The sequence below is a fragment of the Streptomyces rubellus genome (assembly GCF_036323805.1).
Taxonomy (GTDB): domain Bacteria; phylum Actinomycetota; class Actinomycetes; order Streptomycetales; family Streptomycetaceae; genus Streptomyces.
Map to the genome: position 1 here is coordinate 165,981 of NZ_JAZDCX010000010.1, position 56,715 is coordinate 222,695.

Annotated in this window: 48 protein-coding genes and 4 pseudogenes (1 of these 52 cut by a window edge); 35 read left to right on the top strand and 17 right to left on the bottom strand. The window is 74.4% G+C overall.

Annotated elements, in window-relative coordinates; all coding sequences use genetic code 11:
* Window positions 1-641, top strand: the 3' portion of a protein-coding gene (gene truA, locus V1L54_RS14260; RefSeq protein ID WP_330118342.1) for a tRNA pseudouridine(38-40) synthase TruA. Its footprint begins 211 nt before the window's first position; only the last 641 of its 852 coding nucleotides appear in the window; its start codon lies beyond the left edge, outside the window; the stop codon is at window positions 639-641.
* Between the two features lie 200 nt (window positions 642-841).
* Here the strand turns inward: truA and V1L54_RS14265 are convergent, their stop codons facing one another.
* Entirely contained in the window at window positions 842-1,546 is a 705-nt protein-coding gene (locus V1L54_RS14265; RefSeq protein WP_443076631.1) for a sulfotransferase domain-containing protein, read from the bottom strand.
* Window positions 1,432-1,809, bottom strand: a pseudogene (locus V1L54_RS29480) (sulfotransferase domain-containing protein); the annotation flags it as partial. The pseudogene V1L54_RS29480 and the gene V1L54_RS14265, both read right to left, overlap by 115 nt.
* A gap of 163 nt (window positions 1,810-1,972) precedes the next feature.
* Here V1L54_RS29480 and V1L54_RS14275 point away from each other — a divergent pair.
* Window positions 1,973-2,857: a D-alanyl-D-alanine carboxypeptidase family protein gene (locus tag V1L54_RS14275; protein ID WP_443076624.1), complete on the top strand. Its 885-nt coding sequence runs from the start codon at window positions 1,973-1,975 to the stop codon at window positions 2,855-2,857.
* Window positions 2,858-2,916: 59 nt separating this feature from the next.
* Here V1L54_RS14275 and V1L54_RS14280 read toward each other — a convergent pair whose 3' ends face one another.
* The gene (locus tag V1L54_RS14280; RefSeq protein ID WP_330118343.1) at window positions 2,917-3,765 is read right to left on the bottom strand and encodes a hypothetical protein; all 849 of its coding nucleotides are present in this window, start codon (window positions 3,763-3,765) and stop codon (window positions 2,917-2,919) included.
* Window positions 3,766-3,818: 53 nt separating this feature from the next.
* On the opposite strand from V1L54_RS14280, the gene V1L54_RS14285 reads away from it, so the two are divergent.
* The 5 genes from V1L54_RS14285 to V1L54_RS14305 all read left to right on the top strand — a co-directional run bounded on the left by V1L54_RS14285 (window position 3,819) and on the right by V1L54_RS14305 (window position 9,781).
* Window positions 3,819-5,438: an ABC-F family ATP-binding cassette domain-containing protein gene (locus V1L54_RS14285; protein ID WP_330118344.1), complete on the top strand. Its 1,620-nt coding sequence runs from the start codon at window positions 3,819-3,821 to the stop codon at window positions 5,436-5,438.
* Window positions 5,439-6,477: 1,039 nt separating this feature from the next.
* Window positions 6,478-6,921 (top strand): 50S ribosomal protein L13, encoded by a 444-nt coding sequence (gene rplM / locus V1L54_RS14290; RefSeq protein WP_330118345.1) that lies wholly within the window; start codon window positions 6,478-6,480, stop codon window positions 6,919-6,921.
* A gap of 39 nt (window positions 6,922-6,960) precedes the next feature.
* Window positions 6,961-7,473 carry a 30S ribosomal protein S9 gene (rpsI, locus tag V1L54_RS14295; RefSeq protein ID WP_330118346.1) on the top strand — a complete coding sequence of 171 codons (513 nt, stop codon included), beginning with the start codon at window positions 6,961-6,963 and terminating at the stop codon, window positions 7,471-7,473.
* A gap of 253 nt (window positions 7,474-7,726) precedes the next feature.
* The gene (gene glmM / locus V1L54_RS14300; protein ID WP_330118347.1) at window positions 7,727-9,085 is read left to right on the top strand and encodes a phosphoglucosamine mutase; all 1,359 of its coding nucleotides are present in this window, start codon (window positions 7,727-7,729) and stop codon (window positions 9,083-9,085) included.
* 177 nt (window positions 9,086-9,262) lie between these two features.
* Window positions 9,263-9,781, top strand: coding sequence for a GNAT family N-acetyltransferase (locus V1L54_RS14305; protein ID WP_330118348.1), 519 nt, complete (start codon window positions 9,263-9,265; stop codon window positions 9,779-9,781).
* Between the two features lie 7 nt (window positions 9,782-9,788).
* Here V1L54_RS14305 and coaA read toward each other — a convergent pair whose 3' ends face one another.
* Window positions 9,789-10,814: a type I pantothenate kinase gene (gene coaA, locus V1L54_RS14310; protein ID WP_443076625.1), complete on the bottom strand. Its 1,026-nt coding sequence runs from the start codon at window positions 10,812-10,814 to the stop codon at window positions 9,789-9,791.
* 265 nt (window positions 10,815-11,079) lie between these two features.
* On the opposite strand from coaA, the gene V1L54_RS14315 reads away from it, so the two are divergent.
* The 8 genes from V1L54_RS14315 to V1L54_RS14350 all read left to right on the top strand — a co-directional run bounded on the left by V1L54_RS14315 (window position 11,080) and on the right by V1L54_RS14350 (window position 19,507).
* On the top strand, window positions 11,080-11,334 hold the full coding sequence (locus V1L54_RS14315) for a hypothetical protein (RefSeq protein WP_330118349.1): 255 nt from the start codon (window positions 11,080-11,082) through the stop codon (window positions 11,332-11,334).
* Between the two features lie 36 nt (window positions 11,335-11,370).
* The gene (glmS, locus tag V1L54_RS14320; protein WP_330118350.1) at window positions 11,371-13,218 is read left to right on the top strand and encodes a glutamine--fructose-6-phosphate transaminase (isomerizing); all 1,848 of its coding nucleotides are present in this window, start codon (window positions 11,371-11,373) and stop codon (window positions 13,216-13,218) included.
* A 52-nt stretch (window positions 13,219-13,270) separates the two neighbouring features.
* Complete coding sequence (locus V1L54_RS14325) at window positions 13,271-13,639, top strand: holo-ACP synthase (protein WP_330118351.1); 369 nt, start codon at window positions 13,271-13,273, stop codon at window positions 13,637-13,639.
* 461 nt (window positions 13,640-14,100) lie between these two features.
* On the top strand, window positions 14,101-15,585 hold the full coding sequence (locus V1L54_RS14330) for an NAD(P)H-hydrate dehydratase (protein WP_330118352.1): 1,485 nt from the start codon (window positions 14,101-14,103) through the stop codon (window positions 15,583-15,585).
* 546 nt (window positions 15,586-16,131) lie between these two features.
* The gene (gene alr / locus V1L54_RS14335; protein ID WP_330118353.1) at window positions 16,132-17,316 is read left to right on the top strand and encodes an alanine racemase; all 1,185 of its coding nucleotides are present in this window, start codon (window positions 16,132-16,134) and stop codon (window positions 17,314-17,316) included.
* Between the two features lie 7 nt (window positions 17,317-17,323).
* Complete coding sequence (locus tag V1L54_RS14340; RefSeq protein WP_330118354.1) at window positions 17,324-18,514, top strand: alpha/beta fold hydrolase; 1,191 nt, start codon at window positions 17,324-17,326, stop codon at window positions 18,512-18,514.
* Window positions 18,453-19,043 (top strand): tRNA (adenosine(37)-N6)-threonylcarbamoyltransferase complex ATPase subunit type 1 TsaE, encoded by a 591-nt coding sequence (gene tsaE / locus V1L54_RS14345; RefSeq protein WP_443076626.1) that lies wholly within the window; start codon window positions 18,453-18,455, stop codon window positions 19,041-19,043. The genes V1L54_RS14340 and tsaE overlap by 62 nt, the downstream gene beginning before the upstream one ends.
* A 227-nt stretch (window positions 19,044-19,270) precedes the next feature.
* Entirely contained in the window at window positions 19,271-19,507 is a 237-nt protein-coding gene (locus V1L54_RS14350) for a hypothetical protein (RefSeq protein WP_330118356.1), read from the top strand.
* Window positions 19,508-19,533: 26 nt separating this feature from the next.
* On the opposite strand, the gene V1L54_RS14355 is transcribed toward V1L54_RS14350, so the two are convergent.
* Both V1L54_RS14355 and V1L54_RS14360 read right to left on the bottom strand, forming a co-directional pair.
* Window positions 19,534-20,100: a DUF6328 family protein gene (locus tag V1L54_RS14355; RefSeq protein WP_443076627.1), complete on the bottom strand. Its 567-nt coding sequence runs from the start codon at window positions 20,098-20,100 to the stop codon at window positions 19,534-19,536.
* Window positions 20,101-20,285: 185 nt separating this feature from the next.
* Window positions 20,286-20,876 carry a L,D-transpeptidase gene (locus tag V1L54_RS14360; RefSeq protein ID WP_330118357.1) on the bottom strand — a complete coding sequence of 197 codons (591 nt, stop codon included), beginning with the start codon at window positions 20,874-20,876 and terminating at the stop codon, window positions 20,286-20,288.
* A gap of 129 nt (window positions 20,877-21,005) precedes the next feature.
* On the opposite strand from V1L54_RS14360, the gene tsaB reads away from it, so the two are divergent.
* Genes tsaB through tsaD form a run of 3 tightly spaced genes read left to right on the top strand, consistent with a single transcriptional unit; the run spans window position 21,006 to window position 23,372 of the window.
* On the top strand, window positions 21,006-21,692 hold the full coding sequence (gene tsaB / locus V1L54_RS14365) for a tRNA (adenosine(37)-N6)-threonylcarbamoyltransferase complex dimerization subunit type 1 TsaB (protein WP_330118358.1): 687 nt from the start codon (window positions 21,006-21,008) through the stop codon (window positions 21,690-21,692).
* Window positions 21,693-21,748: 56 nt separating this feature from the next.
* Window positions 21,749-22,288 (top strand): ribosomal protein S18-alanine N-acetyltransferase, encoded by a 540-nt coding sequence (gene rimI / locus V1L54_RS14370; protein ID WP_330118435.1) that lies wholly within the window; start codon window positions 21,749-21,751, stop codon window positions 22,286-22,288.
* The gene (gene tsaD, locus V1L54_RS14375; RefSeq protein ID WP_330118359.1) at window positions 22,281-23,372 is read left to right on the top strand and encodes a tRNA (adenosine(37)-N6)-threonylcarbamoyltransferase complex transferase subunit TsaD; all 1,092 of its coding nucleotides are present in this window, start codon (window positions 22,281-22,283) and stop codon (window positions 23,370-23,372) included. The genes rimI and tsaD overlap by 8 nt, the downstream gene beginning before the upstream one ends.
* A 231-nt stretch (window positions 23,373-23,603) precedes the next feature.
* Here tsaD and V1L54_RS14380 read toward each other — a convergent pair.
* Window positions 23,604-23,702, bottom strand: a pseudogene (locus V1L54_RS14380) (NAD(P)H-dependent oxidoreductase); the annotation flags it as partial.
* A 29-nt stretch (window positions 23,703-23,731) separates the two neighbouring features.
* Between V1L54_RS14380 and V1L54_RS14385 the strand changes: the two are divergent.
* Together V1L54_RS14385 and V1L54_RS14390 are read left to right on the top strand one after the other, a co-directional pair.
* Window positions 23,732-23,860, top strand: a pseudogene (locus tag V1L54_RS14385) (transcriptional regulator); the annotation flags it as partial.
* A 77-nt stretch (window positions 23,861-23,937) separates the two neighbouring features.
* On the top strand, window positions 23,938-24,198 hold the full coding sequence (locus V1L54_RS14390; protein ID WP_330118360.1) for a hypothetical protein: 261 nt from the start codon (window positions 23,938-23,940) through the stop codon (window positions 24,196-24,198).
* Window positions 24,199-24,355: 157 nt separating this feature from the next.
* On the opposite strand, the gene V1L54_RS14395 is transcribed toward V1L54_RS14390, so the two are convergent.
* From V1L54_RS14395 to V1L54_RS14405, 3 genes are all read right to left on the bottom strand, one after another.
* Window positions 24,356-24,706 (bottom strand): hypothetical protein, encoded by a 351-nt coding sequence (locus V1L54_RS14395; RefSeq protein ID WP_330118361.1) that lies wholly within the window; start codon window positions 24,704-24,706, stop codon window positions 24,356-24,358.
* A gap of 102 nt (window positions 24,707-24,808) precedes the next feature.
* The gene (locus V1L54_RS14400) at window positions 24,809-26,110 is read right to left on the bottom strand and encodes a class I SAM-dependent methyltransferase (RefSeq protein ID WP_443076628.1); all 1,302 of its coding nucleotides are present in this window, start codon (window positions 26,108-26,110) and stop codon (window positions 24,809-24,811) included.
* Between the two features lie 12 nt (window positions 26,111-26,122).
* A complete protein-coding gene (locus V1L54_RS14405) occupies window positions 26,123-26,518 on the bottom strand; it encodes a Uma2 family endonuclease (protein WP_330118362.1) in 396 nt (131 codons plus the stop codon).
* A gap of 310 nt (window positions 26,519-26,828) precedes the next feature.
* Between V1L54_RS14405 and groES the strand changes: the two genes are divergently transcribed.
* Window positions 26,829-27,140 carry a co-chaperone GroES gene (gene groES, locus V1L54_RS14410; RefSeq protein WP_100204513.1) on the top strand — a complete coding sequence of 104 codons (312 nt, stop codon included), beginning with the start codon at window positions 26,829-26,831 and terminating at the stop codon, window positions 27,138-27,140.
* 119 nt (window positions 27,141-27,259) lie between these two features.
* Window positions 27,260-28,885 (top strand): chaperonin GroEL, encoded by a 1,626-nt coding sequence (gene groL / locus V1L54_RS14415; protein ID WP_330118363.1) that lies wholly within the window; start codon window positions 27,260-27,262, stop codon window positions 28,883-28,885.
* A gap of 120 nt (window positions 28,886-29,005) precedes the next feature.
* On the opposite strand, the gene V1L54_RS14420 is transcribed toward groL, so the two are convergent.
* Together V1L54_RS14420 and V1L54_RS14425 are read right to left on the bottom strand one after the other, a co-directional pair.
* Window positions 29,006-29,776, bottom strand: a complete 771-nt coding sequence (locus tag V1L54_RS14420) for an SDR family NAD(P)-dependent oxidoreductase (protein ID WP_330118364.1) — start codon at window positions 29,774-29,776, stop codon at window positions 29,006-29,008.
* A gap of 42 nt (window positions 29,777-29,818) precedes the next feature.
* Window positions 29,819-30,628, bottom strand: coding sequence for an MOSC domain-containing protein (locus V1L54_RS14425; protein ID WP_330118365.1), 810 nt, complete (start codon window positions 30,626-30,628; stop codon window positions 29,819-29,821).
* A 101-nt stretch (window positions 30,629-30,729) separates the two neighbouring features.
* On the opposite strand from V1L54_RS14425, the gene V1L54_RS14430 reads away from it, so the two are divergent.
* Window positions 30,730-31,677, top strand: a complete 948-nt coding sequence (locus V1L54_RS14430; RefSeq protein ID WP_330118366.1) for a LysR family transcriptional regulator — start codon at window positions 30,730-30,732, stop codon at window positions 31,675-31,677.
* 59 nt (window positions 31,678-31,736) lie between these two features.
* On the opposite strand, the gene V1L54_RS14435 is transcribed toward V1L54_RS14430, so the two are convergent.
* Entirely contained in the window at window positions 31,737-32,042 is a 306-nt protein-coding gene (locus V1L54_RS14435) for a WhiB family transcriptional regulator (protein ID WP_100204519.1), read from the bottom strand.
* Window positions 32,043-32,430: 388 nt separating this feature from the next.
* On the opposite strand from V1L54_RS14435, the gene V1L54_RS14440 reads away from it, so the two are divergent.
* The 4 genes from V1L54_RS14440 to V1L54_RS14455 all read left to right on the top strand — a co-directional run bounded on the left by V1L54_RS14440 (window position 32,431) and on the right by V1L54_RS14455 (window position 36,911).
* Window positions 32,431-33,042 (top strand): response regulator transcription factor, encoded by a 612-nt coding sequence (locus tag V1L54_RS14440; RefSeq protein ID WP_003948568.1) that lies wholly within the window; start codon window positions 32,431-32,433, stop codon window positions 33,040-33,042.
* Between the two features lie 347 nt (window positions 33,043-33,389).
* Entirely contained in the window at window positions 33,390-33,986 is a 597-nt protein-coding gene (locus tag V1L54_RS14445; RefSeq protein WP_330118367.1) for a sigma-70 family RNA polymerase sigma factor, read from the top strand.
* 151 nt (window positions 33,987-34,137) lie between these two features.
* The gene (gene guaB, locus V1L54_RS14450) at window positions 34,138-35,667 is read left to right on the top strand and encodes an IMP dehydrogenase (protein ID WP_330118368.1); all 1,530 of its coding nucleotides are present in this window, start codon (window positions 34,138-34,140) and stop codon (window positions 35,665-35,667) included.
* A gap of 134 nt (window positions 35,668-35,801) precedes the next feature.
* Complete coding sequence (locus V1L54_RS14455) at window positions 35,802-36,911, top strand: GuaB3 family IMP dehydrogenase-related protein (protein ID WP_330118369.1); 1,110 nt, start codon at window positions 35,802-35,804, stop codon at window positions 36,909-36,911.
* A gap of 76 nt (window positions 36,912-36,987) precedes the next feature.
* On the opposite strand, the gene V1L54_RS14460 is transcribed toward V1L54_RS14455, so the two are convergent.
* Complete coding sequence (locus V1L54_RS14460; protein ID WP_330118370.1) at window positions 36,988-38,250, bottom strand: nucleotide sugar dehydrogenase; 1,263 nt, start codon at window positions 38,248-38,250, stop codon at window positions 36,988-36,990.
* Window positions 38,251-38,619: 369 nt separating this feature from the next.
* Between V1L54_RS14460 and V1L54_RS14465 the strand changes: the two genes are divergently transcribed.
* The 6 genes from V1L54_RS14465 to V1L54_RS14490 all read left to right on the top strand — a co-directional run bounded on the left by V1L54_RS14465 (window position 38,620) and on the right by V1L54_RS14490 (window position 50,908).
* The gene (locus V1L54_RS14465) at window positions 38,620-40,326 is read left to right on the top strand and encodes a glycerol-3-phosphate dehydrogenase/oxidase (protein WP_330118371.1); all 1,707 of its coding nucleotides are present in this window, start codon (window positions 38,620-38,622) and stop codon (window positions 40,324-40,326) included.
* Window positions 40,327-40,544: 218 nt separating this feature from the next.
* Entirely contained in the window at window positions 40,545-42,737 is a 2,193-nt protein-coding gene (locus V1L54_RS14470; RefSeq protein WP_330118372.1) for a serine/threonine-protein kinase, read from the top strand.
* A 214-nt stretch (window positions 42,738-42,951) separates the two neighbouring features.
* On the top strand, window positions 42,952-45,348 hold the full coding sequence (locus V1L54_RS14475) for a serine/threonine kinase C-terminal domain-containing protein (RefSeq protein ID WP_330118373.1): 2,397 nt from the start codon (window positions 42,952-42,954) through the stop codon (window positions 45,346-45,348).
* A 101-nt stretch (window positions 45,349-45,449) separates the two neighbouring features.
* The gene (locus V1L54_RS14480) at window positions 45,450-47,144 is read left to right on the top strand and encodes a serine/threonine-protein kinase (protein WP_330118374.1); all 1,695 of its coding nucleotides are present in this window, start codon (window positions 45,450-45,452) and stop codon (window positions 47,142-47,144) included.
* A 106-nt stretch (window positions 47,145-47,250) separates the two neighbouring features.
* Window positions 47,251-48,906 carry a succinic semialdehyde dehydrogenase gene (locus V1L54_RS14485; protein ID WP_330118375.1) on the top strand — a complete coding sequence of 552 codons (1,656 nt, stop codon included), beginning with the start codon at window positions 47,251-47,253 and terminating at the stop codon, window positions 48,904-48,906.
* Window positions 48,907-49,009: 103 nt separating this feature from the next.
* Window positions 49,010-50,908, top strand: a complete 1,899-nt coding sequence (locus tag V1L54_RS14490; protein WP_330118376.1) for a GMC oxidoreductase — start codon at window positions 49,010-49,012, stop codon at window positions 50,906-50,908.
* Window positions 50,909-50,997: 89 nt separating this feature from the next.
* Here V1L54_RS14490 and V1L54_RS14495 read toward each other — a convergent pair whose 3' ends face one another.
* Window positions 50,998-52,164, bottom strand: a complete 1,167-nt coding sequence (locus tag V1L54_RS14495; protein ID WP_330118377.1) for an LAETG motif-containing sortase-dependent surface protein — start codon at window positions 52,162-52,164, stop codon at window positions 50,998-51,000.
* Window positions 52,165-53,061: 897 nt separating this feature from the next.
* Window positions 53,062-53,355 (bottom strand): chorismate mutase, encoded by a 294-nt coding sequence (locus V1L54_RS14500; RefSeq protein ID WP_330118378.1) that lies wholly within the window; start codon window positions 53,353-53,355, stop codon window positions 53,062-53,064.
* Window positions 53,356-53,681: 326 nt separating this feature from the next.
* Between V1L54_RS14500 and guaA the strand changes: the two genes are divergently transcribed.
* Both guaA and V1L54_RS14510 read left to right on the top strand, forming a co-directional pair.
* Entirely contained in the window at window positions 53,682-55,283 is a 1,602-nt protein-coding gene (gene guaA / locus V1L54_RS14505) for a glutamine-hydrolyzing GMP synthase (protein ID WP_330118379.1), read from the top strand.
* Window positions 55,284-55,412: 129 nt separating this feature from the next.
* Window positions 55,413-56,010: pseudogene (locus V1L54_RS14510) on the top strand (Uma2 family endonuclease).
* A gap of 19 nt (window positions 56,011-56,029) precedes the next feature.
* Here V1L54_RS14510 and V1L54_RS14515 read toward each other — a convergent pair.
* On the bottom strand, window positions 56,030-56,494 hold the full coding sequence (locus tag V1L54_RS14515; RefSeq protein WP_330118380.1) for a hypothetical protein: 465 nt from the start codon (window positions 56,492-56,494) through the stop codon (window positions 56,030-56,032).
* Window positions 56,495-56,715 lie beyond the last annotated feature (221 nt).

Here is a 56,715-nt window from a genome sequence, read left to right on the forward strand (position 1 = left end):
TGGCACACGTCGACCTGTCCGAAGAGCTGTGGGCGGCGCACCGCGAGAGGCTGCTGCGCAGACTGGCCGGACGGCTGCCGCACGACGTACGGGTGCACCGGGTCACCGAGGCGCCGCCCCACTTCAACGCGCGCTTCTCGGCGATCTGGCGCCGCTACGCCTACCGGGTCTGCGACCATCCGGGCGGGGTGGACCCGCTGCGCCGCGGCCACATCCTGTGGCACGACTGGCCGCTGGACGTGGCCGCCATGAACACCGCGGCCGAGGCGCTGCTGGGGGAGCACGACTTCGCGGCGTACTGCAAGCGGCGCGAGGGCGCGACCACCATACGGACGCTGCGGGAGCTGCGCTGGGAGCGGCTGCCGGACGGCACCGTGGAGGCGCGGGTCGTGGCCGACGCCTTCTGCCACAACATGGTGCGCTCCCTGGTGGGCGCGCTGCTCTTCGTCGGGGACGGGCACCGGCCGCCCGCCTGGCCGGGCGAGGTGCTGGCCGCGCGGGTGCGGGACTCGGCGGTGCACGTGGTGCGGCCGCACGGGCTCACCCTGGAGGAGGTCGGCTACCCGGCCGACGAGCTGCTGGCCGCGCGCAACGCCGAGGCCCGCAACCGGCGGACGCTGCCGGGGACGGGCTGTTGCTGAGCTTTTGACGGCCCGCCAGGGTGACGCGGGGCCGGCCCTCTGATGGGCCGGGGGAACGGCGGTCGCCTGCTCTCCCGGAACGCCGGCGGCGGGATTCGGACAGCCGAGGAGGTCCGTCGCGGAACACGCGAGATGCGGGAATCGCGGACTCCCGGTGCGGCGATCCGCCCGGCGGCAGGCACGCGCAGCGGACGGGCCCGCTACCCGGGGTCGCGGGGCAGCCAGGCGCGCAGACCGGCGGGGAGCCGCCGCATCGCCGCGCGGTACAGCGCCAGGTCCTCCTCGGTGACGACGCCGTGCCACTGCCCGCTGCGCCCCTTGTGGAAGAACCGGAAGGAGGAGACCACGGCACCGGTCGCGCCGTCGCCGAAGATCTGGTGCTGGTCGGCCCGCATGTCGGAGAAGGTGCACGCCTCCACCAGTTCCGGCCACAGGTCCTCGTCCACCGGGATGTCCAGGAAGGCGCTGACACGGCGCATCTGCCCGTCGAGGTCGTCCAGCATGTCCTGGTAGTGCAGGAGGAGGACGTTGGGTTCGTCCCGGTGCCGCCACCAGGACTCCAGGTGGTGGGTGGGCGAGTTGAACGGCCAGCCGTCGGACTCCCACGGGAAGGCGCTGCGGGTGAAGTAGGCGCGCCAGAACTCGCGGACGTCCTCGGGGATCGCCGGGTGCTCGGGGTGTGGACGTCGTCGCCGGTGGGGCCGGGCGGGAGCGGGACCCGGCTGGTGCCCAGCGCGTGGTTGTGGGTGGAGAGCGAGGCGTCCCGCAGATCGCGCCCGACGACCAGGTACGACACCTCGGGGTGGACGGGCAGGGCGTCCATCGGCAGATGGGTCTTGACGAACCGCCGGTGCTTCTGCCCCTCCAGGATCTTCAGCGTCTGCTCCAGGGGGACGAAGGCGCAGTCGAGCCAGGGGCTGATCTCCGCCAGCGGCCCCGGCAGCCGGGTGCTCTGGAAGACCAGGACCGAGGCGATCCGCTGGGTCCAGGTGGTGCCGACCTTGGCCGGGGTGGAGATCACGATGTCGCCGGGCCGCGGCCGGTAGCTGTCCCAGTAGGTGCTGTCCGTGAAGAAGCTCCGGTAGGTGCGCCGGGAGTCCGTCTGTGTGCCCATGGCGCGATCCTCCGCCGCGCGCGCCGCTCCGCTCAACAGCGCGATATCGGCCATGGGCGGCCGCCGGGAGGACGGAGAGTTGTCCGAATCCGGGGCAACTCCCGGGGCGCGCCGGTGGTCTGACGATCGGGATCCGCGATGCGCGGGGCCCGTCGACCACGATGACACGGAGTGTCCATTGATACCGGGAACAAGGGGGGCCCGCCGGGCGGGGACGGTGGCACTGACCGCCGGAGCCGTCCTGGTGGCAGGGCCGCTGGTCGTGCCGGCGCAGGCGGCCGCCGGGCCGTCCGGGGTGGCGGCCAAGGGCGCCTTCCTGCTGGACAGCGGACCCAACAAGGCCCTGTGGAGCAAGAGCGCCGACACCAAACGGGAGATGGCCAGCACCACCAAGATCATGACCGCGGCGGTCGTCCTCACCACCAAGGGTGTCGACCTCAACCGCAAGGTCACGGTCAAGAAGGCCTACCGCGACTACGTCGCCAAGAACGGCGCCAGCACCGCCGACCTGAAGACGGGCGACAAGCTCACCGTGCGGCAGCTGCTGTACGGGATGATGCTGCCCTCCGGCTGTGACGCGGCGTACGCGCTGGCGGACACCTTCGGCAGCGGCAGCACCACGGCGGCCCGGACGAAGTCGTTCATCTCGAAGATGAACAAGAAGGCCGCCGACCTGGGGATGAAGAACACCAAGTTCGACTCCTTCGACGGCATCTCCAAGGCGGGCAAGAACCAGTCGACCCCGCGCGACCTGGCGAAGCTGGCCCGGCACGCGATGGCCAACAGCACGTTCAAGACGGTGGTCAAGGCCCCCAAGACCGTGCAGAAGGCCACCAACGGGCGCACGTACACCTGGTACAACACCAACACGCTGCTCGGCTCCTACAAGGGCGTGACCGGCATCAAGACGGGCACCGGCACCAAGGCGGGGCCCTGCCTGGTCTTCGCGGCGACGCGCGACAAGCGCACGGTCGTCGGAGTCGTGCTCAACAGCTCCAAGCGCTACCCGGACGCGACGAAGATGCTCGACTGGGCCTTCAAGCAGAAGAAGGCCACCAAGCTGACCCTGCGCCAGCTGCCGCAGGGCGCGCAGCGGGACTGACGGGAGAATCCGGCCCCACGGGGCCCGGCCGCTCGGCGGCCGGGCCCCGGCACGGGCCGTCAGCCGCCGACCGCCGCCCGGGCCTGCTCCTGGCCGCGGTCGAGGATACGGGCGAAGGCGAAGTCGGCGCCGTCGCGCCCGGTCCGGCGGGCGGCCTCGTCGGAGGCGGTGACGCTTCGGCCGTCGGTGTGGCCGGCGATGGTGAAGTACGCGTAGCGGCCCAGCGCGTTGGCCGAGGTGTGGCAGGTGACGCCGCCCCGGCAGAAGGTGGGGACGCCCGCCCCGGGCAGCGAGGCGACGTTCGGCTCGGCCTGCTCCTTCGCCTTCCGCGCGGCCTCGTCGCTGTCGAAGACGGCGACGCCGACGGTGACCGCGAGCCCGTCGCGCTCGTACGTCACCCGGATCAGTTCGCGGCAGCCGTTGTTCGCCAGCACCGCCCCGAGCGCGCCCTGGGTGGCGGCGGCGCAGCTCTTCGTGGTGGCCGTGGCGCCCTTGGCGTACGTCCGGTCGTTGACCTTCATCGAGTCGCCGGGGAACAGCGTCCCGGCGCCGAGCGGCGCCTTGTCCTTCGCCGGATCGGAGAGGAACTCCCGCGGGTCCGGCGGCGGGGGAGGGGGCTCCGAGGAGAAGCTCGGCTCCGGCTGCTCCGGGCTGGGCGGCAGGCTCCCGGCGGACGGCAGCGCGCCCGAGGGCCGGTCGGACGTCCCGGTGCCGGAGCCGTCCTCGCTGATCACGGCCGTCGCGACGATCGCGGCGACGACCGCCGTGGCCACCGCGCCGCCGCCGATCAGCAGCCAGCGCCGTCGGCGTGCGCGGGCGCGCTCGGCCTGCTCGGCCAGCGCGTCCCAGTCCGGTGTGGACGGCCCCCCGCCCGGGTACCAGCCCTGTCCCCCCTGCCCGAAGCTCATGGGCGCATCATATTCGCTTGCCCGCCCGCCGGACGCGCGTCAGAGTCGAGCCCATGGGACATGTCGAGGCGGCGCACCTGGAGTACTACCTTCCGGACGGGAGGCCGTTGCTCGGCGATGTCTCGTTCCGGGTGGGCGAGGGCGCCTCGGTGGCCCTGGTGGGCGCCAACGGCGCCGGGAAGACCACCCTGCTCAGACTGATCGCGGGAGAGCTGACACCGCACGGCGGCACGGTGACGGTCGGCGGCGGGCTCGGGGTGATGCCGCAGTTCGTGGGCTCGGTGCGGGACGAGCGGACCGTGCGCGACCTGCTGGTCTCGGTGGCGCAGCCACGCGTCCGGCAGGCCGCGGCGGCGGTGGACGAGGCCGAGCACGCGATCATGACGACCGACGACGAGGCCGCGCAGATGGCGTACGCGCAGGCGCTGGCCGACTGGGCCGAGGCGGGCGGCTACGAGGCCGAGACCGTCTGGGACATGTGCACCACCGCCGCGCTGGGCGTGCCGTACGACAAGGCGCAGTGGCGCCAGGTGCGCACCCTGTCCGGCGGTGAGCAGAAACGGCTGGTCCTGGAGGCGCTGCTGCGCGGCCCGGACGAGGTGCTGCTGCTGGACGAGCCGGACAACTACCTCGACGTCCCCGGCAAGCGCTGGCTGGAGGAACGGCTGGACGAGACCCGCAAGACGGTCCTGTTCGTCTCGCACGACCGCGAGCTGCTGGCCCGTGCGGCGCGGAAGATCATCAGCGTGGAGCCGGGCCCGGCCGGCTCCGACGTCTGGGTGCACGGCGGCGGCTTCGCCACGTACCACCAGGCGCGCAGGGAGCGCTTCGAGCGCTTCGAGGAACTGCGGCGCCGCTGGGACGAGCAGCACGCCAAGCTGAAGCAGCTGGTGAACACCCTCAAGCAGAAGGCCGCCTACAACGACGGACTGGCCTCCCGCTACCAGGCGGCCCGCACCCGGCTGCGGAAGTTCGAGGAGGCGGGGCCGCCGCAGGAGCCGCCGCGGGAGCAGGACATCCGGATGCGGCTGCGCGGCGGGCGCACCGGGGTGCGGGCCGTCACCTGCGCCGGTCTGGAGCTGACCGGGCTGATGAAGCCGTTCGACCTGGAGGTCTTCTACGGGGAGCGGGTCGCGGTGCTGGGGTCGAACGGGTCGGGGAAGTCGCACTTCCTGCGGCTGCTGGCCGGTGGTGACGTCGCCCACACGGGTCGGTGGAAACTGGGTGCCCGGGTGGTGCCCGGCCACTTCGCGCAGACGCACGCGCACCCCGAGCTGGAGGGGCGCACGCTGCTGGACGTGCTGTGGACCGAGCACGCGAAGGACCGGGGCGCGGCGATGTCCGCGCTGCGCCGCTACGAGCTGGACCGGCAGGCCGAGCAGCCCTTCGGGAAGCTGTCCGGCGGGCAGCAGGCACGCTTCCAGATCCTGCTGCTGGAGCTGGCCGGATCGACGGCCCTGCTGCTGGACGAGCCGACCGACAACCTGGACCTGGAGAGCGCCGAGGCGCTCCAGCGGGGGCTGGAGGCGTACGAGGGGACGGTGCTGGCGGTGACGCACGACCGCTGGTTCGCCCGCTCCTTCGACCGGTTCCTGGTCTTCGGCGCGGACGGGCGGGTGCGGGAGGCGCCGGAGCCCGTCTGGGACGAGGGGCGGGTGGCGCGGACGCGCTGAGGGGTGCGTGTCCGGGCTGCGCCCGGGCACGGGGTGCGGGGTGCGGGGTGCGGTGGGTGCGGGTTCCGCGGGTGCTGGGGCCGGGGCCGGTCCGGGGCGACCGTTCCGGACGGTGCGATTTACGGCCGTTGCCGCCCCACGCTCTGTCGCCCGCTCATCGGCCGCAAATCGCACTTGAGTGTCCGGAACGGTCGCCCCTCCCCGTCCCCTCCCCGCCGTCGCCGAGTGCACCATCGCCGCGCCTGCGGTTCTCCACACCCACCGGCTCGTGCACGTCGGGTGACGCCCCTGGCCGCGGCCGGACTACCGACCACTCGCCCCTGCGTGCGAGGGTGACCAGGGCGTGCTGCTGCCGTGGAGCGGGGTGCCGGCCGTTCGGCCGGGTCCGCGCGGGCGGCCGGGGCGCTGCTCGCCCCCGGTGTGCGGGGGCGCCCCCTTGGCAGAGCCGGGACGGCCTGCGGGTATGTCCGATGGGCCGGTCCGTGCCGACCCCCGATCCGGCTCCGGCTCCGGGCAACCGTCCCGGGAGCGGGCCTGGTCTGGAGCGCAGGGGGTCGGACCGGTGGTCGGGCGACGGCGGGAGGGGACGGGGAGGGGCGGTCGTTCCGGACACTCAAGCGTGATTTGCGGCCAATGCATGGGCAAGGAAACGTGGCACGATCACGGCCGTAAATCATGCCGTCCGGAATGGTCGCCCCGGACCGGCCCCGACCCCAGCACCCACAGAACCCGCACCCGCACCCCGGACCCCGGGACACCACCGTGTGGTGGTCGGTGCGCACCGTGTGTGCGGGCCGTCCGGGGGGCGCCGTGCGGTGGACCGGGGGTGTTTTGACCCGTGTGGCGCAGGGCCGGTATCCTGCTGGTTCGTTGTGCGTATTGGCTTGCTCGTTCTCACGTGAGAGGCCGTTACGCCTGGTCCACCAGGACGATGACCAGCGACCCGCATCGGCTTGCGTCACCGACGCGTGGTCAGGGCTGTCGTGATCTCCGGTGACCTTGTCAGGAAACACTCACTGAAGAAGCGAAGGCTACGACCGTGCGTACGTACAGCCCCAAGCCCGGCGACATCCAGCGCCAGTGGCACGTCATCGACGCCACAGATGTCGTCCTGGGCCGTCTGGCCTCCCAGGCCGCCACCCTTCTGAGGGGCAAGCACAAGCCGGTGTACGCGCCGCACGTTGACGCTGGTGACTTCGTCATCATCATCAACGCCGACAAGGTGCACCTCTCCGGCAACAAGCGGACCCAGAAGCTGGCCTACCGACACTCCGGCTACCCGGGTGGTCTGCGGTCCGTCCGCTACGACGACCTGCTGAAGAACAACCCCGAGAAGGCCGTGGAGAAGGCCGTCCGGGGCATGCTCCCGAAGAACTCCCTGGGCCGTCAGATGCTCTCGAAGCTGAAGGTCTACGCGGGCGAGAACCACCCGCACGCGGCCCAGCAGCCGGTCCCGTTCGAGATCACCCAGGTCGCGCAGTAGTCCGGCCACCACCAAGACTGAAGAGAGCTGAGGAGAACCGTGGCCGAGACCACCGCCGAGACCCCGATCGAAGAGGTCGAGCAGTACACCACCGAGACCCCCGAGACCCCCGAGGGTGCCGAGGAGTACTCCACCGAGTCCCTCGCGTCCCGTTTCGGTGAGCCGCAGCCGGGCGCCGGCACCGGGCGTCGCAAGAACGCCATCGCCCGCGTCCGCATCGTGCCGGGCACCGGCCAGTGGAAGATCAACGGCCGGACCCTGGAGGCCTACTTCCCCAACAAGGTGCACCAGCAGGAAGTCAACGAGCCCTTCAAGGTTCTGGAGCTGGACAACCGCTACGACGTCGTCGCCCGCATCAGCGGCGGCGGCATCTCCGGCCAGGCCGGCGCGCTGCGCCTGGGTGTGGCCCGTGCCCTGAACGAGGCGGACGTGGACAACAACCGCGGCCCGCTGAAGAAGGCCGGCTTCCTGACCCGTGACGCCCGCGCCGTCGAGCGCAAGAAGGCCGGTCTGAAGAAGGCCCGCAAGGGCACCCAGTACAGCAAGCGCTGATCCGCCGGGCTGTACCGGCCGGACCGCAGTGGCCCGGCTTTTCCGGCGGCCGCCGATGAGCGCCCCGGCAGCACCGTCACGGTGCCGCCGGGGCGCTCGTCTACGATGCGGCGCCGGCGGCGAGTGCCCCGGCCGGGCGCCCCCTGCGGCGTGCCCGGTGCACGACCGTTCCTTTTTCGCGGACAAGGGGCGTATATCTGGATGATCCGGGTCGACGGCAGGCCCGGTCCCGCAAGAACTCGGAGGAACCACGGTGGCACGACTCTTCGGTACGGACGGTGTGCGCGGGGTCGCCAACGCCGACCTGACCGCCGAAATGGCGCTCGGTCTGTCGGTCGCGGCGGCGCACGTGCTCGCCGAGGCGGGTACGTTCGAGGGCCATCGGCCGGTGGCGGTGGTCGGACGGGATCCGCGCGCGTCCGGGGAGTTCCTGGAGGCCGCTGTGGTGGCCGGGCTGGCCAGCGCGGGTGTGGACGTGCTGCGGGTGGGCGTGCTGCCGACCCCGGCCGTGGCGTATCTGACCGGCGCGCTCGGCGCCGACCTGGGCGTGATGCTCTCCGCCAGCCACAACCCCATGCCCGACAACGGCATCAAGTTCTTCGCCCGCGGCGGCCACAAACTGGCCGACGAGCTGGAGGACCGCATCGAGCGGGTCTACCGCGAGCACGCCTCCGGCGAGCCCTGGGACCGGCCGACGGGCGCCGGGGTCGGCCGGGTGAAGGACTACGACGAGGGCTTCGACAAGTACGTCGCGCACCTGATCGCTGTACTGCCCAACCGGCTCGACGGGCTCAAGGTCGTCGTCGACGGCGCGCACGGCGCGGCGGCGCGGGTCTCCCCGGAGGCGTTCGCGCGGGCCGGTGCCGAGGTGATCCCCATCGCCACCGAGCCCGACGGCCTCAACATCAACGACGGCTGCGGCTCCACCCATCTGCAGGGTCTGCGCACGGCCGTCGTGGAGCACGGTGCCCAGCTGGGCGTGGCGCACGACGGCGACGCCGACCGCTGCCTGGCCGTGGACGCCGCCGGGAACGAGATCGACGGCGACCAGATCCTCAGCGTGCTGGCGCTGGGCATGCGGGAGGCCGGGACGCTGCGCGGGAACACCGTGGTGGCCACCGTGATGTCCAACCTCGGCTTCAAGCTCGCCATGGAGCGCGAGGGCGTCGAGCTGCTCCAGACGGCGGTCGGTGACCGCTATGTGCTGGAGGAGATGAAGCGCGGCGGCTACTCGCTGGGCGGTGAGCAGTCCGGGCACGTCATCGTCCTGGACCACGCCACCACCGGTGACGGCACTCTGACCGGTCTGCTGCTGGCCGCCCGGGTGGCGGCCACCGGCCGGCCCCTGGCGGAGCTGGCGGGCGTCATGGAGCGGCTGCCGCAGGTGCTGATCAACGTGCCGGACGTGGACAAGAGCCGGGTCGGCTCCTCGGCCCGGGTGGCCGCCGCCGTGGAGGAGGCCGAGCGGCAGCTCGGCGAGACCGGCCGGGTGCTGCTGCGGCCCTCCGGCACCGAGCCGCTGGTGCGGGTGATGGTCGAGGCCGCCGATCTGGACCAGGCCCGCACGGTGGCCGGACGGCTGGCCGACGAGGTGAAGTCGGCGCTGGGCTGAGGGGCTCCGCGCCGGACGCGGTCCGGGCACGGCGGTGGCTCCGCGCGAGTGCGGTGCTTCGCGCGTGCCCGCGCGGTCCGGACCGTGTTCCGGAGCCGGTGGCCCGCGGTTCGGGTGGTGCTCCGGCCCGGCCGTGTGCCCGGGGCCGGGGGGACGGGCTCGCGTACGCTGCCGCGCATGGTGAGACTGGAACGGCTCCGGGCCGGTCACGCACCCGCCCTGCTGGCCTTCGAGCGGGAGAACCGGGAGTACTTCGCGCGGTCCGTGCCGGACCGCGGGGACGCGTACTTCGCCGGTTTCGCCGCCCGGCACGCCGCACTGCTGGCCGAGCAGGAGGCGGGAGTGTGCCACTTCCACGTCGTCCTCGACGAGCACGGTGAGCTGGTCGGCCGCGTCAACCTCGTGGACGTGGCGGACGGCGCCGCGGAGCTCGGCTACCGCGTCGCCGGACGCGCCGCCGGCCGGGGCGTCGCGACGGCCGCGGTCCGCCAGGTGTGCCGGCCGGCCGCCGGGCCGTACCGGCTCGTGGAGCTGCGGGCGGTCACCACCCTCGACAACCCGGCCTCCCGGGCCGTGCTCGAACGCACCGGGTTCGTCCTCGCGGGGGAGGCCGAGCCGGCCGGCCGGCCGGGGGTGCGGTACCTGCGCCGCCTGACGGACGCGGACCGGCCGGACGGGGCCGGGGCGGCCGGCTGAGCCGGGGTCAGAGCTTGCGCAGCGACAGGCGCTGGACCTTGTGGTCCGGGCCCTTGCGCAGCACCAGTCCGGCCCGGCCCCGGGTCGGGAGGATGTTCTGCTCCAGGTTGGGCCGGTTGGTGGTGCGCCAGATCCCCCGCGCGTACTCCAGCGCCTCCTCCTCGGACACCTGGGTGTAGCGGCGGAAGTACGAGGACGGGTCCTGGAAGGCGGTCCGGCGCAGTTTCCGGAAGCGTCCCAGGTACCAGCGCTCGATGTCCTCGGTGCGCGCGTCCACGTAGACGGAGAAGTCGAAGCAGTCGGCGACCGCGAGCCGGGTGCGGCCGTCCTTGCCGGGCAGGGCGGGCTGGAGGACGTTCAGGCCCTCCACGATCAGGATGTCCGGACGCCGTACGGTCAGGCGCTCACCGGGCACGATGTCGTAGACCAGATGCGAGTAGACGGGTGCGGTGACCTCCTCGCGGCCCGCCTTGACGTCCGCGACGAAGCGGGTCAGCGCGCGGCGGTCGTAGGACTCGGGGAAGCCCTTGCGGGACATCAGCCCGCGGCGGCGCAGCTCCGCGTTCGGCAGCAGGAAGCCGTCCGTGGTCACCAGCTCCACGCGCGGGTGCTCGGGCCAGCGGGCGAGCAGCGCCCGCAGCAGCCGTGCCACCGTGGACTTGCCGACGGCCACGCTGCCCGCGACCCCGATGACGAACGGCGTCCCGCGCTGGGCTCCGTGGCCGTCGCCCGCCGCGCCGAGGAAGGTGTTGAGCGCGCCGCGCAGCCCGTGGGCGGCTCCCACGTACAGGTTGAGCAGCCGGGACAGCGGCAGGTAGACGTCGCGCACCTCGTCCAGGTCGATGACGTCGCCCAGCCCGCGCAGCTCCTCCACCTCGGCGGCGGTCAGCGGCAGCGGGGTCCGCTCGCGCAGCGCGCTCCACTCGGCGCGGGAGAGGTCCACGAAGGGGCTCGCCTCGGCGGAGCGGGCCCGGCGCTGCTGCGGTGCCCCGGCGGGGACGGCGGGGTAGGCGGAGGCGGCGGGCGTGGGCACGGGGCCATTGTGGCCGGTGGGGGTCGGTCGGCCCACCGGCCGCCCGGTGTGAGAGTCGGCACAGCGGGCGGTGGGACCGGTGTGTTCCCGGGGGGAGTGCGGCGGGCGCGGTGGCCCGGCGCCGCTCCGGCCGGATACGGTCATCCGTGCGTTCACCGTACGGGCGTGCCGGTCCCGGCCCTCTCCCGCGGCCCGCCGGGCGCCGGGATGCCCCCTTCCGCCCCCTGCGGGCCGGGCCCGCGCGCCCCGGCCCGAAGGAGACCCCGTGCCGTTCCCGTTCCGGCGCTTCCGCCCAGCTCACCACCGTCGTACGGCCGACGGTGCGCGGGCGGCCCACACCGCCCGGGTGTGGGCCGAACTCGTCGAGGAACTGCCCGAGGAGGACCTGCACGGCGACCCGTGCGGGGCGCCGGAACAGAGGGGGGACCTCCCGCACCACAGGGGCCGCGACGCGGCCGCGTACCGGGAGACGGCCGAGATCATCGCCCGGGCCGCGGCACGCATCGCGCGAGGCCGCTGACACCACTCGCGCTCTCCGCCCCTTAGGCTGCTCCGCATGTGCGGAATCGTTGGTTATGTGGGAGGGCAGTCCGCCCTCGACGTTGTCATCGCGGGACTGAAGCGGCTGGAGTACCGCGGTTACGACTCGGCGGGTGTCGCGGTCCTCGCCGACGGTGGCCTGGCCGCCGCGAAGAAGGCCGGGAAACTGGCCAATCTCGGCAAGGTGCTGGACGAGCGTCCGCTGCCGGCCGGCTCCACCGGCATCGGCCACACCCGGTGGGCCACGCACGGCGGGCCGACCGACGCCAACGCCCATCCGCACCTGGACAACTCCGGGCGGGTCGCGGTCGTCCACAACGGCATCATCGAGAACTTCGCCGCGCTCCGCGCCGAGCTGGCCGAGCGCGGCCACGAGCTGACCTCCGAGACCGACACCGAGGTCGTGGCCCACCTCCTCGCCGAGAACTTCTCCTCCTGCGGCGATCTGGCCGAGTCGATGCGCCAGGTGTGCCGCCGTCTGGAGGGCGCCTTCACCCTCGTCGCGGTGCACGCCGACGAGCCGGACACCGTCGTCGGCGCCCGGCGGAACTCGCCGCTGGTGGTCGGCGTCGGCGAGGGCGAGAACTTCCTCGCCTCCGACGTGGCCGCGTTCATCGCCCACACCCGCGAGGCCATCGAGCTGGGCCAGGACCAGGTGGTGGAGCTGCGGCGGGACCAGGTCACCGTCACCGACTTCGACGGCGCGCCCGCCGAGACCCGCGCCTACCACGTGGACTGGGACGCCTCGGCCGCCGAGAAGGGCGGCTACGACTACTTCATGCTCAAGGAGATCGCCGAGCAGCCCAAGGCGGTCGCCGACACCCTGCTGGGCCGCATCGACGAGGCCGGCCGGCTGGCCCTGGACGAGGTCCACATCCCCGACCACGTGCTGCGCGAGGTCAACAAGGTCGTCATCGTGGCCTGCGGCACCGCGTACCACGCCGGGATGATCGCCAAGTACGCCATCGAGCACTGGACGCGCGTCCCCTGCGAGACCGAGCTGGCCAGCGAGTTCCGCTACCGGGACCCGATCCTGGACCAGCGGACCCTGGTCATCGCCATCAGCCAGTCCGGCGAGACGATGGACACCCTGATGGCACTGCGCCACGCCCGCGAGCAGGGCGCCAAGGTGCTGGCCATCTGCAACACCAACGGCTCGACGATCCCGCGCGAGTCCGACGCGGTGCTCTACACCCACGCCGGGCCCGAGGTCGCGGTCGCCTCCACCAAGGCGTTCCTCACCCAGCTGGTGGCCTGCTACCTGGTGGCCCTCTACCTGGGGCAGGTGCGCGGCACCAAGTGGGGCGACGAGATCGGTTCGGTGATCCACGAGCTGTCGCAGATCGCCACCGAGGTCGACAAGGTCCTCGGCACGATGGAGCCGGTACGGGAGCTGGCGAGGTCCCTGGCGGACAAGAACACCGTCCTCTTCCTCGGCCGCCACGTGGGCTTCCCCGTCGCGCTGGAGGGGGCGCTCAAGCTCAAGGAGCTGGCGTACATGCACGCCGAGGGCTTCGCCGCCGGAGAGCTCAAGCACGGCCCGATCGCGCTGATCGAGGACGATCTGCCGGTGGTCGTGGTCGTCCCGTCGCCGCGCGGCCGGTCGGTGCTGCACGACAAGATCGTCTCCAACATCCAGGAGATCCGGGCCCGGGGCGCGCGGACCATCGTCATCGCCGAGGAGGGCGACGACACGGTCGTGCCGTACGCCGACCACCTGGTGCGCATCCCCGCCACCCCGACCCTGCTCCAGCCGCTGGTGGCCACCGTGCCGCTGCAGGTCTTCGCCTGCGAGCTGGCCACCGCCCGCGGCAACGAGGTGGACCAGCCGCGCAACCTGGCCAAGTCGGTGACGGTGGAGTGACGTCCCCGGCGGTGGTGCCGGCGGGGGCGGACGTGGGAGCGGGAGGCCGCCGGTGATCGTCGGGGTGGGGATCGACGTGGCCGGAATCGACCGGTTCGCCGCCGCGCTGGCGCGGACCCCGCGGCTGGCCGACCGCCTGTTCGTCCCCGCCGAGCTGCTGCTGCCCGGCGGGGAGCGGCGCGGGGCGGCCTCCCTGGCGGCGCGGTTCGCCGCCAAGGAGGCCCTGGCCAAGGCGCTGGGCGCGCCGCCCGGTCTGCTGTGGACGGACGCCGAGGTGGTGGTGGACGGCGGCGGCCGGCCGTTTCTGCGGGTGACCGGCACGGTCGCCGCCCGTGCGGCCGAGCTGGGGGTGCGCAACTGGCATCTCTCGCTCAGCCATGACGCGGGGGTGGCCTCGGCGGTGGTGATCGCCGAGGGGTGAGGGCTGGCTCCTCCCGGCGGGCCGCAGTGCCGGACGGTCGGCCCGGTCGGAGCCGGTGGCCCACCGGGCCGTCCGCGGGCACCTTCGCGGACCGGCCGCCGGCCGGTCGTTTCCGCTGGGAGCGGCGCGGTCGTCGTCCGTGCGGCCTGGCTGGGAGCGCGCGGCCGGCGCCTTCCGCTCCGCCGTGGCGCGGGGGCTCGGCGGTGGTGGTCGCCGAGGGGTGAGGGCTCCTCCCGGGCGTCCGGTGCCGGTCCGTCTTCCGGGTGCCCGCGGACCGGCCGGTCGGCGGCTGACCCTGCGGATGACCGGTGCGGTCGTCGCCTGTGCGGCCGGGCCGACCTGCGCCCGGCCGTCCCGGCCCCGCCGCGGGGGCGGCCCCGTCCCGCCGGGGGGTTCCGGCCAACCGGAGGACGTCCCGGTTCGCCGGGATGCCCGGGCGGAGGACGGTCAGACTGTGGGGTATGAGAGATGCCTACAGCGTGCGGACCGTACGAACCGCCGAGCGGGAGCTGATGGCCCGGCTGCCCCCGGGCACGCTGATGCGGCGTGCCGCCGCCGGGCTGGCCGCCGCCTGCGCCGGGCTGCTGGGCCGGACGTACGGCACCCGGATCGTCCTGCTGGTGGGCAGCGGCGACAACGGCGGGGACGCGCTCTTCGCCGGGGCGCGCCTGGCCCGGCGCGGCGCCGGGGTGCGGGCCGTGCTGCTCAGCCCCGAGAAGGCGCACGAGGCCGGGCTGGCCGCGCTGCGGGCGGCCGGCGGCCGGGCCGTGGCGGCGCCCACCGCGCACACCGTGCTGGAGGGCGTGCCCGCCGATCTGCCCGCCCTGCTGCGGCGGGCCGACCTCGTGGTGGACGGCATCGTCGGCATCGGCGGCCGGGGCGGGCTGCGGCCCGACGCGGTGGAGGTGCTCGGCGCCGTCCGGGAGGCCGGGGTGCCGGTCGTCGCCGTGGACCTGCCCAGCGGGGTGGACGCCGACACCGGCGAGGTGCGGGGGGTGGCGGTGCGGGCGGCGGCCACGGTGACCTTCGGCGCGTACAAGCCGGGGCTGCTGGTCGATCCGGCGCGCGAGTACGCCGGGGCGGTGCGGCTGGTGGACATCGGTCTGGGCCCGTACCTGGAGGGCGCCGAGCCGGTGGTGCGCGCCCCGCAGCACGCGGACGTGGCCGCGCTGCTGCCCCGCCCGGCGGCCGAGAGCGACAAGTACCGGCGCGGGGTCGTCGGCGTCGCCGCGGGCTCCGCCCGCTACCCGGGCGCGGCCGTGCTCGCCGTGGCGGGCGCGCTGCGCGGCGGGGCGGGCGCGGTGCGCTACGCCGGATCCGCGGCCGGCGCGGTGGTCGCCCGCTTCCCCGAGACGCTGGTGACCGAGGGCCCGCCGGGCGGGGCGGGCCGGGTGCAGGCATGGGTCGCCGGGCCGGGGCTGGGCGACGGGCCGGACGCCCGGCGGGCGGTGCGCGAGGTGCTGGCCTCGGACGTGCCGGTGCTGCTGGACGCCGACGCGCTGGGCCTGGCGGACGCCGGACAGGTCCGGGAGCGCACCGCGCCGACCCTGCTGACCCCGCACGCCGGGGAGGCGGCGCGGCTGCTGGACCGGACGCGCGAGGAGGTGGAGGCGGCGCGGCTGGCTTCGGTGCGGGAGCTGGCGCGGCGGTACGGCGCGACGGTGCTGCTCAAGGGCTCCACCACGCTGGTCGCCCCGGCCGGGGGCCCGGAGGGGGAGCCGGCGCTGGTCAACCCCACCGGCACCGGCTGGCTGGCGACGGCCGGCAGCGGCGACGTCCTGTCCGGCCTGACCGGCTCGCTGCTCGCCGCCGGACTGGCCGCGCCGGACGCGGCGACGGCGGGCGCCTACCTCCACGGTCTGGCGGGCCGCCGGGCGGCCCCGCTGGTCAGCGCCCTGGACGTGGCGGACGCGCTGCGCCCGGTCTGGCGGGACCTGGTGCCGTGACCGGGAGCCCCCGTGTCGCGTCGCCGGAGCGCCCGGGCGCACCCGGTACGGGGGCGGTCCGCCGTTCCACGGCACCTCCTCCGTCGTCCGGCGGACGCCGGTCCGCCGCCCGGGCCAGGGCCGGCGACGGCCGGGCCGTGCGCAGCCCCGGCACGCTCTCCCGGACGGAGGGCCCGGTGCCGGCCTTCGGGGACGGACACGGGCCCGCGCCCGCAGGCGCGGCGGCGGCCCTGGCCCGGGCCGGCGCGGATTTCCGGCCCGGTGGCCGGAGCCGGGCGGGACGGCCGCTCCTCGTGAGCCGCCGGGGGCGTGGGCCCCTGGGCACCTGAGCCCCGCCCGGCCCGCCCGGGCCGTCCGGCGGCTCACGGGGCTCGCGCCCCCGGGTGCCGCGAGCTTCCCGGCAGGCCGTCCCGGCCTCGGCACCGGCCCGGGGCGGCGGCCGGGACGTACCGCGGCGGGGGCGGTGTCCGGCCGCGGCCGAAAGGGCAGCGGCGGGGGAAGCCGCAGGGGTGCGGCAGGGCGGGGACCTGAGAGACTGGGGGAACGATGAACGTCGCAAATGAGCCACCCGCCCCGCACGTGCCGGCACCCGGCCGGACGTCCCACCGGGTCCGTGCGGAGATCGATCTCGCCGCGCTGCGCGGCAATGTGCGCGCGCTGCGGGAGCGCGCGGCCGGGGCCGAGCTGATGGCCGTGGTCAAGGCCGACGCCTACGGTCACGGCATGGTCCCCTGTGCCCGCGCCGCCCGGCAGGCCGGGGCGGCCTGGCTCGGGACGGCCACCCCCGAGGAGGCGCTGGCGCTGCGCGCCGCGGGCGACCGGGGCCGGCTGCTGTGCTGGCTGTGGACGCCCGGCGGGCCCTGGCGGGCGGCGATCGAGGCGGACGTCGACGTGGCGGCCGGCGCACCGTGGGCGCTGGCGGAGATCACGGCCGCCGCCCGCGCCTGCGGCCGCACCGCCCGTGTCCACCTGAAGGCCGACACCGGACTGGGCCGGGGCGGCTGCCAGCCCGCCGAGTGGCCCGCCCTGGTGGCGGCCGCCCGCGCCGCCGAGGCCGAGGGCACCGTGCGGGTCGTCGGGGTGTGGTCGCACCTGGCCTGCGCCGACGAGCCCGGCCACCCCTCCGTCGCCGCGCAGCTCACCGCCTTCCACGAGGCGCTGGCCGTCGCCGGACGCGCCGGGCTGGAACCGGAGGTGCGGCACCTGGCCAACTCGCCGGCCACGCTCAGCCTCCCCGAGGCCCGCTTCGACCTGGTGCGCCCCGGCCTGTCGGTCTACGGGCTCTCGCCCTCGCCGGAGATCGGCGCGCCCGAGGACTTCGGGCTGCGGCCGGTGATGACGCTGCGGGCCGCCCTGGCCTCGGTCAAGCGGGTCCCGGCCGGGCACGGGGTGGGCTACGGCCACCGCTACACCACCCCCGGCGAGACCACCCTGGCCCTGATCCCGGCCGGCTACGCCGACGGCGTCCCCCGGCACGCCTCCGGCACCGGTCCGGTGCTGGTGGCCGGGAAGTGGCGGACGGTCGCCGGGACGGTGGCGATGGACCAGTTCGTGGTGGACCTGGGTGGCGACGCGGCCGAGGCCGGGGACGAGGCGGTCCTCTTCGGGCCCGGTGCCGCGGGCGAGCCGACCGCCGAGGACTGGGCGCGCGCGGTGGGTACCATCCCGTACGAGATCGTCACCCGGATCGGTGCCCGGGTGCCGCGCATACACCTGAACGCGGACATGTGACCGGAGCATGACGGAGACGGGCGGAAGAGGATGGGCGCGCCGCGCCGGGCTGGCCGGCGCGGTGCTGGGCGTCGCCGCCGCCGCGGTGGCCGCGGGCGTGGCCGTCGAACGGCTGACCGTGCACCGCGAGGTGCGCCACCGGGCCCGGCTGGCCCTGGACGCCGCGGGCCCGTACGGCTCGCTGCGCGGCACCCCCGGCCGGGCGACGGCCGACGACGGCACCGAGCTGCACTACGAGACCGACGAGCCGGACGGCGGCGCCGCGCCGGGTACGCCGACGGTCGTCTTCAGCCACGGCTACTGTCTGGCCCAGGACGTCTGGCACTTCCAGCGCGCCGCCCTGCGCGGCCTGGAACCCACCGCCTCCCCCGACGCCCCGCGTCCCCCCGCCCTGCGCGCCGTCTACTGGGACCAGCGCGGCCACGGCCGCTCCGGGCGCGGCCGGGCCGGGGAGACGGTGACCATCGACCGGCTCGGCCACGATCTGAAGGCGGTGCTCGACGCGGCCGTCCCCGCCGGGCCGGTCGTCCTCGTCGGGCACTCCATGGGCGGCATGACGGTGATGGCGCTGGCCGCCCTGTACCCCGAGTACGTCGCCGGGCGCGTCGCCGCGGTGGTCCTGCTGGGCACCTCGGCGGGCGGGCTCACCGAGGTGACCTACGGGCTGCCCGCCGCCGGGGCCAGGGCGCTGAAACGGCTGGCGCCGGGCGTGCTGCGGACCCTGGCGACCCGGGCCGATCTGGTCGAGCGCGGCCGGAAGGCCACCGCCGACCTCTTCACGGGCCTGATCAAGCGGTACTCCTTCGGCACCCGCGACGTCGACCCCGGGGTGGCGCGCTTCGCCGAGCGGCTGATCGAGTCGGTGCCGGTCGACGTGGTCGCGGACTTCTACCCGGCCTTCGCCGAGCACGACAAGACCGCCGCGCTGGCCGTCTTCGGCGCCGGGCGCCCCGCCCTGATCCTCACCGGCGACCGGGACCTGCTCACCCCGCGCGAGCACAGCGAGGTGATGGCCGAGGCGCTGCCGCACGCCGAACTGGTCGTCGTGGAGGGCGCCGGGCACCTGGTGATGCTGGAGCGGCCCGAGCTGGTCAACGACCGGCTCGCCGGGCTGCTGACGCGTACCATCCACAGCCATGAGCACACCGCACCGCCCGAACGCGGGGACCGGAACCGGGGCCGCTCCGAAGGCTCCTGAGAGCCCCGCCGTACGCATCCCCGTCGGCACCCCCGACCGCATGCGCGAGACGGGCCGGAGGCTGGCCCGGCTGCTGCGCCCCGGCGACCTCGTGCTGCTCACCGGGGAGCTGGGCGCGGGCAAGACGACCCTCACCCGGGGCCTGGGGGAGGGCCTGGGGGTGCGCGGCGCGGTCACCTCGCCGACCTTCGTGATCGCCCGGGTGCATCCGCCGCTCGGCGACGGCCCTCCGCTGGTGCATGTGGACGCCTACCGGCTCGGCGGGGGGCTGGAGGAGATGGAGGACCTGGACCTGGACGTGTCGCTGCCGGAGTCGGTGGTGGTCGTGGAGTGGGGCGAGGGCCGGGTCGAGGAGCTCTCGGAGGACCGGCTGCACGTGGTCATCGAGCGTGCCGCGGGGACGGCGGGGACCGCGGGCGAGGACGGCGCGGATCCGCCGGAGGACCACGACACGCGCACCGTGACGGTGACCGGCGTCGGCGGGCGCTGGGCCGGAGCCGACCTGTCCGCCCTCACCGCCACGGCCTAGCGCCGTGGCCGGGGGCCGCGGGCTCGCGGCGCCCTCGGGCACGGCGCCGGCCGTACCGCCCACCCGGCACGGCGGACGGTCCCCGCGGACCCCGGTACTGCCCCGACACGATCCCGACGCGGTGTCGGCAAGATGTTGCGTGTCGCCCCGCGGACGTGGTGACATGGAGGTCAGGACGTGGTCAGGCATACCCAACCACGCTCGCCCGGGAGCCACAGGGAGGACCCATGGAGGCCCACGAGCGGAAAACCGAGCCCGTCACGCGGCCGGAGGCCGGACCCGCCCCGGTGCCGATGCGCAGGCTGCTGGCCGCGTGTGCCGCGGCCGACGCGGTCTCGACGCCTCCCGGCCCGGCTCCCGTGGAGCGCGGAGGCGGGCCCGAAGCGCCCGAGGTCTCCGAGGCTCCCCCCGGATCCGGGCGACGCCCGGCGGAGGACGGCGGCCAGGGGGCCGAGGCGGCCTGACGCCGTCCGGGCCCGTCCGCGGCCCGCTACTCGCCCATGGCCCGGCGCTCGGGGCCGACGCTGCGGGCCCAGAAGGGCAGCATGAACCAGCAGGCCACGAACCACAGGAACAGCGCCCCGGTGATCCACCAGGCCATCCCGTTGTCCAGCACCACGCGCAGGATCAGCAGCAGGGCGCAGGTCACCGTGAACAGCAGCAGGATCAGCCCGGTGATGGTCAGCCGGGCGGCCCACTCGACCGTCTGGGGTTTCATCCGGTGCCCGGTGACGAAGCGGTGCAGGGCGACGGGGGCGATCAGCGTTCCGGTGGCCGCCGACCCGAACAGGACCGTGACGACGTAGATGTTGCGGTCGATCGGGCCCAGGTCCGTGAAGCGGTTGGTGAAGGCCACGCTCAGCAGGAAGCCGAGGAGGATCTGGATGCCCATCTGGGCCACCCGGACCTCCTGGAGGAGCTCCGTCCACCGCCGGTCGGCACGCTCCTTCTCGGTCTCCCTGCGCTCCTCCGCCACCCGGTCCGCCAGTTTCCGATCTCCGTCGTCGGTGACCCGGCCGACGGTTTTTCCGGTGGACCCGCCCGGTTCCAGTGCCACTGGCCCCCCCTGTGCCCCGCGCTCACCGCGCACTCCGCTTCTGATGTGGAGCGTTTGTTCGCAAGAGGGCGGGCGTAAACGCGGTGAAGGCGGGCACCGCCGCGTGCCGTTGCCGCCGCGCGGGCCTGCCCTGCGGAGCCGGGGCCGGGAGGCGGGCGGGGGACGACGGCTCGGGAGAGGACGATTCAGGGGACGACGACGACCTTCGTGCCGACCGTGGCGAACTTCCACATCGCCTCGCCGTCCTCGGGCCGCTCCCGGACGCCGCCCGTGCCCTCCTTGGGTGCCCCCGTCGGCAGTGAGCCGTCCACCGCCGCGCTGAACCCCACCACGGTCCCTTCCACCTGGGTGAACAGCACCACATGGGCCACCGGTACCCCGTCGGAGCCGGTGACGCGCTCGGTGCGGGAGGTCACGGCGTACTCCCCGGGCTCCGGGTCCACCGCGCCGGGGACGACCCGGTAGGTGCGGGTGACCTGCTCGTTGGCGCCCACCAGCCAGACCCGCCGGCTGCCCAGCGAGTACACGATGCGCTCGCCGGTGCCCGAACCGGGCGGCAGCGCGGTCCGCTCCGTGCCGTCCGCCTTATTCGCCTTGTCCCTCTCGCCTGCCTTGCCGGCGCCCGGGGAGGGAGAGGCCGACGCGGCGGGGGTGCGGTCGGCGCCGGTGTCCCGCCGGTCCTGGGCGGCGGACGCCTGGTACGCCAGGAAGCCGACGACGGCGAGTGCTGCCGCGGTCAGCCCGGCCACGACCACCCCCGCGCTGCTGCGTGCCACCGTCTTCCCGCCTTCCCGCGCACCGGCACTCCGCGTCCCGGTGTGTTCGTATGCCTTGTCGGTCCTCGCCGTTCGACGGTAGCAGCCGCCGCGGAACCGGCGATCACGAACGCGCCGTACGCTTGGGGCGTGCTCCTGCTCGCTCTGGATACCGCCACACCCGCCGTCACCGTAGCCCTGCACGACGGCAGGAGGGTCCTCGCCGCCGCGGACGAGGTGGACGCCCGCCGCCACGGCGAACTGCTGCTCCCGGCCGTCGACCGCGTCCTCGCCGAGGCGGGCGCCGCGCTCGGCGACGTGACCGGCATCGTCGTCGGCACCGGGCCCGGCCCGTACACCGGGCTGCGGGTCGGACTGATGACCGCGGTCACCGTCGGGGCCGCCCGGGACATCCCCGTCCACGGGCTGTGCACCCTGGACGGCATCGCGTACGCCGCCGCCGGCGCCGGGCTGGACGGCCCGTTCGTCGTCGCCACCGACGCCCGCCGCAAGGAGGTGTACTGGGCGCGCTACGCCGACGCCCGCACCCGGCTGGGCGAGCCGGCCGTGGACCGCCCGGCCGACATCGCCGAGATCGTCGCGGACGTCCCCGCCGCGGGCGCGGGGGCGAAGCTGTACGCGGACGTCTTCACCGGTTTCCGCCCCGGCCCGCCCGAGCACGCCTCGGCCGCCGCGCTGGCGGCACTGGCCGCCGAGAAACTGGCGGCGGCCGGCGGGGACGGTGACGGCGCGGGCTTCCTGCCGCCGCTGCCGCTGTACCTGCGGCGCCCGGACGCCAGGGTGCCCGCGAACTACAAGGTGGTCCTTCCCCGGTGACCGGAGCCGTGCCGTCCTTGCCGTCCGCACAGCCCGCACAGCCCGTGCTGCGCGAGATGCGCTGGTGGGACATCGAACCGGTACTGGAGCTGGAGCGGGAGCTGTTCCCGCGGGACGCCTGGACGCCCGCCCTGTTCTGGTCCGAACTCGCCCGGGCCCGCGGCCCGTACGCCACCCGCCGCTACCTCGTCGCCGAGTCGCCCGGTGCCGACGGTGACGGCGGCGGAGGCCGGCTGGTGGGCTACGGCGGGCTCGCCGCCGCCGGCGGCACCGGCGACATCCAGACCATCGCCACCGCCCGCGACCGGTGGGGCACCGGACTCGGCGGCCGGCTGCTGACCGCGCTGCTCGGCGCCGCCACCGAGTTCGAGTGCGAGGAGGTGCTGCTGGAGGTCCGGGTGGACAACCCCCGGGCCCGGCGGCTGTACGAGCGCTTCGGCTTCGAGACGGTCGGCCTGCGCCGCGGCTACTACCAGCCGGGCAACGTGGACGCCCTCGTGATGCGCCGCCGCATGGACCCCGCGCCCCCGGACCCCGGTCCGGACCCCGCGACAGAACCCCAAGGATCACCCCAAGGAACGGTGCCCCATGGCTGACGAACCCCTGGTCCTCGGCATCGAGACCTCCTGCGACGAGACCGGCGTGGGCATCGTGCGCGGACACACCCTGCTCGCCGACGCGGTGGCCTCCAGCGTGGACGAGCACGCCCGGTACGGCGGTGTGGTGCCCGAGGTCGCCAGCCGCGCCCATCTGGAGGCGATGGTCCCCACCATCCGGCGCGCCCTGAAGGAGGCCGGGGTCGCCGCGAGCGACCTCGACGGCATCGCCGTCACCGCCGGCCCCGGCCTGGCCGGGGCGCTGCTGGTGGGTGTCTCGGCGGCCAAGGCGTACGCCTACGCGCTCGGCAAGCCGCTGTACGGCGTCAACCACCTCGCCTCCCACATCTGCGTCGACCAGCTCGAACACGGCGCCCTGCCCGAGCCGACCATGGCCCTGCTGGTCTCCGGCGGCCACTCCTCGCTGCTGCTGTCCTCCGACATCACCTCCGACGTCCGCCCGCTGGGCGCCACCATCGACGACGCGGCGGGCGAGGCGTTCGACAAGATCGCCCGGGTGCTCAACCTCGGCTTCCCCGGCGGTCCCGTCATCGACCGCTACGCGCGGGAGGGCGACGCGGACGCCATCGCCTTCCCGCGCGGCCTGACCGGCCCGCGCGACGCGCCGTACGACTTCTCCTTCTCCGGCCTGAAGACCGCCGTCGCCCGCTGGATCGAGGCCAGGCGGAACGCGGGCGAGGAGGTGCCGGTCGCCGATGTCGCCGCCTCCTTCCAGGAGGCGGTCGTCGACGTGCTGACCCGCAAGGCCGTACGTGCCTGCCGGGAGGAGGGCGTGGACCACCTGATGATCGGCGGCGGCGTCGCGGCCAACTCCCGGCTGCGCGCCCTGGCCGAGGAGCGGTGCGCGGCGGCCGGGATCACCCTGCGGGTGCCGCGCCCCAAACTGTGCACCGACAACGGGGCGATGGTCGCGGCCCTGGGCGCCGAGATGGTCGCCCGGAACCGGGCGCCCTCCGACTGGGACCTGCCGGCCGACTCCTCCCTGCCGGTCACCGAACCGCACGTCCCGGGCACGTCCCACGACCACGTGCACGAGACGGGTGCGGGGAGTCTCCACGGTTGACCGCCGGGCCGGCCCGGTCACCGCGTCGCGGGGAGCGGCCGCGCCAGCCGGGCCTCGCGCAGCACCGAGCCCCACCACTCCAACTGGTCGAGCATCGTCTTCGCGTCGCCCTCCGCCCTTTCGGGCTCCCGCAGCCGCCCGTCGGCGTCGAACAGCTCGAAGTACCGGGGGGAAGCTGACGCTGTCGCGCACGGTGTGGGCGTTCAGCTCGCCGAAGACCTGCTTGAGATGCTCGATCGCCGGCAGACCGCCGCTGGCCCCGCCGTAGCCGACGAAACCGACCGCCTTGCCCTGCCACTCGGCGTAGTACCAGTCGACGGCGGTCTTCAGGGAGGCGGGAAAGCTGCGGTTGCAGTCCGGTGGCGTACGAGACCCTGGAACTGCCCGCCGACGACGACCAGCGGCTGATCGTCCACCTCCCCGCCGACGAGGCCACCGCCGCCGCCCTCGACCGCCTCACCGACCGCCGCCCCGGCGCGCTGCGCGCTGCGCGCGGTGCCGGGCTGAGGCCGGCCGCGGCCGGCCTCAGCCCGGGACGTACGGGCCGGGACGGCAGAATCGCCCCATGACCATCGCTCTGATGTGGGAGGCCCGCGCCGCCGACGGCCGCGGCGCACGGCTGCTGGAATGGGTCCGCGCCCAGGCGCTCGACCCCGCACCGCTCCGCCGGGAGACCTTCACCGCCCCGGCCGACCGGGTCCTGGTCGTCACCTGGTGGGACGCGCCCCACGACGCCGACGGCCTGCCCGAACTCCCCGACCCGCCCGGGGAACTGCTGCACCGGCCGGTCCACCGCTGGCGCTTCGAGAGCACGGAGGTCTCCTGAGCGCGCCCGCCCTCCCCGGCTCCCGGGGGAGTCCTCGACGCGGACGAGGACCTGCCCGGTCTCGGGCAGGTCCCCGGTGCGGGAGTGAAGGGGGCGGGGCGGGCCCGCCCCCGGTGTTCCCCGGAGTCTTCCGGGCCGGTCTCCCGGCCGGTCCGGCTCAGCGGAGCCGGCCCCGGTGCGCCCTGCGGTACGCCTCGTCCGGCTCGGTGGGCTTGCGACGCCGCACGCAGAAGTCCGGAACGATGAGGGAGCGTGTCCCCTCCGGCCCCGCCACGCGGTAACCGCTTCCCAGCCCGGCCAGCGGAAACCCGGCCGAACGCAACTGGAAGCAGGACTCTGCCGCGGCATCGTTGTGGTGATCGTCGGGCTGTGGCGGCACGATCATCGTCCCCTCGACGTACTCGGCCCGAATCGGCGCATCCGCTGCCTTTTCGGACGCGATCAGCAGATCGTTGGGGTCCTGGTTCTGCGGCATGTTCATCGGCTCGGTGATGGGATCGGCGGTCACCGCTGTCCTCCCCCTGCCGCTGATGTCGGGCTACGCCGCGTCGGGTGCCCCGGCAGGGTCGTCGCGGGGGCCGTGTGGCGGGCGGGCGGGATCGGGCGATCGTCACCCTTTCGAGCGGTGCTGCCGGGCCTGACCGGGGTCCTGGGCCGGGCGGACCGGCCGGCCCAGGAGGGTCGTCGGGGCGCCCGCGACGCGGGTGAGGAAGACCGTGGCCGCGTTCGGGCCGGTGGGCTTCAGCCTGCGGCGCAGCTCCTCCGGCTCGACGGCCGAACCGCGCTTCTTCACCGTGAGCGTGCCCACCCCGCGCTCCCGCAGCAGCGCCTTCAGCCGCTTGAGGTTGAACGGCAGCGTGTCCGTGATCTCGTACGCGGTGGCGTACGGCACCGGGCGCAGCTCGTCGGAGGTGACGTAGGCGATCGTCGGGTCGATCAGACGTCCGCCGACCGCGTCCGCCACCTCGGCGACCAGATGGGCGCGGACGACGGCGCCGTCCGGCTCGTACAGATAGCGGCCGACCGGGCCGCCGGGCCCGGGGGTGGGGGTACCTCCCGGGCCGCCGGGCCCAGGGGGAGGGTTCGGCACCCCCGTGGAGACCAGGGTGCGGGGGCCGGGCAGCAGGGTGGCGCGCGTCGCGCGCTCCGCCGCCGGCAGCCCGAACCACAGCACGGCCTCCTTCACGTCCCCGCCGTCGGAGATCCACTCCGCCGCCGCGTCCTCGGGCACCGCCTCGTGGGGGATGCCGGGCGCCACCTTCAGGGCGGCGTACGGGGCGCGGCGGGCGGCGGCCACCGCCCAGGACAGCGGGGGCGAGTACGCCTCGGGGTCGAAGATCCGGCCGCGTCCGCCGCGCCGGGCCGGGTCGGCGAAGACGGCGTCGAAGCCGCCGGTGTCCACCTCCGTCACATCGGCGCACCGCACCTCGATCCGGTCGGCCAGGCCCAGCGCCCCGGCGTTGGCGCGGGCGACCGCGCAGGTGAGCGGGGAGCGGTCGACGGCCAGGACGCGGATGCCCGCGCGGGCCAGGGCGATGGCGTCCCCGCCGATGCCGCAGCACAGATCGGCGACGGACCGCACCCCGAGCGCGGCGAAGCGCCCGGCGCGGTACGCGGCCACGCCCGCGCGGGTGGCCTGTTCCACGCCGTCGGGCGTGAAGTACATCCGCTGTGCGTCCCCGGGCCCGAACTTCGCCGCCGCCCGCTGCCGCAGCCGGGCCTGGGCGATGGCCGCCGAGACCAGTTCGGCCGGGTGGTCCCGGCGCAGCCGGGTGGCGACGGCCAGCTCCTGCCCGGGGTCGTACTCCCGCAGTCCGGCCAGGAGATGCTGCCCCTCATCGGTCAGCAGGCGGTGGAAGACGGCCACGGGGTCGGTCGGGGGATCGGTGGGATCGTCGGACGGTGCGCGCACCGGCCCATCATCTCAGCGCCGGTACAGCGTGGTGAGGTCGATCTCCAGGGGGAAGGGCACCGGGACGGTAAGCCTGCCGCGGTGGATGCCGGTGACCACGTACGCGCCGGTGGTGTCGTCCGGTTCGTGAACGCGCACGACCACCCGGCCGTTCTCCCTCTCCACCCGCCAGAAGTGCCGGATGCGGGCCGCCGCGTACTTCGGCGGCTTGGTCTCCCGGTCCCGTACCGCCGACTCCGCCGAGACGACCTCGGCGACGAGCACCACCTCTCCGGGCAGGTAGAAGGTGCGCTCCGCCCGCGGCGGGGCGTCCACGACCAGTACGTCCGCCTCGGGGCGCTGCCGCTCGCCCAGCCGGACGCCCATCCGCGTCGCGGCGTACAGCGGGGTGGGGGCGGCGGCCTCCACCGCGTTGGCCAGCCGCAGGAACGGACGGGTGCCGGAGGATCTGTCGGCACGTCCACCGGCGGTTTCCTCACGGGGGATGCTCCGACGCGGTACGGGGCCAGCGTACCGGCGCGGGCGCGCGCAACGCGCCGTGCGTTGGCACTCCGGTTGACTGAGTGCTAACGCCCGCATAGTCTCGGATCTGGCACTCCCCCATGGAGAGTGCCAACCCCAGCGACGGGCAGATCCGGCACCCGCGACGACGGATCTACCAGGTCGCCACCCCAGACATCCAAACCCCGCTGAGATCTCCGAAGGGGGAGGTCGGATCGTGACGACCGCCACTAGCTCCAAGGTTGCCATCAAGCCGCTCGAGGACCGCATCGTGGTCCAGCCGCTCGACGCGGAACAGACCACGGCCTCCGGCCTGGTCATCCCGGACACGGCCAAGGAGAAGCCCCAGGAGGGCACCGTCCTGGCCGTCGGTCCGGGCCGCTTCGAGAACGGCAACCGGCTGCCGCTCGACGTCAAGGTCGGCGACATCGTGCTGTACAGCAAGTACGGCGGCACCGAGGTGAAGTACAGCGGCGAGGAGTACCTCGTCCTCTCGGCTCGCGACGTCCTCGCGATCATCGAGAAGTAAGAAGCGAGCGGCGAAGGCCGCCTGTGATCCGCGCTCCGGCACCCGCCTCTGACACAGCCGGGGCCGGGGCGCGGATCGTTTGACGAGGACCCCACAGGCCCGGGAGGACCGAAGCAACCATGGCGAAGATCCTGAAGTTCGACGAGGACGCCCGTCGCGCCCTCGAGCGCGGCGTCAACAAGCTCGCCGACACCGTGAAGGTGACGATCGGCCCCAGGGGCCGCAACGTCGTCATCGACAAGAAGTTCGGCGCCCCGACCATCACCAACGACGGTGTCACCATCGCCCGCGAGGTCGAGGTCGACGACCCCTACGAGAACATGGGCGCCCAGCTCGTGAAGGAGGTGGCGACCAAGACCAACGACATCGCGGGTGACGGCACCACCACCGCCACCGTGCTGGCCCAGGCGCTGGTCCGCGAGGGCCTGCGCAACGTCGCCGCCGGCGCCTCCCCGGCCGCCCTGAAGAAGGGCATCGACGCCGCGGTCAAGGCCGTCTCCGACGACCTGCTCACCGCCGCGCGCCCGATCGACTCCAAGGAGGACATCGCCGCCGTCGCCGCGCTGTCCGCCCAGGACAAGCAGGTCGGCGAGCTGATCGCCGAGGCGATGGACAAGGTCGGCAAGGACGGTGTGATCACCGTCGAGGAGTCCAACACCTTCGGTCTGGAGCTGGACTTCACCGAGGGCATGGCCTTCGACAAGGGTTACCTGTCGCCGTACATGGTGACCGACCAGGAGCGGATGGAGGCCGTCCTCGACGACCCGTACATCCTGATCCACCAGGGCAAGATCTCCTCCATCCAGGACCTGCTGCCGCTGCTGGAGAAGATCATCCAGGCGAACAGCTCCAAGCCGCTGCTGATCATCGCCGAGGACGTCGAGGGCGAGGCCCTGTCCACGCTGGTGGTCAACAAGATCCGCGGCACCTTCAACGCGGTGGCCGTCAAGGCCCCGGGCTTCGGCGACCGCCGCAAGGCGATGCTCGGCGACATGGCGACGCTGACCGGCGCCACCGTCATCGCCGAGGAGGTCGGCCTGAAGCTGGACCAGGCCGGTCTGGACGTGCTGGGCACCGCCCGCCGCGTGACCGTCACCAAGGACGACACCACCATCGTCGACGGCGGCGGCAAGGCCGACGACGTGCAGGCCCGCGTCGCGCAGATCAAGGCCGAGATCGAGACCACCGACTCCGACTGGGACCGCGAGAAGCTGCAGGAGCGCCTCGCGAAGCTGGCCGGCGGCGTGTGCGTGATCCGCGTGGGCGCGGCCACCGAGGTCGAGCTCAAGGAGAAGAAGCACCGTCTGGAGGACGCCATCTCCGCGACCCGCGCCGCGGTCGAGGAGGGCATCGTCTCCGGTGGCGGCTCCGCGCTGGTCCACGCCGCCAAGGTGCTGGAGGACAGCCTGGGCAAGGACGGCGACGAGGCCACCGGTGTCGCGGTCGTCCGCCGGGCCCTGGTCGAGCCGATGCGGTGGATCGCCGAGAACGCCGGCCTGGAGGGCTACGTCATCACCTCCAAGGTCGCCGAGCTGGAGAGGGGCCACGGCTTCAACGCCGCCACCGGCGAGTACGTCGACCTGGTCAAGGCCGGCGTCATCGACCCGGTGAAGGTCACCCGCTCCGCCCTGGAGAACGCCGCCTCCATCGCCTCGCTGCTGCTGACGACCGAGACCCTGGTCGTGGAGAAGCCCGCCGAGGAGGAGCCGGAGGCCGCCGGCCACGGTCACGGCCACGCTCACTGAGGCGTCCACTGAGGCGTCCGCCGGGGTCGTGCCTTTCCGGCCCCGGGCCGCTCTCGCGGTACGGTCCGGCTCCCCTCCGGGGGAGCCGGACCGTCGTCGTGCCGCCGCCCGTACGGCCCGTCACCTCGGGCCGAAGCGCCCGACGCTGGAGGACACGCGGGAGACCAGGCCGTGGGGCGCCAGCCGGGCCACGCCCAGGAGCGTCTTGTAACGCGGGTCCGGAATGCACAGGACCCGGCCCCTCGCCAGATCCGCCATGGCCGTGTCCACGACGCGGTCCGCGTTCAGCCACATCCACCCCGGCACCTTCTCCGTCCGCATCTCGGCGCGCCGGTGGAACTCGGTCCGCACGAAGCCCGGACACAGCGCCATCAGCCGTACCCCCGACGGGCCCAGGTCCTGGGCCGCGCCCTGGGTGAACTGCGCGATCCACGCCTTGGAGGCGCCGTAGGTGCCGCGCGGCAGGAAGGCCGTCACCGAGGACACGTTGATCACCGCGCCCCGGCCCCGTTCGCGCATGCTCTCCACGGCCGCCGTGGTCAGCCGCAGCACGGCCTCGCAGTGCACCTTGAGCATCCGCAGCTCGTCCTCCAGCGGGACCTCCGGGTAGCGCCCCTTGTGGCCGAAGCCGGCGTTGTTGACCAGCAGCTCGACCGGGTGCCTGCGGTCGCCGAGCCGCTCCTCGACCGCCTCGATGCCCTCGTCCGTGGCCAGGTCGGCGGTGAGTATGGACGCCTCGACGCCGTGCCGGTCGTGCAGCTCCGTGGCATGCCGCCGCAGCCGCTCGGTGTCCCGGGCCACCAGCACCACGTCGTGTTTGTCGCGCGCCAGCCGCCGGGCGAACGCCGCTCCGATGCCCGCGGTGGCTCCTGTGATCAGTGCAGTCGTCATACGGGAACGCTATCCGGCCGGCCGGGCGGGCGGACCGGCCGGTCAGGAGGCGCCGGAAGCGTCGGGAGGCGCCGGGAGGCGCGCCGCGTGGTCCCTCTCCCCGGCCCGCTCGGCGTACCGCTGCGCCTCCTCGTACTCGCGGGGCGGCAGCGCGTCCCCGGCGGCCAGGACGCGCGGGAGCAGCTCGCGCTCGGTGGTCAGCGCGCGGAAGAGGAAGGCGGAGGTCACCTCGTGGTCCGGCCGGTACAGGATCTCGACGGGGTCCCCGGCGCGGATCTCGCCCGGTTCGACCACCCGCAGATAGGCGCCGGGCACGGCCGCCCGGGTGAACCGCTTCAGCCAGTTCTCCGGGCGCTGCCCCGGATCACCGGGAGTCCCGGCACTGCCCGGGCCCTCCGCCGCGCTCCGTGCGGAACGGGCCGCGGGGAGGACGCCCAGTTCCGCCAGCCGGCCCGCGAACGTGCGGCAGGGGGTGCGGGTGGCGGAGACCTCCAGCACCACCCGTTCCCCGACGCGCCAGCGCTCGCCGATCAGGGCGCCGCACACGTCCACTCCCGCGGTGGTCAGGTTCTCGCCGAAGACCCCGTTCGGCAGGTCCCGGCCGAGGGCCGCCGCCCAGTCGTCCAGGTCCTCCCGGGCATAGGCGTACACGGCCTGGTGGTCGCCGCCGTGGAAGCGCAGGTCGCCGACGAAGTCCCCGGCGAGCCCGCTGCCGCCCGCGCCCCTGGGGCCGGGCGCGGCCACGGCGACCGGACCGTCGGCCGGCCGCTTGCCGATACCGGTGGCCCCGGTGGGGGAGTCGGTGTAGTCGGCGGCGCGGGGCCGGGCCAGGTTCACGGAGAGAAGTCGCATGACAGGCAGGCTAGAACGGCGGCCCCGGCGGGGCGAGCGGGTGTCCGTCCGTCCGGACGCCGGACCGGCCCCGCCCGCGGAGCCCCGCTTATGGTGGAGCGGTGATCGAGGCCCGCCATCTCCGGGTGCTGCGCACCGTGGCCCGCACCGGGTCGTTCTCCGCCGCCGCCCGTGAGCTGGGCTGCACCCAGCCCGCCGTCAGCCAGCAGATGAGGGCGCTGGAGCGGACGGTGGGCACTCTGCTGCTGGTCCGCACCGGCCGGGAGACCCGGCTGACCGAGGCGGGTGAGGCGCTGGTGCGGCACGCCGCCGGAATCCTGGCCTCACTGACCGCTGCCGAGGAGGAGGTCGCGGCCATCGCCGGGCTGCGGGCGGGCCGGGTGCGGCTGGTGTCCTTCCCCAGCGCCAGCGCCACCCTGGTGCCGGGGGTCTTCGCCGCGCTGCGCGCGGAGCATCCCGGCGTGCGGATGTCATTGGTCGAGGCGCAGCCGCCGCCCTCGGTGGAGATGCTCCGCGAGGGGGAGTGCGAGATCGCGCTCGCCTACCGCTACCCGGAGCCCGCCGCGGGGATCGCCGGGACCGCGCGGGCGGGCTCCGGTGCGCCGGACACCGGGGAGGAGTGGGGGGAGGACGGGCTGGTGGTGCGGCCGCTGCTCACCGACCGGCTCGTCGGGCTGCTCCCCCGGGGCCACCGGCTGGCGGACGCGGAGCGCGTGGAGCTCGCGGAGCTGGCCGGGGAGTCCTGGATCGCGGGCTGCCCGCGCTGCCGCCGCCAGCTGGTACGGATCTGTGAGCGGGCGGGTTTCACCCCGCGCATCGACTTCGCCACCGACGACTACCCGGCCGCGGTGGGGCTGGTCGGCGCGGGTCTGGGCGTGGCGGTGCTGTCCGAGATGGCGCTGGAGCCGGTGCGTCTGAGTGGGGTGCGTACGGTGCGGATCGGCCCGGAGGTACGGCGCGAGGTGGTGGCGCTGACGCTGCCGGACCTCGCGCGCGTACCGGTGGTGGCGGCCGTGCTGGACCGGCTGTCGGCCGCCGCCCGGCGCTGAGCGGCCCGTCCCGCCCGGGCCGCGGGAGGGGCCGGTCCTCCGGCGGGGCCGCCCGTCCGTCAGCCGCCGCCGGCCACGGCCAGCCGGCTGCGGGCCCGGCCCATCAGCTCCTCGCGCTCGTCCTCGGTCAGACCGCCCCATACTCCGTACGGCTCACGCACCGTGAGCGCGTGGGAGGCGCACTCCGACCGGACCGGGCAGCGCATGCACACCTCCTTGGCTGAGGCCTCGCGCGCGCTGCGCGCCGCCCCTCGTTCTCCCTCGGGGTGGAAGAACAGCGAACTGTCGACTCCCCGGCACGCGGCCAGCAGCTGCCAGTCCCACAGATCGGCGTTGGGCCCCGGTAGACGGGAGAAATCTGCCATGGCTTGTCCTCTCGGAAGCGCACTGATGCCGGTGAACCAGTCGAGAACAGTCACGACCGTACATCCACGGTACGAGTAGATGTAAATATGTATCTTCGCGATTCAGGCGGCAGACGCGAACAATAAAAAGAAAACCCGCCAAACAGGGCAAATGACGACACGGCCGCTGAACTGGGCCGGATACCCCCTCCGTGTCCGGGCCATCACGTAGGGTGTTGAAAGCGGGCGCCGGAGACCGTAACTCTTTCGGGTGACCGTCGTTGAGTGTGCGGAGGCGGTTGGCGAGGACGAGTGCCGGACGGATGTCCGGGCCGGTCAACCGCACAGGTGACGATTCGTACCAGCCCTGGAGGCCAAAGGTGATGCGCATGAGCTGCGGAGGGCGATCATGACTTCCGTCCTCGTCTGCGACGACTCCCCGCTCGCCCGAGAGGCGCTGCGCCGCGCGGTCGCGACCGTGCCCGGCGTGGAACGTGTGACCACGGCGGCCAACGGCGAGGAGGTCCTCCGCCGCTGGGGGGCCGACCGCTCCGATCTCATCCTGATGGACGTCCGGATGCCCGGCCTGGGCGGCGTCGAGACCGTGCGGCGCCTGCTGTCGGCCGATCCGGGCGCCCGCATCATCATGCTGACCGTCGCCGAGGACCTCGACGGGGTGGCGCTCGCCGTCGCCGCGGGGGCCCGCGGCTACCTGCACAAGGACGCCTCGCGCGCCGAGCTGCGGGCCACGGTCACCCAGGCGCTGGCCGACCCCACCTGGCGGCTCGCGCCGCGCCGGCTGCGTTCGGCCGAGATGGGCGCCGCGCCCACCCTCACCGCGCGGGAGATCCAGGTCCTGGAGGGCATGAGCCACGGCCGTTCCAACGCCGAGATCGGGCGGGAACTGTTCCTGTCCGAGGACACGGTGAAGACGCACGCGCGGCGGCTGTTCAAGAAACTGGGCGCCTCCGACCGGGCACACGCCGTGGCGCTCGGTTTCCGCTGGGGACTCGTCCGCTAGGACGCCGCACCCCGGTACGCGGGCGTCCGGGACGGCCGGAGCGGGGGAGCCGGTGGGCTCCCCGCCCCACCGGCCCCGTCCGGCGATCCGGCAGGGGGCGGAGCCCGGGTGGGAGGGGCTCTGTCCGGCCGCCGGCCGCGGGCGGTGGCGGGGCCTTCGGGGAACGGCCCGGTGCCGTAATCTCCCGCGTGCCGCATCCTGGTTGTATGGAGTTCCTCGGGGACCGGACGGCCAGGCGTGAGGGGAGGGCGCGGGACGTGACAGCGAGTGCCCCTGTCCATAACGCTTCGGCGCACAACCACGGACGCGGTGCGGCGGATCTCCCGCCGCGGGTGCACCATGGACCGATGCGCGACGACGAGACGTCCCCCGCGGCCGGCGGCCGGGGGGAGATCGGTGCCCTCGTCCAGCGTGCGGCGGAGGGGGACGAACAGGCCACCCACGACCTGCTGGCCCGCGTCCACCCGCTCGCGCTCCGCTACTGCAGGACACGGCTGACCAGGCTGCCGGGGGACGCCCGGCACTTCGTCGACGACCTGGCCCAGGAGGTCTGCCTGGCGGTGCTGTGCGCGCTGCCGCGCTACCGCGACACCGGCAGGCCCTTCGAGGCGTTCGTCACGGCCATCGCCCAGCACAAGATCGCCGATCTCCAGCGCGCCGCCATGCGGGGCCCGGGCAGCACGGCGGTGCCCTCGGACGAGATGCCCGAGCGGCCCGACGACTCGCTCGGCCCGGAGGAGCGGGCCCTGCTCAGCAGCGACGCCAAGTGGGCGCGGGAGCTCCTGGCGAACCTCCCCGAGCACCAGCGCGAGCTGGTGCTGCTGCGGGTCGCGGTCGGGCTGACCGCCGAGGAGACCGGGCAGATGCTCGGAATGTCCCCGGGGGCCGTACGCGTTGCACAGCACCGGGCCCTGTCGAGACTGCGGGCCCTCGCCGAGCAGTGAGCCGGCCGCCGGGCAGTGGGCCGGCGGCGCACGGACCGGTGGAGAGCAGCCGGTGAGCGGCGGACCGGGGCGGCATGTGGCCCCCGCCGGAGCCGATAGCATGGACGCCCGCGCCGGGCAAGAGTATGGGGAAGGTGCCATGGAAGGCGTCATGACGGACAGCAGCGGCAGTGTGGGCAGCGCGGAGAGCCCGGAAGGAGTGCCCGCGAAGTTCGCCCCGCTCGGGCTGACGTACGACGACGTGCTGCTGCTCCCCGGCGAGTCGGACATGGCTCCGCAGGACATCGACACCTCCTCGTACATCTCGCGCAACGTGAGGGTGAACGTCCCGCTGATCTCCGCGGCGATGGACAAGGTCACCGAGGCGCGCATGGCCATCGCCATGGCCCGCCAGGGCGGGGTGGGCGTACTGCACCGCAACCTCTCCATCGAGGACCAGGCCACCCAGGTCGACCGGGTCAAGCGGTCGGAGTCCGGCATGGTCACCGACCCGATCACCATCCGCCCGGACGCCACCCTGGGCGAGGCGGACGAACTGTGCGGCCGCTTCCGGATCAGCGGGGTGCCGGTCACCGACGCGACGGGCAGGCTGCTGGGCATCGTCACCAACCGTGACATGGCCTTCGAGACGGACCGCACCCGCCAGGTCCGCGAGGTCATGACGCCGATGCCGCTGGTCACCGGCAAGGTGGGCATCTCCCGCTCGGACGCGATGGAGCTGCTGCGCCGCCACAAGATCGAGAAGCTGCCGCTGGTCGACGACGAGGGCGTGATCAAGGGTCTGATCACCGTCAAGGACTTCGTCAAGGCGGAGAAGTACCCCAACGCGGCCAAGGACGCCGAGGGCCGGCTCATCGTCGGCGCGGCGGTCGGGGTGGCCGGGGACGCCTACGAGCGGGCCCAGGCGCTGATCGAGGCCGGTGCCGACTTCATCGTCGTGGACACCGCGCACGGCCACTCCCGGCTCGTCGGCGAGATGGTCGCCAAGATCAAGTCCAACTCGCCGGTCGACGTGATCGGCGGCAACGTCGCCACCCGCGAGGGCGCCCGGGCGCTGGTCGACTCCGGCGCCGACGGCATCAAGGTCGGTGTCGGACCGGGCTCCATCTGCACCACCCGGGTGGTCGCCGGCATCGGCGTCCCGCAGGTCACCGCCATCTACGAGGCCGCGCTCGCCGCGCGGGAGGCCGGCGTCCCGGTCATCGGCGACGGCGGTCTGCAGTACAGCGGCGACATCGCCAAGGCCCTGGTCGCCGGTGCCGACACGGTGATGCTCGGCAGCCTGCTGGCGGGCTGCGAGGAGTCGCCGGGCGAGCTGCTGTTCATCAACGGCAAGCAGTTCAAGTCCTACCGCGGCATGGGGTCGCTGGGCGCGATGCAGTCGCGCGGCCAGGCCAGGTCGTACTCCAAGGACCGCTACTTCCAGGAGGCGGTCGCGGCCGACGACAAGCTCGTCCCCGAGGGCGTCGAGGGCCAGGTCCCCTACCGCGGCCCGCTGGGCGCGGTGGTCCACCAGCTCGTCGGCGGACTGCGGCAGTCGATGTTCTACGTGGGCGGCCGGACGGTCCCGGAGCTGAAGGAGAAGGGCCGCTTCGTGCGGATCACGGCGGCCGGACTCAAGGAGAGCCACCCGCACGACATCCAGATGACGACCGAGGCGCCGAACTACTCCCGGCGCTGAGCCCGCCGACGGCCGCGGTACGGCCCGCCGGACGCCCGGCGGGCCGTACCGCGGCCGTCCGCCGCCCCGGGTGCGGCCCCGGCCGAGGCTCTCGGGGATACTTGGGGCCGTAGACCGTAGGAAGGGCCCAGCACGTGACTGAGATCGAGATCGGCCGTGGCAAGCGCGGCCGGCGCGCGTACGCCTTCGACGACATCGCCGTGGTGCCCAGCAGGCGCACCCGGGACCCGGAGGAGGTCTCGATCGCCTGGCAGATCGACGCCTACCGCTTCGAGCTGCCGTTCCTGGCCGCGCCGATGGACTCGGTCGTCTCGCCGCGCACCGCCGTCCGCATCGGTGAGATGGGCGGCGTGGGGGTGCTCAACCTCGAAGGGCTGTGGACGCGCTACGAGGACCCCGAGCCGCTGCTGGCGGAGATCACCGGACTGGACGAGGCGACGGCGACCCGCCGGCTCCAGGAGATCTACTCCGCGCCCATCAAGGAGGAGCTGATCGGGCGGCGGATCAAGGAGGTCCGCGACTCCGGCGTGGTGACGGCCGCCGCGCTCTCCCCGCAGCGCACCGTGCAGTTCTCCAAGGCGGTCGTCGACGCGGGCGTGGACCTCTTCGTCATCCGCGGCACCACCGTCTCCGCCGAGCACGTCTCCTCGGCTGCCGAGCCGCTGAACCTCAAGCAGTTCATCTACGAGCTGGACGTCCCCGTCATCGTCGGCGGCTGCGCCACGTACACCGCCGCGCTGCACCTGATGCGCACCGGCGCCGCGGGCGTGCTGGTGGGCTTCGGCGGCGGCGCCGCGCACACCACCCGCAGCGTGCTGGGCATCCAGGTGCCGATGGCCACCGCCGTCGCCGACGTGGCGGCGGCCCGCCGCGACTACCTGGACGAGTCCGGCGGCCGGTACGTCCATGTCATCGCCGACGGCGGCGTGGGCCTCTCCGGCGACCTGCCCAAGGCGATCGCCTGCGGCGCGGACGCGGTGATGATGGGCTCCCCGCTGGCCCGTGCCACCGACGCGCCCGGCCGCGGCTACCACTGGGGCATGGAGGCCGCCCACGAGGTCGTCCCGCGCGGCAGGCGGGTGAACCTGGGCACGGTCGGCACCGCCGAGCAGATCCTGCTGGGTCCCTCGGACAGCCCCGACGGCTCCATGAACTTCTTCGGCGCGTTGCGCCGGGCCATGGCCACCACGGGCTACTCGGAGCTCAAGGAGTTCCAGCGCGTGGAGGTCACCGTCTCCCGCTGACCGCCGGAGCGCACGGACGAAGGGGCCGGGTGCCGCGGACGGACGGTCCGCGGCACCCGGCCCCTTCGTCCGTGCGTCACAGCCGGTGGGCGGCGCCCGCCGGGCTGGCGCCACGGGTGTCGAGGAGGAGCTGGGCCTTGGCGGACAGGCTCTGCAGGTCGTAGACGCGGTGGTGCTGGAGCAGCAGGGTCAGGTCGGCCGCGGCGGCGGACTCGTACAGCGAGTCGGCGCGCGGCACCGGCCGGCCCGCCACCTCCCAGTGCGGCACGTGCGGGTCGTGGTAGCCGATCCGCGCGCCCAGGTCCAGCAGCCGCCGGGCGATCTCGGGGGCGGGGGAGCCGGTCCGGTCGGCGAGGTCGGCCTTGTAGGTGACGCCGAGCAGCAGCACCCGCGCGCCGCGGGCCGACTTGCCGTGCTCGTTGAGGAGGGTGGCCGCCCGGTGGGCCACATAGCCGGGCATCCGGGCGTTGGCCTCCAGGGCGGCCCCGACCAGCCGCAGCGGGCAGTCCGAGGTGCGCTCCCCGCGGTCCAGCCGGGCGGGGTCGACGGGGAGGCCGTGGCCGCCCACCCCGGGGCCGGGCCGGAAGGGCAGGAAGCCGAACGGCTTGGTCTCCGCGCAGCGGAGCACGTCCCACAGATCGACGCCGAGGTCGTGGCAGAGCACGGCCATCTCGTTGACCAGGGCGATGTTGACGTGCCGGAAATTGGTCTCCAGCACCGCCGTCATCTCGGCCTCGCGCAGTCCGCGTGCCCGCACCACCTTCTCGGTCAGCCGTCCGTAGAACGCGGCGGCGGCCTCGGTGCAGGCCGGGGTCAGCCCGCCGATGACGCGCGGGGTGTTGGCGTAGCCGTAGGCGCGGTTGCCCGGGTCCAGCCGGGGCGGGGCGCAGGCGAGGTGGAAGTCGTGCCCGGCGCGCAGCCCCGAGGCCCGCTCCAGCAGCGGGGCGACGTACTCCTCGGTGCCGCCCGGCCGGACGGCCGACTCCACCACGACGGTGGTGCGCGGGCGGAGCCGCTCTCCCAGGGCCAGTGCCGCCGCCCGCACCGCGTCCAGGTCCGGCGCGCCGTCCTCGCCCGGCGGGGTGGGGGCGCAGATCAGGGCGGTGCGCACCCGGCCGAGGACGGCCGGGTCGCGGGTCGCCCGGAAACCCGCCGAGAGCATCCGGCGGACCTCGGCCGCCGACAGCCCGCCGTCCGCCGGGGGGCGCCCGGCACCCAGCTCGGTGACGGTGTCCTGGTCGGGGTCGTAGCCGACGGTGCCGATGCCGGCGGCGGTGGCCGCCCGGGCCGCGGGCAGACCGAGACGGCCCAGACCGAGGACGGCGAGATCGACGGGCATGAGGCGGTGTCCCTTCCCCTGTCGCCGGCGGACGGGGCCGGTTCGGCTTGCGGACCGGCCCATGGGTGCTGTCAGGTTAAGCACATATACGACAGATATGGTGGATTGCTCGCGGAGCGGTGCCCTCCGGAGAGCGCAAGGTCGTGGGAATGGCGGAGGGCCGTGGCCCCGGAGAGGCGGGGAAGGCAGGAGGAAGGCGAAGGAAGGCGAAGCAAGGCAGAGCAAGGCAGAGCAAGGCAGAGAAAAGGCAGGGAGGGACGCGGGAGGCGGGGAGGGGCGCGAAGAAGGGGCGTGCGCACAGGCGGATGGCGCGGTTAACCGGGTAGGGGTCATGGTCGGGGCCGACGGACGACCCATCAGGAGGCAGCGGTGAGGACAGCGGCACTGGGACCGGCCGAGCGGGCCGAGGCACTCGCCCGCATGGCGGAACGCGAGCTGGACGTACTGGTCGTCGGCGGCGGCGTGGTCGGGGCCGGCACCGCCCTGGACGCGGCCACCCGGGGTCTGAGCACCGGGCTCGTCGAGGCCCGCGACTGGGCCTCGGGCACCTCCAGCCGCTCCAGCAAGCTGATCCACGGCGGGCTGCGCTATCTGGAGATGCTGGACTTCACCCTGGTGCGCGAGGCCCTCAAGGAGCGCGGCCTGCTCCTGCGGCGGATCGCCCCCCACCTGGTCAAACCCGTCCCCTTCCTCTACCCCCTGAAGCACCGGGCCTGGGAGCGGCTGTACGCGGGCTCCGGCGTGGCGCTGTACGACGTGCTCGGCACCGCCTCCGGGCGCAGCCGCGGCCTGCCCCGCCACCGGCACCTGACCCGCCGCCAGGCCCTGCGCGTCGCCCCGTGCCTGCGCAAGGACGCGCTGGTGGGAGCCCTGCAGTACTACGACGCGCAGATGGACGACGCCCGCTACGTCGCCGCCCTGGTCCGCACCGCCGCCGCCTACGGCACCCACGCCGCCAACCGGGCGCGGGTGGTCGGCTTCCTGCGCGAGGGCGAACGGGTGGTCGGCGCCCGGGTGCGGGACCTGGAGCAGGGCGGCGAGTACGAGGTGCGCGCCCGCCAGGTGGTGAACGCCACCGGGGTGTGGACCGACGACACCCAGGGGATGATCGCCGAGCGCGGGCAGTTCCACGTCCGCGCCTCCAAGGGCATCCATCTGGTGGTGCCCAAGGACCGCATCCACTCCTCCACCGGGCTGATCCTGCGCACCGAGAAGAGCGTGCTGTTCGTCATCCCCTGGGGGCGGCACTGGATCGTCGGCACCACCGACACCGGCTGGGACCTGGACAAGGCCCATCCGGCGGCCTCCAGCGCCGACATCGACTACCTGCTGGACCGGGTCAACACCGTGCTGGCGGTGCCGCTCACCCGTGACGACGTGGAGGGCGTGTACGCCGGGCTGCGCCCGCTGCTGGCCGGGGAGTCGGAGGCCACCAGCCAGCTCTCCCGCGAGCACACCGTCGCCCATCCGGTGCCGGGCCTGGTGGTGGTCGCGGGCGGCAAGTACACCACCTACCGGGTGATGGCCAAGGACGCCGTCGACGCCGCCGTGCACGGCCTCGACCACCGGGTCGCCCCGTCCTGCACCGAGGACGTGCCGCTGGTCGGCGCCGAGGGCTATCCGGCGATGTGGAACGCCCGCGCCCGGATCGCCGCCCGCACCGGACTGCACGTGGCCCGGGTGGAACACCTGCTCAACCGGTACGGCGCGCTCACCGACGAGGTGCTGGCACTGGTCGCCGAGGACCCCTCGCTGGGCGAGCCGCTGCCGTACGCGGACGACTACCTGAAGGCCGAGGTGGTGTACGCCTGCTCGCACGAGGGCGCCCTCCACCTGGACGACGTCCTCACCCGCCGCACCCGCGTCTCCATCGAGACCTTCGACCGCGGCACCCGCAGCGCCCGTGAGTGCGCCGAGCTGATGGCCTCCGTGCTCGACTGGGACGCCGACCGGATCGAGCGCGAGGTGGCGCACTACGAGAAGCGGGTCGAGGCCGAGCGGGAGTCCCAGCGGCAGCCCGACGACCAGACCGCCGACGCCGCGCGGCTGGGCGCCCCGGACATCGTCCCGCTCTGAACCGGTCCGGAGCGCCGCGGGCCGCCGCGGACCGCCGCGGACCGGGGCTCCGGACCGCGGTGGACCGCGTGATCCGGGATGCCCGGTGTGCCGGGGCGTCAGCACCACGACCGCGCACCGCCGTTCCGGTGGCGCGCCGACGGCCGCGTACGCCGTGCCTCACCCGATGGGTGAGAATGTGAGGCGACTGCTGGGGCGGGCTGAGTGTGAGGAAGCACATGGGCGACGTGGACAGCCGCGGGAAGAAGGCCGGACGGCTGCTGGGCGGGCGCTACCGGCTGAGCGACGTCCTGGGCCGCGGTGGCATGGGCACCGTGTGGCGGGCGGAGGACGAGATCCTGGGCCGTACCGTCGCGGTGAAGGAGCTGCGCTTCTCGTCCAGTGTGGACGAGGAGGAGAAGCGGCGGCTCATCAAGCGCACCCTGCGCGAGGCCAAGGCCATCGCCCGGATCCGCAGCAGCAGCGCCATCACCGTCTACGACGTGGTGGACGAGGACGACCGGCCCTGGATCGTCATGGAGCTGGTCGAGGGCCGCTCGCTGGCCGACGTCCTGCGCGAGGACGGGCCGCTGACGCCGCGCCGGGCGGCCGAGGTGGGCCTGGCGATCCTGGACGTGCTGCGCGCCGCGCACCGCGAGGGCATCCTGCACCGCGACGTGAAGCCGTCCAACGTCCTCATCGCGGAGGAGGACGGCCGGGTCGTCCTCACCGACTTCGGCATCGCCCAGATCGAGGGCGACCCCTCGCTGACCTCCACCGGCATGCTGGTCGGGGCCCCCTCCTACATAGCGCCCGAGCGGGCCCGCGGCCAGCGCCCCGGGCCGCCGTCCGACCTGTGGTCGCTGGGCGGGCTGCTGTACGCGGCCGTGGAGGGCCACCCGCCGTACGACAAGGGGTCGGCGATCGCCACCCTGACCGCGGTGATGACCGAGCCCCTGGAACCCCCGGCGCGCGCCGGGGAACTGACGGAGGTCATCCGCGGCCTGCTGCGCAAGGAACCGGAGCGGCGGCTGGACGAGCCCGGCGCGCGGGCGCTGCTGGAGCGGGCGCTCGGCGGGCCCGCGCCGGCGGCGCCGGCGGAGGACGGGGGCACCCGTACCACCGTGATGCCGCTGGCCGGGGCGGACGGCGCGGCCGGGAAGAGGCCCGCCGGAGCGGAGAAGGCGGCCGGGAGCGTCGAAGACGCCGCCGGCGCCGGAGACGCCGGCGGCACCGGACGCGCGGACGGCGCGGCGGCGGACACCGCGCCGGGCGGCGCCCGGCGCGCCGGTGCGAGCGGCGGTACGAACGGTGAGCGGCTGCGCGAGGCGCTGAAGGCCGTGCGCGACACCGTGGCCGCGGCGGCGGCCGGTGCCGCCGCGTCCCGGCGCGGCAACGGAGCGGCCGCCGCGCCCGCCCCGGGTGCCGCGGACCCCCCGGCCGACGCGTCCGCCCCCGCCGCGTCCGGCTCCGACGCGTCCGGCTCCGACGCGCCCGCCACGGCCGGTACGGCGTCCGCCGCCCCGGCGGCCGACGGTGCCGCGGGGGCCGGCGGCGGCCGGAACGGCGGCTCCGGCGGCGCGGCCACGTCCGTGCTCCGGACCCGCACGTCCGCGCTGGCGCGCAAGGCGCGGCAGCCCGCCGGGCTGGCGGTGGTCGCCGCCGTGGTGGCGCTGGCCGTGCTCGGCACCGTGCTGGCCCTGGTGCTCGGCGGCGGGGACGGCGGCGACGGCGGGCAGGCCGGGGAGGACAGCTCGGCCGTGTCCTCCGGCGGAGGTGAACAGGACTCCGGCGGGGAGCGGGACTCCGGCGGCGGGGACGGCGGGGCGTCCCCGGAAGCCTCGCCCTCCGGCGAGGACGACGGCACGGCCGGGCAGGACGGCCAGGACGGCCGGGGCGACCAGGGCGGCGCGGACGGCGCCGGGGGGAACGGCGACGACGGCGGCCGGGACGACCAGGGCGGCAAGGCACCGCCCGAGGGCTACGAGACGGTCACCGACGACCGCTTCAACTTCTCGATGGCCATGCCCGAGGGCTACCGGCGCACCGGCATAGCGGGGCAGAACTCCGGCGGCATCTACACCCCGTCCGGCGGCGGCCTGCCCAAGATCCAGGTCGACTTCAGCGGCAGCCCCGGCGAGGACGCGGCGGCGGCCTGGAAGGCCCTGGAGCCCGCCGTGCGCGGCAGCAGCAGCGGTTACACGCGGCTGGGCATCAAGTCCGTGGACTGGCGCGACTACCCGACCGTCGCCGACTGGACGTTCGAGCGCACCGAGGGCGGTCAGCGGGTACGTGTCCTCAACCGCGGCTTCCGGGTGGACGGCGACAGCGGTTACGCCGTCATGATCACCTGCCCGGCGGACGAGTGGGACGGCGCGGAGTGCCGTACGGTGCGGAAGACCGCGTTCGGGACGTTCCGGCCCCTGTCGTGAAGGGTGCTCGCCCTTTTTCCGGACTCCCCCTGAGCCCCCGAGTCCTCCGGAGCCCCCCGAGGCCCCCGGAAACCGCCGGAACGGGACGTGACCGACCGACCGGCGACGCGAGGCCCGTTCGGCACGTATCGTCATAGGGTGCGGACCCTGCGCATCCGTCATCCGGTCGGTGGGAACGCGTCTTGAGGGACCGTAGGCTCTGGGGAGGTGCTCCGTGGACGACTACTCGGGTCGGCTGCTGGCCGGCCGGTACCGGCTGCCGCGTCCGCCGTCCGACGAGTACGAACTCGTGGAGTCCCGCGCGTACGACACCGCCAGCGGGCAGGAGGTGCTGGTCCGCCAGGTGCCGCTGCCCGAGGTGGTCGACGCGGAGTTCGTCGGCCGGGGTGCCGGCGCGTATTCCGGCCGGGCCACCCGCCGTCCGGCCGATCCGGCGGTGCGGCGCGCGGTGGAGGCGGCGCAGGCCGCCTCGCGGATCCCCGACCACCCCCGGCTCGACCAGGTCTTCGACGTCTTCGTCGAGGACGACGGGCTGTGGATCGTCAGCGAACTCGTCGCGGGCCGGCCGCTGGCCGCGGTGCTCGCCGAGCGTCCGCTGAGCCCCCACCGGGCCGCCGAGATAGCCGCCGACCTGCTCGCCGCGCTCCGCGCGGTCCACGCGCACGGCTGGGTCCACCGCAACATCACCACCCGCACCGTCCTCGTCTGCGACGACGGGCGCGCCTTCCTCACCGGTCTGGCCGTCGGGGCGGCGGAGGAGGCCCTGTGCGGATACGATCCGCTCCCGGCGCCGCCGAGCGTGCTGCCGCGCGGTCACGTGCCCGAGGCCCCGCCCGGTGAGGCCGGTCCGCCCGGCCCGGCCGCGCCCGGCGGTCTCGCGGGCCCCGTCCCGCCCCGGGGCGGGGTGCCCCGGCAGGCGTCCGGCGACCGGCCCGGCGGCACCGGCGGTACGTCCCGGGAGCTCCCGGCGGTGCCGCCCGGTCCCCCCGCCGCCCCCGGCTTCACCGGCCCGCCCGGCCCGGGGACGTTCGGTCCGGGGGTGCCCGGCCGCGGCACCGAGCGCGCCGCCCGCAGCGGCGCCATCGCCGCGTACCGGGCCGGCACCCGGGCCGCCGCGGCCCGGGCCGAGGTGGAGGCCCGCCGGACCGACGGCCGGCCGGCCGGTGCCGCGGGTCCGGACGAGGGATGGTCCGCCGCCGTTCCGCACAGCACCGGCGAGGACGAGACGCGCGGGGCGCACGGGGCGTCCGACGCACCCGGCGAGCACGGGGAGAGCGGCCCGCGCTGGGACCGGGAGAGCGAGGGGCGCTACCGCGGCCCCGCGACCGCGCTCGCCGCCGAACGCGCCCGCCAGACCCGGATCGCCGTCGTCGGCGCCGTCACCGAGCGCTGGGCACCCGAGCAGGCCGGCCCGGTGTACGAGAACTGGCGGCTGGCCCCGCCCGTCGGCCCGGCGGCCGACCTGTGGGCGCTGGGCGCGCTGCTGTTCCGGGCGGTGCAGGGGCACGCGCCCTACCCGGAGGAGTCCGCGGCCGAGCTGGCGCAGATGGTGTGCGCCGAGCCGCCCGCGTTCGCCGAGGAGTGCGGGGCGCTGCGGCCCGTGGTGGAGTCGTTGCTGCGCCAGGACCCGACCGAGCGGCCGGACTTCGAGGAGCTGGGCGGCTGGCTGCGCTCCCTGATCCGGTCCGCGCCCGAACCGGAGGTGGGGCGGCACACGGTCACCGCGCCCCTGACCCTGGAGGCCGCCGCACCCGCCGACCCGCGGCGGCTGCCGATCGTACGGCGCCGGGGCGAGCTGGTCCGCAGGAGGCGCACCGAGCGGTCGCCGGTGCCCGCCCGCGCCCGGCACCGCCGGGCCCGCGGCGGCGGCAGCCCGCGCCGGCTGGGGCTGGTGCTGGTCGGGCTGATCCTGGCGCTGCTCGCCGGGACGCTGGTGTACGCCGCGCTGTTCATGCCCGGGGCCGGGCAGGGTTCCTCCGCGGACACCGGCAACCAGCGCGCCGGCCGGGTGGGCACCCAGCCCGGGGAGCAGGGCGGGGGACAGGACGGACAGCGGGAGGAGAACTCCGGCCCCTCGGCGGCGCCGGAGCCCTCCGCGCCGCGGGAGTCGGCCGGGGCGGCCGGCGGGTCCGAGCAGCCGCAGACCGAGGAGCCGGCCGCCGGACTCGACGGCTACACCGTGCACAAGGGCGGCGGCTTCCAGATCGCCGTCCCCGAGGGCTGGCGGCGCGGCGGCCCGAACGGCAGCGGACAGACCGTCTTCACCGGCGGCGGCCTGGAACTGGTCGTCGTGCCCGGCCGGGACACCACCGAGGAGTACGGCGACGACCCGATGACGTACCTCACGGGCGAGCAGCCGGAGCTGGACGCTTACCGGGCGGCCGACTGGGCGACCAACTCCGGTATGCGGCGGATAGAGGTCGGCCGCACGGTCATGGCCGAGGGCCGGTTCAGCTGGCGCGACGGCGGGGGCGAGACCTATGTGCGCAACCGGTCGATGATCATCGACGGCCGCTACCACACGGTGCTGGTCAGGGGCCCGGAGAGCCGGAAGGCCGCCGTCGACCGGCACTTCGGGAAGCTGGCGGACACCTACCGCGTCACCGGCTGAGCCCCGGCGGCCCGCCGTCCCGGCCGCCGGGTGTCACAGCTTCGGCACCTGATGGGAACAACTGTGGCGCCCGGGAACGGCCACACGGTACTGATGGGCCCATGACCCACCAGCCAGACCGGGCGCACGAGCCCACCAGCTACGAGTTGCCGCCGCCCGGGGCGCCCGCCCCGCGGGACCTGCCCGCAGCCGACCAGGCCGCCGTCGCGTACCAGCCGACCCGGACCGCGGCGCGGCCCGGCCGGTCCGCGCCGCCGGCCCGTCCCGAGCCGTCCGTGCCGCCGGGGGAGCCCGCGGGCCGGGGGCCGGAGGCGCAGCCGGAGCAGCCGGAGCAGCCGGCGCAGCCGGGCGGCGGGCGGCTCGTCGGCGGGCGCTACCGGCTGCTGGCCCGGCTCGGTCACGGCGGCATGGGCACGGTCTGGCGTGCCCGGGACGAGGTCGTGGGCCGCGAGGTGGCGATCAAGGAGCCCCGGCTCCCCGATCACCTGAGCGAGACCGAGCGGCAGACGGCGTACCAGCGGATGCGCCGCGAGGCCCGGGCCGCCGCCGGGATCGACCACCCGTCCGTCGTCACCGTCCACGACGTGGTGGTGGAGGACGGCCGCCCCTGGATCGTGATGGAGCTGGTCAAGGGGCACTCCCTGGGCGAGGTGCTGGCCGAGGGCACCATCGGGCCGCGGGAGGCGGCCCGGATCGGTCTCGCCGTCCTGGGCGCGCTGGCCGCCGCGCACGAGGTGGGCGTGCTGCACCGGGACGTCAAGCCGGACAACGTCCTGCTCGGACGGCACGACCGGGTCGTCCTCACGGACTTCGGCATCGCCCAGGTCGAGGGCGAGCAGAAGCTCACCGAGACCGGTGCCTTCGTCGGCTCGCCCGAGTACATAGCCCCCGAGCGGGTGCTGGGGCAGCGGCCCGGCCCCGAGTCCGACCTGTGGTCGCTGGGCGTGGTGCTGTACGCGGCGGTCGAGGGCATGTCCCCGTTCCGCCGCTCCACCGCCCCCGCCACGCTCCAGGCCATCATCTCGGCCGAGCCGCAGAACCCGGCCCGGGCCGGGGGCGGGCTGAGCGCGCTCGTCATGCGGCTGCTGCGCAAGGACCCCGCCGCCCGTCCGGACGCCGTGGAGGTGCGGCAGGAGCTGGAGAGCATCGCCCGCCCGGCCGCCGCGGCCCGGCTGGTGGGCGGCGGGCCGGGGCCGCTGTCCCGGGCCGGCCGGGCGCTGCGCACCAGCCGCCGGGCCAGGGCGTTCACGGGCACCGGTGTGCTGCTGTCCGCCGCCGCGGTGGCGGCGGTGCTGTTCTGGCCCGTCGACGACGGCCTGCCCGAGGGCTGGAAGCGGTACGACGAGAAGGACCGGGTGAACGCCTCGCTGGGCGCCCCGGCGGACTACGCGCGCTCGGTGGACGACAACGAGGTGATGCTGACCTCGCCCGACAAGAACTTCACCGTCTGGCTCCAGCGCAACCACGACGAGTGGAACAGCCCGGTCGCCGAGGCCAACGAGTGGCTGGACTTCTACCGGGACAAGCCCTACGAGAGCGACATGACCGAGGTCGAGGGCCGGGTCACCGAGGCGGAGTACCGGGGCGAGCCACGCGCCGCCGAGCTGACGGTGACCTACGTCCCGGACGGCGACGAGGAGGGGAACAGGCTCCGGCGCCGCGAGTTCTACTACATCGACGAGAAGGCCGAGGAGTGGCGGCTGGTGGTGCAGATGCCCGCGGCGGGGGAGAGCAGGGAGTCGGGGGAGCGGCTCTTCGCCGGTCTCGTGGCGCATCTGGACGTCGAGGGGAAGTGACCCGGCCGGGTGCGCGGCCGGGTGTGCCGGTGCCCGACGGCGGATTCCGCGAAAAAAGTTACCGACGGGTACCCATATCGGCGGCGTTCGCCCTACCCTCCGCTGTATGACGGAATCGCCAGGCATCACCGCCAGATCCGCCGGGGCCGCCGGACCGGCACGTCAGGCACACGCGCCGGACGGCAACCCGGTCGCCCCCGCCCCCGCCGGCGCCCGCACCGCCGCGGACGTGGTGACCGCCGCCCTGGTCGCCCGGCTGACCGAGGGCCTCGCCGGCGGCGACACCACCGCCTGCCACACCCCGTTCACCGGGGAGAAGCTGGCCGACCTGCCCGAGGCCACCCCCGAGGACGTCGCCGCGGCCTTCGCCCGGGCCCGGCGGGCGCAGCGGCAGTGGGCGGCCCGGCCGGTACGGGAGCGCGCCGCGGTCCTGCTGCGCTTCCACGACCTGCTGCTGAGCCGCCAGTCCGAGGTGCTGGACCTGAACCAGCTGGAGACCGGCAAGGCACGGCTGCACGCGCACGAGGAGGTGCAGGCGGTCGCCGTCGCCGCCCGGTACTACGGCCGCACGGCCCCCGCCCACCTGCGCCCGAAGCGCCGGGCCGGTGCCTTCCCGGTGCTGACGAGGACCCTGGAGCTGCGCCACCCGAAGGGCGTCGTCGGGCTGATCGCCCCCTGGAACTACCCCCTGGAGCTGTCCGTCGGAGACGCCCTGCCCGCCTTCGCCGCGGGCAACGCCGTGGTGATGAAGCCCGACACCGAGGCCGCGCTGACCGCGCTGTGGGCGCGCCGCCTGCTGATCGAGGCCGGGCTGCCCGCGGACGTGTGGCAGGTGGTCATCGGCGACGGCCCCGTCGTCGGTCCGGCGGTGGTCGAGCACGCCGACTACGTCTCCTTCACCGGTTCCACCCGCACCGGCCGCGAGGTCGCCCGGCGCGCCGCGGACCGGCTGGTGGGCTGCTCGCTGGAGCTGGGCGGCAAGAACGCCATGATCGTCCTGGCCGACGCCGACCCGGACCGGGCGGCGGCCGGCGCGGTGCGCGGCGCGTTCTCCTCGGCCGGCCAGCTGTGCATCTCCATCGAGCGGCTCTACGTCCACGCCTCGGTCGCCGACGACTTCACCGAGCGCCTCGTCACCCGCACGAGGGCCCTGCGGCTGGGCACCGCGCTCGCCTACGGCGCCGACATGGGCTCCCTCGCCTCCGAGCGGCAGCTCCGGGCCGTCACCGGGCATGTGGCGGAGGCCGTCGCCAAGGGCGCGAAGGTCCTGGCGGGCGGCCGGCCCCGCCCCGACGTCGGCCCGCTGTTCCACGAGCCGACCGTCCTGGCGGGCGTCACCGCCGACATGGCCGTCTGCGGTGAGGAGACCTTCGGCCCCGTCGTCTCCGTCCACCGCTTCACCGACGAGGACGAGGCGGTCGCCCTCGCCAACGCCACCCCGTACGGGCTCAACGCCAGCGTGTGGAGCCGCAGCGGCCGCCGGGCCCGCGCCCTGGCCGCCCGGCTGCGCGCCGGCACGGTGAACGTCAACGAGGCCTACGGCGCGGCGTACGGCAGCCTCCAGGCCCCGATGGGCGGCATGGGCGACTCCGGGCTGGGCCGCCGGCACGGCGCGGAGGGCATCCTCAAGTACACCGAGGCGCAGACCGTCGCCCAGCAGCGCGTGGTGCCCCTGGCGCCGTCGTTCGGCATGGACGACGAGAAGTACGCGGCGTTCATGAGCGCCTCCCTGCGCGCGCTGAAGGCCCTCCGCATCCGCTGACCCCCGGCTCCTGGCCCCCGAACCCCGGTTTTCCGCTTTTCCTCCCCTCTCCTCCTCTCTCCTCCGCTGTGAGAACAGCGTCGCGCCATCCGGAGGTACCGCCATGCCCCGACCGCAGGACGAAACACCTGAAGCACCTGAAACGCCTGGAACACCGCAGGACTCCCCGCCCGGGAAGCCGTACGACCACGACGTGATCGTCGTCGGCTCCGGCTTCGGCGGCTCGGTGGCCGCCCTGCGGCTGACGGAGAAGGGCTACCGGGTGGGCGTGCTGGAGGCGGGCCGCCGCTTCACCCGCGCCACCCTGCCGAAGAACTCCTGGGACCTGCGGAACTACCTGTGGGCGCCGGCGCTGGGCCTGTACGGCATCCAGCGCATCCATCTGCTGGGCAAGGTCATGATCCTGGCCGGCGCCGGGGTGGGCGGTGGCTCGCTGAACTACGCCAACACCCTCTACGTCCCGCCGCCCGCCTTCTTCGCCGACCGCCAGTGGGGCCACATCACCGACTGGCAGGAGGAACTGAGACCCCACTACGACCAGGCCAGGCGCATGCTGGGCGTACGGCTCAACCCCACCGTCACCCCCTCCGACGTCCATCTGCGGGCCGCCGCGGAGAAGATGGGCGTCGGCGACACCTTCCACCTGGCCCCGGTGGGCGTCTTCTTCGGCGACGGCGAGGACGCCGGGGGGAAGGTGCGGGCGGAGCCGGGCGGGGAGGTGCCCGACCCCTACTTCGGCGGCGCGGGGCCGTCCCGCCGCGCCTGCACCGAGTGCGGCGAGTGCATGACCGGCTGCCGCCACGGCGCCAAGAACACCCTCACCGAGAACTACCTGTACCTGGCCGAGAAGGCCGGAGCGGTCGTCCGCCCGATGACCACCGTCACCGAGGTGGCCGAGGACGGCCGCGGCGGTTTCGCCGTCACCACCGTGCCGACCGGCCGGCGCCGCCGGGGGAGGCGGACGGTGCTGCGCTGCCGACGGGTCGTCCTCGCCGCCGGGACCTACGGCACCCAGACCCTGCTGCACCGGATGCGCGACACCGGCGCCCTGCCCCGGATCTCCCCGCGGCTGGGCGAACTGACCCGTACCAACTCCGAGGCACTGGTGGGTGCGCTGACCACCCGGCGCCGCTACCGGAGGAAGCACGGGCCCGGTGCCGTACTGGACTTCACCCGGGGGGTGGCCATCACCTCGTCCGTCCATCCGAACGAGAACACCCACATCGAGCCGGTCCGCTACGGCCGGGGCTCCAATGCGATGGGCGCGCTGTCCGTCCTCCAGGTGCCGTACGGCGGACGCCTGCCGAGGCCGCTGGCCTTCGCCGCGCACTGCCTGCGCCACCCGGTGCTGACGGCGCGGACGCTCTCCAACCACCGCTGGTCGGAGCGGACCATCATCGGTCTGGTGATGCAGTCGCTGGACAACTCCCTGACCACCTACCGCCGCACCAGGGGCCCGGGGAAGGGGCTGCTGACGGCGAGACAGGGCCACGGCGCCCCCAACCCCGACCACATCCCCGAGGGTGCCGAGGCCGCCCGGCTCATCGCCGAGGACATCAACGGCTTCCCCGGCACGAACGTCGGCGAGCTGATGGGCACCCCGCTGACCGCGCACTTCCTGGGCGGCTGCCCGATCGGGGCCTCGCCCGAGGAGGGCGTCGTCGATCCCTACCACCGCCTCTACGGGCACCCGGGCATCTCGGTGGTCGACGGCGCGGCCGTCTCCGCCAACCTGGGCGTCAATCCCTCGCTGACCATCACCGCCCAGGCCGAACGCGCCATGTCCCTGTGGCCCAACAAGGACGAGCCCGATCCCCGGCCCGAACAGGGCACCGGGTACGTGCGGGTGCCGCCCGTGCCGCCGCGCGCACCGGTGGTGCCGGAGGACGCATTCGCGGCGCTGCGGCTGCCGCTGCTGCCGGTGCCGGGCGTGCCGCCGCGGACGGCGGAGCCGGCGGCACCGGAGCAGCCGGCCGGGCCCGCTGAGCCCGCGGGGACCTGAGGAGACGCGGCGGGAGACGGCAGGAGGGGGGTGGAGCGGCCCGGCCGCTCCACCCCCTCCCGTCATACGGTCAGGCGGTCACACCACCGTCAGGCGACGGCGGAGGTGTCCGTCCCGGCACCCTTGCGGCGCCGCACGACGAACATGGCCCCGGCGCCCAGCGCCACGGCCGCGCCACCCGCGAGGGCGAACATCGGCAGCGCGGAGGACGAGCCGGTCTCGGCGAGCTTGCCGTCGACGGGCAGCTCCTTGGACTCGCTCTGCTTCTTCCCGTCCAGCGGCTTCTTGGCGCCGCCCTGCGGCTTCTCACCGCTCGGCTTGGCGTCCTCGACCTTGTCCGGCTTGCTGCCGGCCTTGGCGACGGTGAACTCGTAGGCGTCACCGTTGCCGTGGCAGGTCTTGCCCTTGCCCGCGTAGACGGCGTTGGTCACGGCGAGGGAGGAGCCGGCGGGCGCGGCGGCGTCGATGCGCACCCGCAGCTGCATCTCGACGGACGCCTTCGGGTCGATCTGGTCGATGATGCCGACGAAGGTGCCGGTCACGGCGGTGTCACCGTTCTCGTCCTCGTAGACGGCCTGGTACGAGTCGGTCCACTTGCCGTTCTCGGGGTTCTTGTACTGGAGCTCCGCGAGGTCCAGGGCGAGGGGGTTCTCGTCGTCGTCCTCGGTGTACTCGGCGAAGGCCTCGACGTAGACGTTCTTGAGGGTCTTCTTCGAGCCGTTCTCCACCGTGAACTCGAAGTTGTGCCAGCCCGAGCCGGCCACGACCGTGTTGGGCAGACCGGTGATGGTGGCACTGAGCTTGCTGTCGAGGTCGAGCTTCTCGCAGTCGAACGGCAGCCAGGGCCCGTCCTCCTCGCCCGGCTTCTCCTCCTCGGGCTCCTCGCCCTCGGGGGTCTCGTCGGGCTTCTTCTCGCCCTCCGGCTTCTCCGCGTCGGGGACCTCGCCCTCCGGCTTCTCCGTGTCGGGAGCTTCGGTGTCGGGGGCCTCGGTGTCGGGGGTCTCGGACTTCTCCCCCTCGGTGCCGCCCTCGGTGCTCTCGTCTCCGGTGCCGTCGTTCCCGGTGCCGTCCGAGGAGTCGCTGCCGGAGGTGTCGTCGGCGTCCTGGCCGTCGGTGTCCTGGTCGGGCTGGGTCTGGGTGGTGTCCGTACCGCCGTTGTCGTTCTCGTTGGCGTACGCGGCGGGTGCCGCGAGCAGAGCGGCGGGTGCGATGACGGCCGTTGCGGCGGCAGCCGCGAGGGCGCGACGAAGCTTCATGAAAGACCTCGTTCGTATGAGGTGAAGGAAAAGAGGAAGAACGCTGTTCGGGGCCTTCGCGCAGTGGCGCGGCGGGCTGGGAGCAGCGTATGGGCGGAGTGGGATCTTCCGCCCGGCCGTTTTTCCGGGCCGGCCCGGGGGTGGATTCATGTTGCAGCGACATAAGGGGCAGACGGACTCAGTTGCTCACGGCTGCCAGATTTTGCTGTGATACATGTCACGTACGGGCTTGGTTTTGTCGTTATCCACCCGCAATGGAAGACGTCACAACCCTCTCGCTGGTTCATTCATCCCAGGGAAGGACGTGCCGTACCCGGCCGCCGGGCAGGGACAAGAGAGGGCCCCGGGCGCCGACCGGGTGGGTGGGTCGGACGCCGCGGGGCCCTGTGGTTCAGCGTCGGCGTCAGGGCTTCGCCGACGCTGGGGCGGCGCCGGGGGGAAGCGCCGCGAAGGATGGTTCGTGGGGGCGGGCCCGTGTCGTACGGGTGCCGCGCGGGCCCACTCCGCATCGTGCGGGATGTGCCTCCCGGAACGCAACTGTTTCGACGGAACGGCTCCCCTTCTTCCGAAGCTGTCCTGAACCAGCCCGTTGACTGTCGATCTTCCGGTTTCCTCCGCCTGTGGCGGATCCGCGGAGCGGCCGGCCCACGGCGTCCCGGGAGCCGACCGCTGAGGTGGTGACCGGCCTGCTGTCCCCTGCCGTCCGGTCACCGCACCGGAGCGAGGTCCCACGACGCCCGGTCCTCACCTCCCGAGGGAGGACGGCGTCTCATCGCTCCGGTACGTCCCCGCCGCCGCCGGGCGCCCGGTTGGCCGAGGGGTGCCCGGTTCAACGAAGGCCGCCCGGGGCGGTAACGCACCGTATGGGTGATCACCGAGAGTAACACCGTGGGTGGGTCAGATCCGGCCGCGGCACAGCTCCAGCAGGGTCATGGCGAGTGAGGTGCCGGGCCTGCCCAGCTCCTCGCGGTAGCGGGTGAGGATCTCCATCTCGCGGGAGAGGTTCACCCGCCGCCCACCGCCGTCGATCCGGGTGCGCTGGATCCGGGCGGAGACCGCCATGCGCTCCCGCACCAGGGCGATGATCCGTTCGTCCAGTTCGTCGATCCGCCCGCGGTCCTCGGAGATCCGCTCGCCGGCGGCGCTCGCGGGGGTGCCGCTCGCGGCCGTGTCGCTCGTGGGGGTGGTCATGCCGTACGTCCCTTCGGGGAGTCGCGGCGCCCGCCGGCCGGCCGGACCGGGAGCGACGACAGACGCCCCGGGCCTTGGCCGGCCCGGGGCGCCTGGGAAGTCGCTCGTCAGTGGTTCACACGGCGGAACCGACGGACCCGTGGCAGCCGGCCGGGCCGGTGCCATAGGTAAAGCAGAAGGTCGTCCGCGTGAACATGCGGCCAGTATGCCCCGTGAGCGCCGCACCGGGCCACCGGGCGGCCGGATGGTGAGACGGCCGTCCGGGTGACGCCCACCGGTAGACTGGGCCCTCCCAGCCAGTTCCACGCCGAAAGGCAGCCAGCCTCGTGGCATCAGATCCCGCCGCCGACACCGGCACCGGCGCCGACCCGGACACCGTCCTCGTCGTCGACTTCGGCGCGCAGTACGCCCAGCTCATCGCCCGCCGGGTCCGCGAGGCCCGGGTCTACAGCGAGATCGTCCCGTCCACCACGCCGGTGGCCGAGATCCTCGCGAGGAACCCCAGGGCGATCATCCTCTCCGGCGGCCCCTCCTCCGTGTACGCCGAGGACGCGCCCGGCATCGACCGCGCGCTGTTCGAGGCCGGGGTGCCGGTCTTCGGCATGTGCTACGGCTTCCAGTTGATGGCCCAGGCGCTGGGCGGCACCGTGGACAACACCGGCCGCCGCGAGTACGGCGGCACCCCGCTGACCGTCACCCGGCCCGGCTCCACCCTCTTCGAGGGCACCCCCGCCGAGCAGTCGGTGTGGATGTCCCACGGCGACGCCTGCTCGGCCGCCCCCGAGGGCTTCACCGTCACCGCCGCCACCGACGGCGTACCGGTCGCGGCCTTCGAGGACGACGCGCGCCGGCTCTACGGCGTCCAGTACCACCCCGAGGTGATGCACACCACCCACGGCCAGCAGGTCCTGGAGCACTTCCTCTACCGGGGCGCGGGCCTCAAGCCCACCTGGACGGCGGCCAACGTCGTCGAGGAGCAGGTCGCCGCGATCCGCGAGCGGATCGGCCCCCGGCGCGCCATCTGCGGGCTGTCCGGCGGCGTGGACTCCGCGGTGGCCGCCGCGCTGGTCAACAAGGCCATCGGCGAGCGGCTGACCTGCGTCTACGTGGACCACGGGCTGATGCGCAAGGGTGAGTCCGAGCAGGTCGAGAAGGACTTCGTGGCCGCCACCGGCGTCCAGCTCAAGGTCGTCGACGCCGAGAAGCGCTTCCTGGACGCGCTGGCCGGGGTGTCCGACCCCGAGCAGAAGCGCAAGATCATCGGCCGGGAGTTCATCCGCGTCTTCGAGCAGGCCGCGAGCGAGATCGTCGCCGAGGCCGGCTCCGGCGAGGAGGCCGTGGAGTTCCTGGTGCAGGGCACCCTCTACCCGGACGTGGTGGAGTCCGGCGGCGGCACCGGCACCGCCAACATCAAGTCCCACCACAACGTGGGCGGTCTCCCCGAGGATCTCCAGTTCAAGCTGGTGGAGCCGCTGCGGAAGCTGTTCAAGGACGAGGTCCGCATGGTCGGCCAGGAGCTGGGCCTGCCCGAGGAGATCGTCCACCGCCAGCCCTTCCCCGGGCCCGGTCTGGGCATCCGCATCGTCGGCGAGGTCACGAAGGAGCGCCTGGACCTGCTGCGCGAGGCCGACGCCATCGCCCGCGAGGAGCTGACCGCGGCCGGCCTGGACCGCGACATCTGGCAGTGCCCGGTGGTGCTGCTGGCCGACGTGCGCAGCGTCGGCGTCCAGGGCGACGGCCGCACCTACGGCCACCCGGTCGTGCTGCGGCCGGTCTCCTCGGAGGACGCGATGACCGCCGACTGGTCGCGCCTGCCGTACGAGACGCTGGCCCGCATCTCCACCCGCATCACCAACGAGGTCGCCGACGTCAACCGGGTGGTGCTGGACGTCACCAGCAAGCCCCCGGGGACCATCGAGTGGGAGTGACCGCCTGACGCGGTCCCACCGCCCGCCGGTCAACGCCCGCGCCGCCGCTCACCCGTGTGAGTGGTGGCGCGGGCGTTTCCGCTCGCTAGGCTGGGCGTACGGCCGAGAATCCCGTCCACGGGAGGAACCATGACCGCCGAGCCGCTGCCCAGTGCGTCCGCCACCTCGTGGCCCGTGCCGCCGCCGGACGGCTGCACCGCGGACGACCTCGACGCATCCCGGACCTCCCGCCGCACACGGAGTTGATCGACGGGAGCCTGGTCTTCGTGAGCCCGCAGAAGTACTTCCGCTCGTTGGCGATGTTCCTGCTGGAGAGGGGGCTCCACGAGACCGTCCCGGACGAGATGCGGTGTGCCGCGGGATGAGCGTTCTGCTGGGCCGGCGGAACCGGCCGGAGCCGGATCTCATGGTCATCCGTGCGGAGGCGGCCACCGAGGAGGCCGAAGAGACCGGATTCCGCGCCGAGGACGTGGTCCTCGCCGTCGAGGTCGTCTCCCCCGACTCGGAGGAGCGCGACCGCAAGCGCAAGCCGCAGCTCTACGCGGAGCCCGGCATCCCGCACTTCTGGCGGGTCGAGAAGGGGACGGGGCGCCGCCCGGTCGTCTACGTCTTCGAGCTGGAGCCCGCGACGGGCAGCTACGTGCCCACCGGCATCCACCACGACCGGCTGAAGCTGACCGTCCCCTTCGACGTCGACATCGACCTCACCGCGATCGACCGGCTGTGACGGGGCCCGCGCCCGCCGGTCACCCGATCCTGGTCATCACCGACTCGTAGCCCCCGCCGCCGGGGTAGACCCACGCACCGGCCAGGGTGTCGCCGGCCGCGTCGAAGGTGCCCCGGAAGTACGCGGGGGAGCCCTTCTCCCCGCCCCAGATGGTCAGGGTGTCCCCGTCGAGCTCGTAGACGTAGTCGAGGGTGTTGCCCTGGCTGTCGTAGAAGCGGGACCTGATGTCCTCGCCCGGCCGCTCCGCGCCGAACGGCTTCTCCCGCCCGATCACCTCCAGCCCGGTGACACGCTGCCCGTACTGCTCCAGCTCGACCTCCTGGACGAGGAAGAAGCCGCCCGCCAGCCGGCGGTAGGTGACCGTGCCCTCCGCGCCGCCGGTCACCCGCCAGGAGCCCACCAGCCGCTCCAGGGCCCCGAGCCCCTCGTTCTCCGGCCGGACGTCCGGCTGTGCGGCCCGGGTGGTGCCGTTGTCCTCCGTCATGGTTCTTCCCTCCGTCGTCACGTCGTGGCCCGGCCGCGTACGCGCGGGCCCGTCCATGTGACCGGCGGGCCCGGAGAAAGGAATCGGCCGGTGGGAGTGATCGGTGTCACACGGCGGTCTCCGTGGCGGCCGGGGTGAGAGCGAGTCCGGCGAACGCCGCCTCGTCCCCCGGTGCCGTCCGTCCGTGCCGCGCGCTCCTCGGCCGCTCGCCGCTCACTGCT

Coding starts and splice junctions, on each gene's coding strand:
- V1L54_RS14425 (WP_330118365.1), bottom strand. CDS start 30,628: ATGCGACTTCTCTCCGTGAACCTGGCCCGGCCCCGCGCCGCCGACTAC.
- groL (WP_330118363.1), top strand. CDS start 27,260: ATGGCGAAGATCCTGAAGTTCGACGAGGACGCCCGTCGCGCCCTCGAG.
- V1L54_RS14490 (WP_330118376.1), top strand. CDS start 49,010: ATGCCCCGACCGCAGGACGAAACACCTGAAGCACCTGAAACGCCTGGA.
- V1L54_RS14330 (WP_330118352.1), top strand. CDS start 14,101: ATGAGAGATGCCTACAGCGTGCGGACCGTACGAACCGCCGAGCGGGAG.
- tsaE (WP_443076626.1), top strand. CDS start 18,453: ATGAGCACACCGCACCGCCCGAACGCGGGGACCGGAACCGGGGCCGCT.
- V1L54_RS14305 (WP_330118348.1), top strand. CDS start 9,263: ATGGTGAGACTGGAACGGCTCCGGGCCGGTCACGCACCCGCCCTGCTG.
- V1L54_RS14460 (WP_330118370.1), bottom strand. CDS start 38,250: ATGCCCGTCGATCTCGCCGTCCTCGGTCTGGGCCGTCTCGGTCTGCCC.
- V1L54_RS14440 (WP_003948568.1), top strand. CDS start 32,431: ATGACTTCCGTCCTCGTCTGCGACGACTCCCCGCTCGCCCGAGAGGCG.
- V1L54_RS14480 (WP_330118374.1), top strand. CDS start 45,450: ATGACCCACCAGCCAGACCGGGCGCACGAGCCCACCAGCTACGAGTTG.
- V1L54_RS14285 (WP_330118344.1), top strand. CDS start 3,819: ATGGGACATGTCGAGGCGGCGCACCTGGAGTACTACCTTCCGGACGGG.
- V1L54_RS14485 (WP_330118375.1), top strand. CDS start 47,251: ATGACGGAATCGCCAGGCATCACCGCCAGATCCGCCGGGGCCGCCGGA.
- tsaD (WP_330118359.1), top strand. CDS start 22,281: ATGGCTGACGAACCCCTGGTCCTCGGCATCGAGACCTCCTGCGACGAG.
- V1L54_RS14280 (WP_330118343.1), bottom strand. CDS start 3,765: ATGAGCTTCGGGCAGGGGGGACAGGGCTGGTACCCGGGCGGGGGGCCG.
- V1L54_RS14515 (WP_330118380.1), bottom strand. CDS start 56,494: ATGACGGAGGACAACGGCACCACCCGGGCCGCACAGCCGGACGTCCGG.
- rimI (WP_330118435.1), top strand. CDS start 21,749: ATGCGCTGGTGGGACATCGAACCGGTACTGGAGCTGGAGCGGGAGCTG.
- guaB (WP_330118368.1), top strand. CDS start 34,138: ATGACGGACAGCAGCGGCAGTGTGGGCAGCGCGGAGAGCCCGGAAGGA.
- V1L54_RS14495 (WP_330118377.1), bottom strand. CDS start 52,164: ATGAAGCTTCGTCGCGCCCTCGCGGCTGCCGCCGCAACGGCCGTCATC.
- V1L54_RS14390 (WP_330118360.1), top strand. CDS start 23,938: ATGACCATCGCTCTGATGTGGGAGGCCCGCGCCGCCGACGGCCGCGGC.
- V1L54_RS14445 (WP_330118367.1), top strand. CDS start 33,390: ATGCGCGACGACGAGACGTCCCCCGCGGCCGGCGGCCGGGGGGAGATC.
- V1L54_RS14350 (WP_330118356.1), top strand. CDS start 19,271: ATGGAGGCCCACGAGCGGAAAACCGAGCCCGTCACGCGGCCGGAGGCC.
- V1L54_RS14500 (WP_330118378.1), bottom strand. CDS start 53,355: ATGACCACCCCCACGAGCGACACGGCCGCGAGCGGCACCCCCGCGAGC.
- V1L54_RS14435 (WP_100204519.1), bottom strand. CDS start 32,042: ATGGCAGATTTCTCCCGTCTACCGGGGCCCAACGCCGATCTGTGGGAC.
- alr (WP_330118353.1), top strand. CDS start 16,132: ATGAACGTCGCAAATGAGCCACCCGCCCCGCACGTGCCGGCACCCGGC.
- glmS (WP_330118350.1), top strand. CDS start 11,371: ATGTGCGGAATCGTTGGTTATGTGGGAGGGCAGTCCGCCCTCGACGTT.
- V1L54_RS14470 (WP_330118372.1), top strand. CDS start 40,545: ATGGGCGACGTGGACAGCCGCGGGAAGAAGGCCGGACGGCTGCTGGGC.
- V1L54_RS14340 (WP_330118354.1), top strand. CDS start 17,324: ATGACGGAGACGGGCGGAAGAGGATGGGCGCGCCGCGCCGGGCTGGCC.
- V1L54_RS14420 (WP_330118364.1), bottom strand. CDS start 29,776: ATGACGACTGCACTGATCACAGGAGCCACCGCGGGCATCGGAGCGGCG.